Here is a 56,649-nt window from a genome sequence, read left to right as displayed (position 1 = left end):
GGTCGTCGAGGCGCCCCGAGAAGAACGTGCTGATACCGGCCACCACGTTCGCCGCGACCGCGAAGTAGAGCACCTCCGTGGAGCTGAAGCCGAACACCTGCGCGGCGATGATCGCGCCGAAGGTGAATACGCCGGCGAGGCCGTCGCGGAACACCGCGCTGGCCACCAGGAAGAGCAGCACCTGCCGGCTGTCGCGCCACAGCGAGCGCAGCGTGCCCCACAGCACCACGTACGAGCGGAAGAAGCCGACGCGCACCCGGCGCTGCTGCGGCGGGATCTCGGGAACGCGCAGCAGAACGGGAACGGCGAACACCCCGAACCAGACCGCGGATGCCAGGACCGCGAGGCGGATGTTCAGCCCGCCCTCCTTCGGCACGGCGAGAAGCCCCCCGGCATCGGGTGCGCCGAAGCTCTGGATGAACAGCACCAGCAGCAGGAGCAGCAGCACGATGCCGCCCACGTACCCCATGCCCCAGCCGAAGCCCGAGACGCGGCCGATGTTCTCGCGCGTGGAGACCTGCGTGAGCATCGCGTAATAGTTGACGCTGGCGAATTCGAAGAAGACGTTGCCGACCGCGATGAGGGTGGCGCCGAGCACGAGGAACTCGGGCGTGCCCTCGACGAAGACCATCGCGGCCATCGACAGCACGATGAGGCCGGTGTTGATGCCGAGCCAGAGCTTGCGGCGCCCCGTACCGTCGGAGCGCTGGCCCAGCACGGGGGCGACGAGCGCCACGACGATGCCGGCGATCATCAGCGCCACGCCCACCAGGCTCGCGTTGTCGGCGAGGGCGCGCACGAGGGCGGGGTCGTCGTCGTTGCCGTTCGCCGCGGCCACCACGGCGGGATCGACGAACAGCGAACTCGCCAGGTAGGTGCTGAACACGAACGTGGTCACGACCGCGTTGAAGGCGGCGGATCCCCAGTCCCACAGGGCCCAGGCGAGCACCGGCCGACGGAGGGTGCTGACGGGGGCGGAGGCGGGCTCGGGAGGGGTCATACGGGTCACGCTAGGCCCCTCCGGTGAACGCCCGGTACCCCCGAGACGACGCCGCGCCACCCTTGGCGCGCTCATTCAGGCTACCGCCGAGCCCGCACGGCGGCGCGGAGCCGACTACCGTGGAGTCATGGCATCCGAAAACCCCGTCGACTCCGCTGAGGCGGAGACCACCCCCGCCCCGCTCACCTTCTCCGACCTGGGTCTGGATGCCAACGTGCTCAAAGCCCTCAAGGACGTCGGGTATGAGACCCCGTCGGCCATCCAGGCCGCGACCATTCCCGTGCTCCTGCAGGGTCGCGACGTCGTCGGTCTCGCGCAGACCGGTACCGGCAAGACCGCGGCTTTCGCGCTGCCGGTGCTGTCGCAGATGGAGACCGGCCACAAGAACCCGCAGGCCCTCGTGCTCGCCCCCACCCGTGAGCTCGCGCTCCAGGTGTGCGAGGCGTTCGAGAAGTACGCCGCCCACATCAAGGGCGTCTCGGTGCTCCCCGTCTACGGCGGTCAGGGCTACGGCCAGCAGCTGTCGGCGCTGCGCCGCGGCGTCGACATCGTCGTGGGCACCCCGGGTCGCATCATGGACCACCTCGACAAGGGCACCCTCGACCTGAGCGAGCTGAAGTACCTCGTGCTCGACGAGGCCGACGAGATGCTCAAGATGGGCTTCGCCGAAGACGTCGAGACGATCCTCGCCGACACCCCCAAGACGAAGCAGGTCGCGCTGTTCTCGGCGACCATGCCGGCGCAGATCCGCCGCATCTCGGCTCAGTACCTGAACAACCCCGAAGAGATCACGGTCAAGACCAAGACCGCGACCTCGACGAACATCAGCCAGCGGTACCTGATCGTGTCGTACCAGCAGAAGATCGACGCCCTCACGCGCATCCTCGAGGTCGAGAACTTCGAGGGCATGATCGTCTTCACCCGCACGAAGAACGAGACCGAGACGGTCGCCGAGAAGCTGCGTGCCCGCGGGTACACCGCCGCCGCCATCAACGGCGACGTCGCCCAGGTGCAGCGCGAGCGCACGGTCAACCAGCTGAAGTCCGGCAAGCTCGACATCCTCGTCGCCACCGACGTCGCCGCGCGCGGTCTCGACGTGGATCGCATCAGCCACGTCGTCAACTACGACCTGCCGATCGACACCGAGTCGTACGTGCACCGCATCGGCCGCACCGGTCGCGCCGGCCGCACGGGCGACGCGATCAGCTTCGTCACCCCGCGCGAGCGCCGCATGCTCACCGCGATCGAGAAGGCGACGCGCCAGCCGCTGACCGAGATGTCGCTGCCGAGCGTCGACGACGTCAACGCCACGCGCCTCACCCGTTTCGACGACGCGATCACCACCGCCCTCGAGGACACCGCCGCGATCGCGACGTTCCGCGACGTGGTGGCCCACTACGTCGAGCACCACGACGTGCCCGAGGCCGACGTGGCCGCAGCGCTCGCCGTGGTCGCCCAGGGCGACACCCCGCTGCTGCTCGAGGCCGAGGCCTTCCGTCAGCAGCGCTTCGACAGCGAGCGTCCCGCGCGCGACGGCGGTTCCCGCGACGGGGGTTCGCGTGACGGTGGATCGCGCGACAGCGGTCCGCGCCGCGACACCTCGGGGCGCTTCTCGACTTACCGCATCGCGGTCGGTCGTCGCCAGCGCGTCGAGCCGCGTCAGATCGTCGGCGCCCTCGCGAACGAGGGTGGGCTGCGTCGCAACGACTTCGGTGCGATCCAGATCCGCCAGGACTTCTCGCTCGTCGAGCTGCCCGCCGACCTGTCGAGCGACACGATCGGCCGCCTCGCCGACACCCGCATCTCGGGCCAGCTGATCGACCTGCGCCTCGACGGCGGCGGACGCTCCGCCAAGCGCAGCGACCGCCCGCAGCGTCGTGAGAGCGACCGCGATCGCGACTGACCCCGCGGCATCCGTCCGACGCCCCCGCTGACCTTCGGGTCGCGGGGGCGTCGTGCGTGCAGCGCGTCGCAGGCGCGGCCGCCGCCCGGTGTCGTCCTCACGCCGCGTGCGTGCTGCGGGGCGGGGCATGTCCCACTTCGTGCTGCCCAGGCGCCTCGCCGCTGCACATTTCGGGACATGCCTGCGCTGTGCGAGACGCTCACGCGCGCTGCGGGGCGGGGCGTGTCCCACTTCGTGCTGCCTGGGCCCATCGGGGCTGCACATTTCGGGACACGGTTTGCGCTGCGCGAGACGCTGGGCACGCTGCGCGGAGGGGCATGTCCCACTTCGTGCTGCCTGGGCCCCTCGCTGCTGCACATTTCGGGACATGGCCCGCGGCGTGCGACACACGGCATCCAGAAGTTGAGCCAATTCATATCAACTCGGCTTGACCTCGATGCAGAGCCCCGATAACCTTGAGTCATCGGGGCTCAACCCCCGCAGAGACTTCATAAAACCCCGAGTCGTGGCATCCGTCCGGCTCACAAGCAAGGAGACACATATGCCCCGTGCAGTGGGAATCGACCTCGGTACGACCAACTCCGTCGTGAGCGTGCTCGAGGGTGGCGAGCCCAAGGTCATCGCCAACGCCGAGGGTTTCCGTACGACCCCCTCGGTCGTCGCCTTCACGAAGGACGGCGAGGTGCTCGTCGGTGAGACCGCCAAGCGCCAGGCCGTCACGAACGTCGACCGCACCATCTCCAGCGTCAAGCGCCACATGGGTACGACCTGGTCGTTCGACGTCGACGGCAAGAAGTGGACGCCGCAGGAGATCTCGGCCCGCATCCTGCAGAAACTCAAGCGCGACGCCGAGGAGTACCTGGGCGACACCGTGACCGACGCGGTCATCACGGTCCCCGCGTACTTCAACGACGCCGAGCGTCAGGCCACCAAGGAGGCCGGCGAGATCTCGGGCCTCAACGTGCTGCGCATCATCAACGAGCCCACCGCCGCGGCTCTCGCGTACGGCCTCGACAAGGGCAAAGAAGACGAGCTCATCCTCGTGTTCGACCTCGGTGGCGGAACGTTCGACGTCTCGCTGCTCGAAGTGGGCAAGGACGACGACTTCTCCACCATCCAGGTGCGCTCCACCTCGGGCGACAACCGCCTCGGTGGCGACGACTGGGACCAGCGGGTCGTCGACTACCTCATCAAGCAGTTCAAGGACACGACCGGTGTCGACGTCTCGGGCGACAAGATCGCCCTGCAGCGTCTGAAGGAAGCGGCCGAGCAGGCCAAGAAGGAGCTGTCGAGCTCGACCTCGACCTCCATCAACCTGCCCTACCTGTCGCTCACCGACTCGGGCCCCGTCTCGCTCAGCGAGACCCTCACGCGCGCCAAGTTCGAGGACCTCACCAAGGACCTCCTCGACCGCACACGCAAGCCCTTCTCCGACGTCATCCGCGAGGCCGGCGTCAAGGTGGAGGACATCGCGCACGTGGTGCTCGTGGGCGGCTCGACCCGCATGCCCGCGGTCGCCGAGCTCGTGAAGAAGGAGACCGGCAAGGACGCCAACAAGGGCGTCAACCCCGACGAGGTCGTGGCCGTGGGCGCAGCCCTGCAGGCCGGTGTCCTCAAGGGTGAGCGCAAGGACGTGCTGCTCATCGACGTCACCCCCCTGAGCCTCGGTATCGAGACCAAGGGCGGCATCATGACCAAGCTCATCGAGCGCAACACGGCCATCCCGACCAAGCGCAGCGAGACCTTCACCACCGCCGACGACAACCAGCCGTCGGTCGCGATCCAGGTCTTCCAGGGCGAGCGCGAGTTCACCCGCGACAACAAGCCGCTCGGCACGTTCGAGCTCACCGGCATCGCCCCGGCTCCCCGTGGCATCCCGCAGGTGGAGGTCACCTTCGACATCGACGCGAACGGCATCGTCCACGTCTCGGCGAAGGACAAGGGCACCGGCAAGGAGCAGTCGATGACGATCACGGGTGGCTCGTCGCTGCCCAAGGAAGACATCGAGCGCATGGTGCGCGAGGCCGAAGAGAACGCGGCCGACGACAAGAAGCGCCGCGAGTCCGCCGAGACCCGCAACCAGGCCGAGACCCTGTCGTACTCGATCGAGAAGCTGATCAAAGAGAACGAAGACAAGCTCCCCGCCGAGGTCAAGACCGAGGTCCAGGGCGATGTCGACGCGCTCAAGACGGCACTCGCCGGCGATGACGACGACGCGGTCAAGACCGCGTTCGACAAGCTGAACGCGAGCCAGGGCAAGCTCGGCGAGGCCATCTACGCCTCGTCGCAGGCCGCGGGCGAGCCCGCCGACCCCAACGTCGGCCAGCCCGGCAACGGTGAGACGCCGAACCCCGAGGAAGACGTCATCGACGCCGAGGTCGTCGACGACGAGCCGACCGACGAGACGAAGAAGTAAGCAGAGACCATGGCACACAAGGACGACGAACAGCCCACGGGCTCGGGCGCCGGTCCTGACGAGACGGGGCCGGAGGAGAACACCTCCGGCCCCGCGCCGTCGGGCGAGCAGTCCGAGACGCAGGACCCGGATGCCGATGGCCTGACCATCGACGACATCCTCGGCGCCGAGCAGACGCCCGAGGCCGCGGCAGAGGGGGCTTCCTCCGACAAGGAGGCCTCGCTGCTGATCGACCTCAAGCGACTGCAGGCCGAGTACGCCAACTATCGCCGGCGCACCGAAGACCAGCGCGAGCGCGAGATCGAGCGGGCCAAGGGCGAAGCCGTGAAGGGCCTGCTGCCCGTCATGGACGACCTCGACCGCGCGGTCAAGCACGGCGACCTCGTCGAGGGCACGCCCTTCGCCGCCATCGGCGACAAGGTGCGGGCCGTGGCCGAGCGCCTCGGTGTGGTGTCGTACGGCGCCGTCGGCGACGTCTTCGACCCGCAGCAGCACGAGGCCATCTTCCAGGCGCCCACCCCCGGCGTGACCGAGACGACGATCCTCGAGGTCGTCGAGGTCGGTTACCGCCTCGGCTCGATCGAGCTGCGACCGGCCAAGGTCGTCGTCGCCGTGCCGGCCTAAGAGGAGGACACATGGCGAGTCAGGACTGGTTCGACAAGGACTTCTACAAGGTCCTCGGCGTCGACAAGAGCGTCAGCGCGGCCGATCTGAAGAAGACCTACCGCAAGCTCGCGCGCCAGTACCACCCCGACTCGAACCCGGGTGACGCGAAGGCCGAGGCCAAGTTCAAAGAGATCAGCGAGGCCTACTCGGTGCTCAACGATCCGGAGCAGCGCGAGGAGTACGACCAGATCCGGGCCATGGGCTCGGGGGCGCGCTTCTCGGCACCGGGTACCGGCGGCGGCGGCGGTTTCGACGACGTCTTCAGCCGGTTCGGTCAACCGCGCAGTGGCGGCGCCGGGGCCCCTCCGGGGGGCTTCGACGACTTCTTCTCGATGTTCGACCAGCAGGGCGGCGCCGGTTTCGGTTCCGGCCGGTTCGGTCAGACCTCGGGTGGATACCGCGGTTACGGCGGACCGCAGCGCGGATCCGACGTCACGGCGCGCACGACGATCGACTTCGTCACGGCGGCCAAGGGCGAGACGATCACGCTGCAGGGCGAAGACAATGTCCCGTTCAAGGTGAAGATCCCGGCCGGGGTATCGGACGGGCAGAAGATCCGCCTGCGCGGCCGCGGACGCAAGTCGCCCGACGGCGGCGAGAGCGGCGACATCGTCGTGACCGTCGCGGTGCGTCCGCACCCGGTGTTCACGCGCGACGGCCTCCACCTGCGGGTCACGGTGCCGGTCACCTTCACCGAGGCGGCTCTGGGCGCCACGATCGAGGTCCCGACACTCGGTGGGGAGCCGGTGCGACTGCGCGTCGCCCCCGGCACCCCGTCGGGACGGGTGCTGCGCGTCAAGGGACGCGGGATCGAGTCGACCAAGGGCGTCGGCGACCTGCTCGCCGAGGTCCAGGTCGCGGTGCCCACGCACCTCGACGACGCGGCCCGCGAGGCCCTCGAGCGTTTCCACGAGCTCGAACCGAAAGAGAACCCGCGCGCCGACCTGATGGCCAAGGCGCGCTGACGCATCCCACGCGCGTCGTCGCGGTTCTCGGCATCCGATACGTCAGGATGCCGAGAACCCGGCACTCGCACCCGGCACGACGAAAGAGGTGAAGACGTGTCCGAGAGAGAGATCGACGAAGACGCCCCGATCTTCGCCATCGCCGCCGCCGCCGAGCTGTCGAACATGCACCCGCAGACGCTGCGGCAGTACGACCGGCTCGGTCTCGTCGTGCCCGCGCGCACCCAGGGCGGGTCGCGTCGCTACTCGAGCCGCCACGTGCAGCAGTTGCGCGAGGTCGCCCGCCTGTCGGGGGAAGGCATGAGCCTTCCCGCGATCGCGCGCCTCCTCGCCCTCGAGGAGCGCGTGCACGATCTCGCCCGCCGCGTGAACGACCTCGAGCGGCAGCTCACGATCGAGCGGCAGTCCCGCCCCGGTGCGCGCGTCTTCGCCGCCGGCGCGACCGGCTCGGTCGTGACGCTCCGCCACGGCTCGCGCGTGCGTCGCGCGACCGACATCGTGCTCTGGCGCCCGCGCGACATCCACGACGACTGACATCCCGTCGCGGCACCGAGGTTCTGAGCGCGTCGAAGGGTCTGTGCATACGGTGCCCCGACGGCTCGGCCGGAGCGGGGCAGCGGCTCAGGCCGGATCGATCCGCAGCACCGTCGGCGTCTCTCCGACCGAGAGGTCGTCGACGACGCGGAGCGTGCGTGCGATGTCGTCGACCGCGCCGATGACGGTGCCGAACCGCTCGCGGTCGGCGCACACCGCGGTCACCGTGACGAAGTGCGAGCCCGTGTCCCACGTGTAGGTCGCGAAGGGGGGAGTCTTCGGATCGGCCGGCAGCGGCATCGCGAGCTTCTCGCCGACGCCGAGATGCGGATTGCGGAACGACTCGGTGTCGTCGTACTCCATCGGCATCATCGCGCGCGCGGTGCGCAGCTGCGCGGTGGCCTCTTGCAGCTGTGCCATCACGACGAGCAGTTCGGGCGCGCTCTTCCACACCCACACCAGAACGCGGCCACCGGCACGACGCATGAGCAGCGGAGCGGCTTGACTCAGCATCCAGGCGAAGGCGCCGCCGCCGGGGCGGGGGGCGGTGCCCGTCGTGCGGGCGGCCTGGCCGAGCAGCATGCCGATGGCGGCCTTGCGGTGTCGTCGGCCGCGCAGGCCCAGCGAACCGGTCACGGGCACCCAGAGGTCGGCGGCGGCGTCGGCCTGCAGTCGAGACATGGCTCCACCCTACGAGCCGCGACCGAACGGGCGCTGAGTTGCAGAAAAGGTTCCCCGGTGTCGGAGGTTGGTGCCAGGCTGGTCTTCGCGGTCACGGCGACCGCGTCAGACCTGCTCCGGAGGTCCCATGCTCGGCAAGATCCTCACCCGCTACCTGTCCCGGTACCGTTGGCTCCTCGTGGCGCTGCTGGTGTTCCAGTTCGTCGCGGCGATGGCATCCCTCTATCTGCCGCGCCTGAACGCCGACATCATCGATCGCGGCGTCGCCCAGGGTGACACCGGGTTCATCTGGTCGCAGGGCATGCTCATGCTTGCCATCTCGCTCGGTCAGATCGTCGCCTCGGTCGTCGCGACCTACTTCGCCGCGCGCGCCGCCATGGCCGCGGGCCGCGACATCCGGCTCGATCTGTTCGAGAAGGTGAGCGGCTTCTCGGAGCGTGAGCTGTCGCAGTTCGGCGCCGGTTCCCTCATCACGCGCAACACGAACGACGTGCAGCAGGTGCAGATGCTCGCGATGATGGGCGCCACCATGCTCGTCAGCGCCCCGCTGCTCGCCCTCGGCGGCATCTTCATGGCGTTGCAGCAAGACGTCGGTCTCAGCTGGCTGCTCGGCGTCGCCGTTCCGATCCTGCTGGTCGCGGTCGCCCTCATCATCGCCCGCATGGTGCCGCTGTTCCGCAGCTACCAGTCCAAGCTCGACGCCGTGAACCGGGTGATGCGCGAGCAGCTGACCGGAGTGCGTGTGGTGCGCGCCTTCGTGCGCGAGCGCATCGAAGAAGAGCGCTTCCGCGAGGCGAACACCGACATCATGGACGTCGGTCGCAAGGTGGGCTCGCTCTTCGTGCTGCTGTTCCCCCTGGCGATGCTGGTGCTCAACGTCACCGTCGTCGGAGTCATCTGGTTCGGCGGCATCCAGGTCGACGCCGGCGGCGTGCAGATCGGTACCCTCTTCGCGTTCATGCAGTACGTGGCGCAGATCCTCATGGGCGTGCTCATGGCGAGCTTCATGACGGTGATGATCCCGCGCGCGGCCGTGTCGGCCGAGCGCATCGGAGAGGTGCTCGACAGTCACTCGACGCTCGAGCGTCCGGCGAACCCGGTGACCGTCTTCCCCTCGGTCGGAACCGTCGAGTTCGACGACGTCGCCTTCGCGTACCCGGGAGCCGAGTCGCCCGTGGTGTCGGGCGTCACGTTCGCGGCCCACCCCGGCGAGACCGTGGCGATCGTCGGATCGACGGGGGCGGGAAAGACGACCCTCGTCTCCCTGCTCCCGCGTCTGTTCGACGTGACGGCGGGTGCCGTCCGCGTCGGCGGCGTCGACGTGCGCGAGGCCGACCTCGACCTGCTGTGGAAGAGCATCGGCCTGGTGCCGCAGCGCCCGTTCCTGTTCAGCGGCACGGTGGCGTCCAACCTGCGTTTCGGTCGCGAAGACGCCACCGACGACGAACTGTGGCACGCGCTCGAGATCGCCCAGGGTCGCGACTTCGTCGAGGCGATGGAGGGCGGCCTCGACGGCAAGATCGCCCAGGGCGGCACCAACGTCTCGGGCGGGCAGCGCCAGCGCCTCGCCATCGCCCGGGCGATCGTGCACCGGCCGGCGGTGCTCGTCTTCGACGACTCGTTCTCGGCCCTCGACCTCAGCACCGACGCCCGATTGCGGCAGGCGTTGTGGCAAGAGCTGCCCGAGGTGACGAAGATCGTCGTGGCGCAGCGCGTCTCGACCATCACCGGCGCCGACCGGATCGTCGTGCTCGAAGACGGACGCATGGCCGGACTCGGCACGCACGAGGAGCTGCTGCAGTCCAGCACCACCTATCGCGAGATCGTCGAGTCGCAGCTGGGGGTCGAAGCATGAGCACTCCCGACACCCGCACCGAAGAAGAGCGCGCCGAACTCGAGCTCGCCGAACAGGCCCGTCTGAACTCGGGCGACTGGGACAGCGTCGCGCCGGGCAAGGCCTCGGACTTCGGCTCGAGCTTCCGCCGGCTGATCGGACTCCTGCGTCCCCACGCCGGGGCCTTCGGGCTCGTCTCGGTGCTCGGGGCCCTCGGCGTCGTGCTGGCGGTGCTGGCCCCGCGCGTCCTCGGCAACGCCACGAACATCATCTTCGAGGGCGTGGTCTCGCGCGGGCTCGCCGAGCAGTTCCCGGCCGGCACCCCGAAAGACACCGTCGTCGACGCCCTGCGCTCCGCCGGGCAGGGCGACATCGCCAACATCGTCGGCGCGATGGACAACTTCCAGGTCGGCGCGGGCGTCGACTTCGATGCGCTGCGCATCGTGGTCGTGACCGTGCTGGCCATCTACGTCGGCTCGTCGCTGCTGTCGTGGATCCAGGGCTACGTCATCAACATCATCATGGTGCGCACCATGTGGCGCCTGCGTGAAGACGTCGAGGCCAAGGTCAACCGGCTCCCCCTGTCGTACTTCGACAAGGTGCAGCGCGGTGAGCTCATCTCGCGGGTCACGAACGACATCGACAACATCACGCAGACGATGCAGCAGTCGCTCTCGAGCGCTCTCACCTCCGTGCTCACGGTCGTGGGCGTGCTCATCATGATGTTCACCATCTCCTGGCAGCTGGCCCTCGTCGCGCTCATCTCGCTCCCGCTCATGGCGGTCATCTTCGGGGTGATCGGCCCGAAGTCGCAGAAGGCCTTCGGTGAGCAGTGGAAGAAGGTGGGCCGTCTCAACGCCCGCGTCGAGGAGTCGTTCTCGGGTCACGCGCTGGTCAAGGTCTACGGCCGCGAGAAAGACGCCCGCGAGAAGTTCGAGGTCGAGAACGAAGAGCTCTACCAGGCCAGTTTCCGGGCCCAGTTCCTCTCCGGCATGATCATGCCGGGCATGATGTTCGTCGGAAACCTCACCTACGTCGGCATCGCGGTGCTCGGTGGGCTCATGGTGGCCGGCGGGCAGATCCGCCTGGGCGACGTGCAGGCGTTCATCCAGTACTCGCAGCAGTTCACGCAGCCCCTGTCGCAGCTGGGTGGCATGGCCGCGGTCGTGCAGTCGGGTACGGCCTCGGCCGAGCGCGTCTTCGCCCTGCTCGATGCCGACGAGCAAGGCCCCGACGCCCCCGACGCCCCGCGCCCGGGCGACGGACGCGGGGTCATCGAGTTCGAGAACGTCCGCTTCGCGTACTCGCCCGATCGCCCGCTCATCCGCGACCTGTCGTTCCGGGTCGAGCCGGGTCAGACGGTCGCCATCGTCGGACCGACGGGGGCCGGCAAGACCACCTTGGTCAACCTGATCATGCGGTTCTACGAGCTCGACGGCGGGCGCATCCTGCTCGACGGTCAGGACATCGCCGAACTGCGCCGCGACGACGTCCGCTCGCGCACCGGCATGGTGTTGCAAGACCCGTGGCTGTTCGCCGGGACGATCCGCGACAACATCCGCTACGGCCGCGAGACCGCCACCGACGACGAGATCCAGCAAGCCGCCGTCGCCACCCGCGTCGACCAGTTCGTGCACTCGCTCCCCGAGGGGTACGACACCGTCCTCGATGAGGACGCCGCGAACGTCTCGGCGGGTGAGAAACAGCTCATCACCATCGCGCGGGCGTTCGTCGCGCGTCCGTCGGTGCTCATCCTCGACGAGGCGACCTCGTCGGTCGACACGCGCACCGAGCTGCTGCTGCAGCAGGCGATGGCCGCGCTGCGCGAAGGACGCACGTCGTTCGTGATCGCGCACCGCCTGTCGACGATCCGCGATGCCGATCTCATCCTGGTCATGGAGCACGGCGACATCGTCGAGCAGGGGACGCACGACGAGCTGATCGGCACCGAGGGGGCGTACTACCGGCTCTACCGTTCGCAGTTCGAGCAGGCCACCGCCGACGTCGATCTCGCGGCGGCCGAGGTCCCCCGCGCCGCTGATCCCCGGCAGGCGCCGGCCACCGACGACGCCGTGGTGGTGTCGGCGATGGCGGCCGCGGCATCCGAGGTTCCCGCTCCCGCCGGGACCGACGGGCCGCCGCGCCCCGCGCACGGTGCTCCGTCGCCCGACCCGCGGCTCGACGGTCGGGACTGACTCCGCCCGCGCCGACCCGCCCGCCCGGTGCCGCGCCGGGCGGGCGGTGCCGCGTCCGGCGCGCTTCGCGCGCCCACGCCCCCGTCCTCCACACCGGGAGACGGCTCCGGGTTCGCGAAAACCGCTCGGGTACAGTGGTGCGAGCGCATGAACCGCACCGTGCGACCCGTCCGCCGCATAGATAGGCCTCACCACCCGTGACCACTTCTGCGACGCCCGCCGACCATCCCGTATCCGACGACGCGCACGATCCCGCCGTCTCGCGCGAGACTCCCGCCCCGGCCGAACGTCCGCTCACGGTCCTCATCGGCGCCGACACGTTCCTGCCCCACGTCAACGGGGCCGCCCGCTTCGCCGAGCGCCTCGCCGCCGGTCTCGTCGCCCGCGGTCACGACGTGCACGTCGCCGCGCCCAGCATCGGCCGTGGCCACGCGGGAACGGCGACCGAGGTGATCGAGGGGCAGCCGATGACGCTGCACCGTCTTCCGTCGTACCGCTTCCTTCCGCACGACTGGCTCACGTTCGTATGGCCCTGGCGCGCGAAGCACTACGCGCGACTCATGCTCGATGAGATCCGGCCCGACGTCGTGCACATCCAGTCGCACATCATCATCGGCCGAGGACTCGCCCGCGAGGCGCGCAAGCGCGGCATCCCGGTGATCGCCACCAACCACGTGATGCCCGAGAACATCCTCGATTTCACGACCCTGCCCGACTTCCTCGACCGCATCATGCTCAAGCTGGCCTGGGCCGATGCCAAGCGCACCTTCGTCATGACGCGCGCCGTCACGACGCCCACGCGTCGGGCCGCCGACTTCCTGCAGGCGACGATCGGCATCGAGGGTGTCATCCCGATCTCCTGCGGTATCGACCGCTCGAACTACACGCCCGACCTCGAGCCGCGCGACGCGAACCGCATCCTCTTCGTCGGACGCCTCACCACCGAGAAGGGCATCGACGTCATCCTGCGCGCGATGACCAAGATCGACCCCGCCCTCGACGTGACCTTCGACATCGTCGGTGGCGGCGACCAGCGCCGCAACCTCGAGCAGCTCGCCGAGCAGCTCGGTCTCGCGCACCGCGTGACCTTCCACGGCCACACGTCCGAAGAAGAGCTGCGCGCGCTCTACTCGCGCGCGTCGGTCTTCGCGATCGCCTCGATCGCGGAACTCCAGTCGATCGCGACGATGGAGGCCATGGCCTCCGGCCTGCCGATCGTCGCCGCCAATGCGGTCGCACTCCCGCACCTCGTGCACGACGGCGAGAACGGGTACCTGTTCGAGCCCGGAAACGCCGACGAGCTCGCGGCCCGGTTGACCGACGTGCTCACCGCCGCCCCCGACGAGCGTCGGCGGATGCAGCAGGCGTCGCTCGACGGCGTGATCGTGCACGACATCGGCCGCACCCTCGACACCTTCGAGGCGCTATACCGCGGACGACCGCTCCCGGAGTGACCTCGTGCACGTCGTGATGTTCGCCGACCAGCACCTCGAGTCGCTGGGCGGCGCGCAGGTGTCGATGCGGCTGCAGAAACGCTTCCTCGAGCGCGCGGGCCACGTCGTCACCGTCGTCGCTCCGCGCCTGCACCGCCCCGCGCCCGACGACACCGCCTACCTCGACCTGCCCTCGATCCCCCTCACGTTCGATCGCGAGTACGCGCTCACCTGGCCCGGCGCGCGGACCGATCGGTTCGTGGACTCCGAGATGGGCGCGCGCCTGCCGGTCGACGTCGTGCATGTGCAGGCCGACTTCTGGGGCGCGTACATCGGGCACCGCTTCGCGGCGCGGCACGGCCTGCCCGTCGTGCACACGATGCACAACCGCGTCGACGTGGGCATCGAGGCGACCGCCCCGTTGCCGGGCCTGGTACTGCGCGCGCTGAACGCGTGGGCGCGACGCGCGCTGCCGCGACAGGTCGCCGCGCCGGCGGCGGGGCGCGATGTCGCCCTGGCCGGCAGCGACATCGACGGCTGGGCGTACCTTCGCCGTCTGGCCGCGGTGTCCCGCGCCGTGACCGCCCCCTCGGGTCACTTCGCGCGTCGTCTGGAACGGCACGGTGTCGCCGACGCGGTCGACGTGATCTGGAACGGCATCGACGACGACGCGCTCGACGCCGCCCTCGCGGCCGGACCCACCGAGCGCCGCCCGGGCCGTCCGCGCTTCGTCTGGCTCGGCCGCATGAGCCCCGAGAAGCGCCTGCTCCCCTTCCTCGAGGCGGTCGCCGAGTCGGGGATCGACGCCGAGGTCGAGATCATCGGCGGCGGCGGTCAGCTCCGTGCCGCGCAGCGGCTGATCGAGCGTCGGGCGCCGGTGGCATCCGTCATGTTCGCGGGACGACTGTCGTACGCCGAGACCCTCCGCCGGCTCGCCGACGCCGACGCCGTGGTGCAGACGTCGATCGGCTTCGAGACGCAGGGCATGACGGTGTTCGAGGCCGCCTCGCTCGGCACCCCCGCCGTCGTCAGCGACCCCGACATCGGCGCCGAGCTCGGCGCCGGGATCTGGACGGTTCCGGATGCCACGGTCGCGGCGCTCTCGCAGACCCTCCGCCGCTCGGCCGCCGACATCGCCGCCGGGTCGCCGGTCACGCCCGACGCGAGCGTCGCGGAGCGGTTCCGCCAGTCGTCGCGCACGGCGGCGATGGTCGCCGTGTACGAGCGGGCGGTCGCCGCGGGGCGCTGACCCGGCGGATCCCACGCCCGCCGAGCCTCGGCCGTGCCGGGGCGGCGTGTGCCGCGTCGTCGGGTCACTCCGTTCCCACGATGCGCAGCGGAGCGGTCGCCGTCGAGGCCGACGGCAGGGTGACGTGCATGCTCGGGCGTGCGGCTTCGACCGCGGGAGCGGCCTGGACCGTCTTCTCCCGCGAGCGGGCCGAACGGGGCGCCGACGGGGCGACGCGCGAGGGGTCGGTGGGGATGCGCCCGTACCCGTCGGTCCGCACGAGCCACACGGTGCCGACGATGCCGGCGAGCGAAAGGATGCCGAGGGCGATGAAGTAAGCCATGGCAGAGACGCTACGAGTAGAGGGAAAGTGTCACGAGTGGCATGATGGACGGTGTTCGTCATATTTCTGCCACACGGAGGTTCGCATGCGCTCGGTCGCCGTCGTCATCCAGCCCGGCTTCGCCCCGTTCGAGTTCGGCCTCGCGTGCGAAGCTTTCGGCCTCGACCGCAGCGACGACGGCATCCCGAGTTTCGACTTCCGCATCGTCGCGCCCGAACCCGGGGTCGTGCCCTCGAACATCGGTTTCTCGGTGAACGTCGATCTCGGTCTCGAGGCGGCGTCCGACGTCGACATCCTGGTTCTCGCCCCCATCCCGCGGGATCAGTGGGGCACCGTCGACCCGCGCGTGATCGAGGTGGTGCGCGCCGCCCACGCCCGCGGCGCCTGGCTGCTGAGCGTGTGCAGCGGGTCGTTCGTCATCGCCGCCGCCGGGGTGCTCGACGGAAAGCGCGCCACGACGCACTGGCGTTACGCCGATGTCATGGCGCGGATGTATCCGGAGATCGAGGTCGACCCCGACGTGCTCTACGTGCAGTCGGGCAACATCGTCACGAGCGCCGGAACCGCAGCGGGGCTCGACGCGTGCCTGCACCTGCTGCGCCAGGAGCTCGGTTCGGAGCTCGCCAACCGCATCGCGCGACGCATGGTCGTCGCGCCGCAGCGCGACGGGGGCCAGGCGCAGTTCATCGCCTCGCCGATCCCGATCGACTCGTCGCTCTCGCTGGCTCCGGTGACCGAGTGGATGCTGCAGAACCTGGATGCCGAGCTCTCGGTCGATCGACTCGCGGCACGCGCGCACATGTCCCCGCGCACCTTCGCCCGCCGCTTCAAGGCGGATCTCGGCGCCACGCCCGCGGCCTGGCTCGCGCGCCAACGCCTGCTGCACGCGCAGCGGCTGCTCGAAGAGACCGATCTGGGGCTGGACCGCATCGCCGCCGAGTGCGGCTTCGGTTCGGCGGCGGTGCTGCGCCAGAACTTCGCCCGAGCGATGGGACTCACCCCGACCGCCTACCGTGCGCGTTTCTCGTGCAACGCGGATGAGCGAGTCGCCTCCGCGACCGTATCGTCCCCGGCGGTGGCGGAACCGATTCCGGCCTGAGGGCCGCGCCGCGCCCGCTCTCACGCCGCCACCGCTCTCACACCGCCACCGCTCCCGCGCTGCCCGCGCCCGCGCTGCCCGCGCCCGCGCTCACTCCGCGCCCGCGTCCGCGCTACCGCCTGTGCCGCGGCATCCATTGTTCTCTCGCCGGTGCACTGCTAAACTTGAGTCCACGCAACTCAAGTTTTTGAGACCGCGAACAGATTTTGGGAGAACACATGAACGCCACGCCACAGCCGGGGCAGGAGGACGCGCGGAGCGCCCTCGAGCAGTTCGGCATCAACCTCACCGACCGTGCCCGCCAGGGCAAGCTCGACCCCGTGATCGGGCGCGACGGCGAGATCCGCCGCGTCAGCCAGGTGCTGACCCGCCGCACGAAGAACAACCCCGTGCTCATCGGCGAACCCGGTGTCGGCAAGACCGCCGTCGTCGAGGGGCTCGCGCAGCGCATCGTCGCGGGCGACGTCGCCGAGAGTCTCAAGAACAAAGAACTCGTGTCGCTCGACATCTCGGCGCTCGTCGCCGGCGCGATGTACCGCGGCCAGTTCGAGGAGCGACTGAAGAGCGTCCTGAAAGAGATCACCGAGTCCGATGGGCGCGTCATCACGTTCATCGACGAGCTGCACGTGCTCATGGGCGCGGGCGGCGGCGAGGGCTCGGTCGCGGCATCCAACATGCTCAAGCCCATGCTCGCCCGCGGCGAGCTGCGGCTGATCGGCGCGACCACGCTCGACGAGTACCGCGAGTTCATCGAGAAGGATGCCGCTCTCGAACGCCGCTTCCAGCAGGTGTACGTCGGCGAGCCCACGGTCGAAGACACCGTGGCGATCCTCCGCGGCCTGAAGGAGCGTTACGAGGCGCACCACAAGGTCGCCATCGCCGATGCGGCGCTGGTCGCCGCAGCGTCGCTGTCGAACCGCTACATCCCCGCGCGCCAGCTGCCCGACAAGGCCATCGACCTGATCGACGAGGCGGCCTCGCGTCTGCGCATGGAGATCGACTCCGCGCCCCTCGAGATCGACGAGCTGCGCCGACACGTCGATCGCCTGAAGCTCGAAGAGCTCGCGCTGAAGAAAGAGAAGGACGCGGCCTCGAAGGAGCGTCTCGCCACGCTCCGCGACACCCTCGCCGGCGAGCAGGCCAAACTCGACGAGCTGCAGGCCCGGTGGGAGCGCGAGCGCGCCTCGCTCAACCGCGTCGGCGACCTGAAGACCCGTCTCGACTCGGCGCGCGTGGATGCCGAGCGCGCCCAGCGCGAGGGCAACCTCGAACGCGCGTCGCGGTTGCTGTACGCCGAGATCCCGGCGCTCGAGCGCGAGCTCATGGCCGCCGAGCGCGAGGAGCCCACCGGCGACCGGATGGTCAACGATCAGGTCACCGACGAGGACATCGCGGCGGTCATCGCCGCCTGGACCGGCATTCCGGTCGGGCGCCTGCTGCAGGGCGAGACCGAGAAGCTGCTGCACCTCGAGCGCGAGCTCGGCAAGCGCCTGATCGGGCAACGCGATGCCGTGAAGGCGGTGTCCGACGCCGTCCGCCGCTCGCGCGCCGGGATCAGCGACCCGAACCGCCCGGTCGGATCGTTCCTGTTCCTCGGCCCGACCGGTGTCGGCAAGACCGAGCTGGCGAAGTCGCTCGCCGACTTCCTCTTCGACGACGAGCACGCCATGGTGCGCATCGACATGTCGGAGTACGGCGAGAAGCACTCCGTCTCGCGCCTCGTCGGTGCCCCTCCGGGGTACATCGGGTACGAGCAGGGCGGCCAGCTCACCGAGGCCGTGCGCCGTCGTCCCTACAGCGTCGTGCTGCTCGACGAGGTCGAGAAGGCGCACCCCGAGGTGTTCGACGTGCTGCTGCAGGTGCTCGACGACGGTCGGTTGACCGACGGCCAGGGCCGCACGGTCGACTTCACGAACGTCATCCTGGTGCTCACCTCGAACCTCGGCTCGCCGATCCTCATCGACCCGACGCTGTCGATCGAGACCAAGCACGAGCAGGTGCAGGCGCTGGTGCGCCAGGCCTTCAAGCCCGAGTTCGTGAACCGCCTCGACGACATCGTCATCTTCCAGGCCCTGAGCCAGGACGACCTGGCGCAGATCGTCGAACTCGCCGTCGACGCCCTGCACAAGCGACTGCGCGAGCGCCGGCTGTCCCTCGCGGTCACGCCCGATGCCCGTTCGTGGCTCGCCGAACGCGGGTACGACCCGGTGTACGGCGCCCGGCCGCTGCGTCGCCTGATCCAGACCGAGATCCAGAACCGCCTCGCGATGGCGATCCTCGCCGGCACGGTGCGCGACGGCGATGTGGTGCGGGTCGACGTGGCGAGCGACGGCGACTCGCTCGTGCTGGCGAGCGCGGGCCCCGCCCAGCCCGAGCCGGGCGACGACGACGTGATCGAGGCCGAGATCGTCGAGTAGTCGAATGCGAGAGGGGGATGCGGCGCGCGGTGCGCGGCATCCCCCTCTCGTGTGCGATCGGCCGCGCACGCGCGGTGCCGGTCTCCGCGTCCCGGCCCCTCCCGCATAAACGCTCATCGTGCGCATAAACGCGTCGGCTGAGCGTTTCTGCGCAGGATGAGCGTTTATGCACATGAGGGCGTCGGCAGAGCGCGTCGGCCGTGCGCCGACGCCATGAGGAACGCCCGCCGCACCGGGAGCACCCTCGGCGGGGTCTCCGGTGCGGCGGGCGTTCGCCGCGGGCGGGTCGCTCAGTCGTCGACGAGCAGCGAGTCCGCCACCGAGCGGCGCTCGCGGGGGGCGAGCTCGCGCTGGCGCAGGCCCTCTTCGGCGGCGTCGATGTCGCCGAGAGCGCCGACCGCGATGACGGTGACGGGGGTGAAGCGCGCCTCGATGTCGAAGGCGGCACGCAGGTCGTCGGCCACGAAGCCGCCCATCTGGTGCGTCGCGAGACCCTCGGCCTGTGCCTGCACGGTGAAGTGCGCGGCGGCCTGGCCGGCGTCGTAGAGCGCCCACGGGCGCGCGTCACCCTCGGCGGTCTCGTGCTCGGCGAGCACGACGAGCAGGGCGCCGGCGGCGGGGGCCCAGGCCCGGTTGAAGCCCATGAGGGCCGACACGATCTTCTCGTGCGCCGCCGAACCGCGACGGGCGAGGATCAGGCGCCAGGGCTGGTGGTTCATGCCCGAGGGTGCCCAGCGGGCGGCCTCGAGGGCGGAGCGCAGCGCGGTCTCGTCGATCGGCGTCTCGGGGTCGAAGACGCGGGTGCTCCAGCGCTCGGCGAGCACGCCGAGGATCGGAGCGTCGGTGGGTGCGGTGCGGTCGAGGGTGAGGGACATGGCTACTCCTGAGAACGGGGACAGATCCGGTCGCCATTGACCTCCACCATTGAACACACCCGGCCTCTTTCGTGTTCCCTCGTGACGGTATGGGTCGTCCAGCCTCGGTCCCGGTAGCCGTGCACAACGGCGGGGCCAGGCGGCAACACGCCGGTTCGGGATGCCGATACCCCGGCGTGTCTGCCCGGCCCCCGCCGTTGTGCACGCGGCGGCGCCGCGGCGAGGTGCCCCGACGGGACCTCAGCCCCTCGGCGTCACAGCTTCCAGGACTCGGGGCCCGTGGAACCGGCCGGGTACTCGTCGAGCGGCACCCGGTTCTGGCGCCACGCGTCGATGACGGGCTGCACGATGCGCCAGCACTGCTCGGCCGCGTCGGCGCGCACCGCGAGCATGGCGTCGCCGTCGAGGATGCCCGAGAGCACTTCGCCGTACGCCTTCAGCCCGCCGACGCCGAGGTCGGCGGCCAGCGTCACGCGCTCGAGTTCGAGGGGGTCGTCGGCGCCGTTGACGTTGAGCCCGAGGCTCATGGTGTCGGGGCCGAGTGAGAAGACGAGCACCGACGGATCGCTCTCGCCGACGAAGCCGCCCGGAAGGTGCCGCACGGGCTTGAAGGTGACGGTCGCGGCCGGGTCTCCGGCATCCAGCGCCTTGCCCGACCGCAGTGTGATGGGCACCCCCTGCCAGCGGGCGGTGCGCACCTCGACGGTCATCTCGGCCAGTGTCTCGGTGCCGCGCGACGCATCGACACCCGGCTCGTCGACGTACGAGGGGAAGTGGCGGTCGCCGACGTCGCCCGCCGTGTACCGCGCGCGCCGGGAGTTCTTCACCGGGTCGTCGTCGAGCACGTGGGTCGCCCGCAGCACCGCCGAGGTGGCATCGCGCAGGTCGAGCTGGTCGAGGGTGGAGGGCGGCTCCATCGTGACGAAGGCCATGACCTGCAGCAGGTGGCTCTGGATCATGTCGACGAGCGCGCCGGCGGAGTCGTAATACCCCGCGCGGCCCTCGAGGCCGAGCTTCTCGGGGAAGTCGACGGTGATCGACGCGATGTCGTCGGCCGACCACACGCTCTCGATGATGCGGTTGGCGAAGCGCGCGCCGAGCAGGTTGAGCACCGTGGAACGCCCGAGGAAGTGATCGATGCGGAAGACCTGGTCTTCGGGAACGAGCGTCGCCAGCTGCTGGTTGAGCTTGTGCGCGCTGGCCTCGTCGGTGCCGAACGGCTTCTCGAGCGCGAGGATCGTTCCCTCGGGAATAGTCACGTCGCTCAGCGCGAGGCACGACTTCTCGGCCACGGCCGGCGGGACGGCGAAGTACAGCGCCGGACGCCCCTCGGCGTCGTCGAGCAGCTGCTGCAGGTCGGCGGCCTTCGTGATGTCGGCTCGGGAGTAGGTCGTGGCCGAGACCGAGTCGAAAGCAGCCTCGGCGTCCATCGTCTGGAACGCCCGGTGCACCACCTCGCGCCAGTGCTCGTCGGTCCAGTCCTCTATGCCCGCGCCGTGCAGGCGCACCGACCGCCCGGGCTCGCGCACGAGCAGTTGGCCCAGGGCCGGGAGGAGCAGTCGAGAAGTGAGGTCGCCTGAAGCGCCCAGGATGATCAGGGTGGTGTCCGCCGCCATGCCGCTCAGCGTAGCGACACCTTCCGACCTCGCCCCGCCCTTGCGGATGACCGAGGGATGCCACTCATGGAGCCCATAGGTGCGATGCGGGTGTTTGCTGCCATGATCCGAGGGTGACGACTCCGATCGAGGACTACGCCGTCCTCAGCAACTGCCGGTCTGCCGCCCTCGTCTCCTCTCGAGGGAGCATCGACTGGCTCTGCCTGCCGCGGTACGACAGCGGCTCGATGTTCAGCGCCCTGCTGGGCGACGAGTCGCACGGCGCGTGGTCGTTGCGCCCGGCCGACCCCGAGGCGCGCGCGACGCGTCGGTACGACGGCGACACGTTCGTGCTCGTCACCCGCTGGGAAACCGAGACCGGCGTCGCCGAGGTGTACGACGCCATGCCCGTCGACGAGGGGGTGGAGGCCGTCATCCGTCGCGTGGTCGGGGTCTCGGGCCAGGTCGACTTCGTCAGCGAGGTGCGTCTGCGCTTCGACTACGCCCGCGCCGTGCCCTGGGTGCGGCAGATCGGCCACGCCGACGAGCACGCGATCCTCGCCGTCGCCGGCCCCGACGCCGTGACCCTGCGGGCCCCCCGTCTCATCGCCGTCGGCACCGCTCACCGCGGCCGGTGGACGACGAGCCCCGGCCACCGCGTCGACTCGGTCCTGTCGTGGGGGCCGTCGTGGCAGGACCCGCCGGTGTCGTTCGACGTGTCGGCGGCGCTGGAGCGCACGCGCGAGTGGTGGTCGTCGTGGGCCGACCGCGTGCAGTCCGCCGGCACGCACGCCGCCCTCGTCACCCGTTCCCTCATGGTGCTGCGCGCGCTCACGCACTCCGAGACGGGCGGCATCGTCGCCGCGGCCACGACTTCGCTGCCCGAGGAGTTCGGAGGCTCGCGCAACTGGGACTACCGCTACGTCTGGCTGCGCGACGCGGCCCTCACGCTGAGCGCGTACATCGACCACGGCTACCTCGACGCCGCACAGCGCTGGCGCACCTGGTTGCTGAGGGCGATCGCCGGGGACCCCGCCGACGTGCAGATCATGTACGGCATCGCGGGCGAGCGCGACCTGCCGGAGCGCGAGATCACCAGCCTCCCCGGGTACGGGGGAGCCGCCCCCGTGCGCATCGGCAACGGCGCCGTCGACCAGTACCAGGCCGACGTGATCGGCGAGGTCATGGTGGCGCTCGAGGCGGCGCGGAACGCCGGGGTCGAAGAGACGACGTTCTCGTGGTCGCTGCAGCGGGCGTTGCTCGACCAGCTCGCGAGCGAGGTCGACCGGCCCGACCTGGGCATCTGGGAGATGCGCGGCGAGCCGCACTTCTTCACCCACTCCCGGGCGATGGTGTGGGCGGCGTTCGATCGCGGCATCCGCGCCGTCGAAGAGGGCGGGCGCGGCGGCGACGTCGACACCTGGCGCACCCTGCGCGATCGGGTCCGCGCCGACATCGACGCGCACGGGGTGCACGAGGGCGGATGGTTCACGCAGCACTTCGGCACCGACGAGGTCGATGCCTCGCTGCTGGTGCTGCCCCAGGTCGGGTTCTGCGCGTACGACGACCCCCGCATGCTCGCCACCGTCGCCCGCATGGAAGAGACGCTCATGCCCGACGGGTGGCTGCTGCGCTACCGCACGACCGGTGTCGACGGCCTCACCGGGGACGAGCATCCGTTCCTCGCCTGTTCCTTCTGGCTGGTCGGGCAGTACGCGCACAGCGGTCGCCGCGACGAGGCCGTGACGCTGATGCACCGGCTCACCGCCGTCGCGAACGACCTCGGCCTGCTGTCGGAGGAGTACGACCCCACCACCGGTCACCAGGTCGGCAACACCCCGCAGGCGCTGTCGCATCTCGCGCTGGTGGGGGCGGCCGACGCGCTGGATGCGACGGCGCCGCGCCCCGGCGCCTGATCGCGTCGCGGCGTCGGGTCGCTCGGGCTCCTCGCCCTGCACGGCGGGGGCTGACGTCGCGGAAGACCGCTTCCCGCCCCCGCCGCCCCCGCGCGGCTCTAGAGTCAACGCATGGACGACGACGTCGAGCTGCGGCACCTGCGCGAGCGGGTCTACGGTGCCGACGGCGCCGCCGCGACGCCGGCCATGATCGAGCGTCTCGGCGAGCTCGAAGAGCGGGTGCGCCGCGCCGGGAGCGGCGAGCCGGAACGCGCGCCCCGGCGCGACCCCGATGCCTCAGACCCCCCGACCCCGGATGCCGCGCCCGAGGGCGCCGAGCCCGCCGAGGCCGACGCCCGGTCACCCCGCCCCGCCCTGCGGTGGGCGCTCGCCGCGGTAGGAGCCCTCGTCGTGCTCGGCGTCGGCGCCGCGATCGGCGCGGGGCTGTCGGCCGGGCCCTCGACCGCCGCGACCCCGGATCCCGCGACGGCGAGCCTGCCCGAGCTGACGTTCCCCCAGACGGTCGAAGACGTGATCTCGGCCGACATCCTGCGCGACAGCGGCATCGATCCGGCGAGTACGCGCTACATCGCGACGGTGAGCGACTTCCGCATCTACCTCGCGCAACCCGACGACGGCGACGGGCGCTGCATCGCGACCTTCACCTCGACCGACAACAGTCCGTGGTCGGCGGGGTGCGCGAGCGGCGCGCAGACGGGGGCCGCGGTCTTCGGCGTCGACGAGGAACTCACCGTCGCGATCGGGGAGCCGGTGCGGTCGGTGATCGATGGCATCCCGATCCGCCTGTCCGACAGCGTCACGGCCTTCGTGGCGCGCTGAACGAAGGAGCACGATCATGTTCGATCCCGCCGGTGCCTTCTCGGGTTTCGCCGTCGACGACCTCGACGCGGCCCGCCGGTTCTACGCCGACACCCTCGGCCTGACGGTGGAGGTGTTCGAGGACACGGGCTTCCTCTCGCTCCAGCTCGGATCGGGCGGGAGCGTGCTCGTCTACGGCAAACCCCATCACGAGCCCGCCACGTTCACGGTGCTGAACTTCCCCGTCGCCGACGTCGAGGCAGCCGTCGACGACCTGCGTTCCCGCGGCGTCGACACCAAGATCTACCCCGACGCCGATATCCCCACCGATGAGCGCGGCATCATGCGCGCGGGCGGCCCGCTCATCGCCTGGTTCCGCGACCCGGCGGGCAACGTGCTCGCCGTGCTCGAGGAGTGACGGCGCCGAGACCGGGTGGTGCGGCGCGAAGAGGGGGATGGATGCCGAACCCCTGGCATCCATCCCCCTCCGACGTGAGCCGCGCGATCAGCCCTTCAGCGCCTCCGCCAGCTTGACGCGTGCGCCCATGCGCAGCAGCGAGTTGCGGTAGATGCGCGAGCCGACGCCGATGGCCGCGATGCACGAGACGAGCAGGATGAGCAGCGAGAGCACGGGCTCCCACCACTGCGCGTCGCCGAGGTACATGCGCAGCGGCATCCCCACCGGTGCCGAGAACGGCACGTACGACATGACCGTCAGCACGACCGGGTTGTCGTTGAAGAAGATCACCAGGAAGTACGGCGCCATGATCAGCATGGTGATGGGGGTGGTCGTGGCGCCGATGTCCTCCTGGCGCGAGACCATCGCGGCCGCCGCGGCGAACAGCGCCGCCAGCAGCACGAACCCGAAGAGGAAGAAGATCGCGAACCAGGCGATCGGTGCCCCGAGGGCGCTCAGCACCCCGGCCTGATCCGTGACGGCGAGACCGATGACGGCCACGGCCGCCAGCAGCACGATCTGCGCCATCGCGAGCACCGTGTTGCCCAGCACCTTGCCGGCGAGCAGGGTGCGCACGGGGATCGCCGAGATGAGGATCTCGACCACGCGCGTCTGCTTCTCTTCCACCACGCTCTGAGCGATCGTGCCGCCGAAGGTCGAGGCGGCGATGAGGAACACCAGACCGAAGCCGAGGGCGATGAGGTAGCGCAGCGCGCTCGCCGCTCCCGCACCGGGTTCGAGCTCCTGCACGGGCGGGGTCTCGCTCAGCATCTGCAGCAAGGTCGAGGGCACGCTGTCCTTCACCACGACGGTGTAGTCGAACGCGGCATCCGACGAGCCCGAGACCAGGGCGGCATCCACCGTCCCGTCCTCGACGAGGGCGGTCGCGGCACCGTCGTCGGCGGCGACGGTGACCTCGAGCCCGTCGAGGCTCGACACGGCGCTCTGCGTCTGGGAGGTGACGGCGACGGGGATGCCGCTGCCGCTGGCGTTGCCGGCGGCGAACCCGCCCCAGACCACCGACGCCAGGGCGGCCACGATGAGGATCGCGGTGGAGATCACGAAGGCCTTGCTGCGCAGCTTCGAGCCGATCTCGCGCTCGGCGACGAGCCAGACGCTCTGCAGCTCGCTGGGGGCGCGACGGGGAGTGGGCGACGAGGTGCTCACTGGATGACCTCCTTGAAGATCTCGGCGAGGGTGGGGCGTTGGGGCGCGAAACTGACGACGTCGCCCCGCGACACCGCCCCCCGCAGCACGCGTTGAGCGGCGCTGTCGTCGTCGGCGTCGAACAGGGCGTAGCCGCCGTCGAAATCCAGCACCGTGATGCCGGGCTCGTCGCGCAGCCAGCCGGCGTCGCCGCGCGACACCAGCTCGTACCGGTGGGTGGCGTGCTGGGCGCGCAGGCCGTCGCGCGTGCCCGCCGCGCGGATCGTGCCGCCGGCGATGATGACGAGGTCGTCGCAGAGGCGCTCGACGACGTCGAGCTGGTGCGATGAGAAGAGCACCGCGGCGCCCGCCGCCGCCTTCTCCTGCAGCACGCCGGCGACCACGTCGACCGCCAGCGGGTCGAGGCCCGAGAACGGCTCGTCGAGGATGAGCACGTCGGGCTCGTGCACGAGCGAGGCGGCGATCTGCGCGCGCTGCTGGTTGCCGAGCGACAGGGTCTCGACGAGATCGCCGAGGCGCTCGCCGAGTCCGAGCCGCTCGAGCAGGGCGGTGGCCTTCTCGTTCGCCTCGGCCTTGCCGAAGCCGTGCAGGCGAGCGAGGTACGCGATGTGCTCGGCGACCTTCATCTTCGGGTAGAGCCCGCGCTCCTCGGGCATGTACCCGAAGCGGCGCCGGTCGGCGGTGGTCAGGGGCGCGCCGTTCAGCGCCACCGTGCCGCCGTCCTTGGCCAGCACGCCCAGGGCGATGCGCATGGTGGTCGTCTTGCCGGCGCCGTTGCCGCCGACGAAACCCGTGAGTCGCCCGGGGGAGACCCCGAAGCTCACGTCGTCGAGCACACGGCGGTCGCCGTACCTCTTGGTGATGCCGTCCAGCTCGAGCACGGTGCGTCCCTTCTTCTCGGTGCGTCCCACGCTACGGAGGGCGGGTGTCCGGCGCCTCCGCCCTGGGGAGGGTCGGGCGGCTCCCCCTCCCGGGGGACCGGTGGGGGCGGCTCAGGCCAGGCCGTGCCGATGCGCCAGCACCACGGCCTGCACGCGGTCGCGCGCGCCGAGCTTCTGCAGCACGTTCGACACGTGCGTCTTCACCGTCGCCTCGCCGATGAACAGGCGGGCGGCGATCTCGGCGTTACTCAGGGCCTCGGCGACCAGCCGCAGCACCTCCGACTCCCGCTCCGTGAGGGACTCGGCGAGAGCGGGCGGGGGGACCGGAAGGGGGGATGCCGCCGGCTCGGGCGCACCGGTGGCGAAGCGTTCGATGACCCGACGGGTGACTTCGGGGGCGAGCAGGGCGTCGCCGGCACCCACGATCCGCACGGCCGCGACGAGCTCCTCGGGACCGGCGTTCTTCAGCAGGAACCCGCTGGCGCCGGCGGCGAGGGCGGCGAAGAGGTAGTCGTCGCGGTCGAAGGTCGTCACGATGAGGATCGCGGCGTCGGAGCCGGGGTCGGCGGTGAGTCGGCGTGTGGCGTCGAGGCCGTCCATGTCGGGCATCTGCACGTCCATGCAGATCACGTCGGGACGCAGCGCGCGCGCCGCGGCGAGGGCCTCGACCCCCGACGCCGCCTCGCCGACGACGGTGATGTCGTCTTCGAGCGACAGGATGGTGCGGAAGCCCGCGCGCATCATCGCGTGGTCGTCGACCAGCAGCACCCTCAGCTCAGACATGCGCCACCTCGGCGTCCACGACCGGGACGCGCACCCGCACGAGATACCCGCCGCGAGCGCGCGGGCCGATGTCGATCGTTCCGCCCGAGACGGCCGCGCGCTCGCGCATGCCGAGCTGGCCGAGCCCCGACGCCGCCGACCCGGCGCGCCCCGTGTTCGCGACCTCGAGCTCGATGGCATCCGGATCGAATCGCAGGCGCACGTCGGCGGTGGCACGGGGGCCGGCGTGCCGACGTGCGTTCGTGAGGGCCTCCTGGGCGATGCGGTACAGGTTGACCTGCACCAGAGGCGCCGGATCGCGCGTGGGCTCTCCGATGATCGTGAGGGTGGTGGGCAGTCCGGCGGCGGAGGCCTCGTCGACCAGCGCCGAGATCGACGTCAACCCGTGCGTGGTCGGCGCGGTGTCGGGGGCCGCCTCGCTGCCGGGGGTGCGGAGGGTCTCGAGCAGCTGACGCAGCTCGTGCAGCGACGTGCGCGCCGACACCTCGATGCCCGCCAGCACCTCGCGCGTCTTGTCGGGGTCTCGGGCGAGCAGTGACCGGGCGACGCCCGCCTGCACCCCCATGAGCGACACGTGGTGCGCGACGACGTCGTGCAGTTCGCGCGCGATGCGCACGCGGTCGAGGGCGACGGCCTGCGCCGCCGTGACCTCGCGCTCGGCCTCGAGTTCGGCCGTACGCTCCTCGAGCGCGGCGCGCTGACGCATCTGCTGGAACGTGCGGTTGCCGAAGTAGTAGGCGCCGCCGAAGTAGAGGGCGTTCACGCCGATCATCAGCAGCTGGTAGGCCACGAAGGGCGAGAAGGCTCCGACGCGCGAGAACGCACCCTCGACGGCCGGATCGACGGGCTGCGTGGCGTCTTGGAACATGACCACGAACAGCCACGCGAACATGCCGACGATGATCGCGACCCGCACGATCGTGGCGCGGCGACGGTGGGGCTCCCAGGCGCCCACGGTGTACAGCGCGATGAACATCGCGATGTTGCCGGCGTACAGCTCGGGAATGCGGAACGTCACGGCGAAGAAGTACGCGACCGAGACGACGACCGCCGCCACCGATGGCCAGCGCCGGCGGAACGCCAGCGGGATCGCGAGCACGGCGACGTACCCGAGGGCGATAGCGAGCGAGCCCTGCTGGTCGCCGTAGATGCCCGAGACCGACGACAGCACCGCGCTGAGCAGCCCACCGAGCAGCAGCACGACCGCGAGCACGATGTCGTTGCGCTGCTGGGTGCGGGTGAGCCGGGGCATCCCTCCACGGTAGGGGTGAGCCGCGGCACACGCATCCCCCGCGCGACGGAGCACGCGACCCGGGGAATACCGGGGCGTTCACGATGCTTGTACGTGAATGAACCTGGGCGTTCGGCGCCCCCGTCATCCCAGAGAGGATCACCGTGACCGAGTACACGATCGGCTACATCGTCGGAAGCATCTCCAGCACCTCGATCAACCGCCGTCTCGCGAAGGCGCTCGAGAAGGTCGCCCCCGAGGGCGTGACCCTGAAGGAGATCCCGATCAAGGACCTCCCCTTCTACTCGCCCGACTACGACGGCAACTTCCCCGAGGTGGCGACGACTTTCAAGACCGCGATCGAGGATGCCGACGGCGTCATCATCGTGACCCCCGAGTACAGCCGTTCCATCCCCGGCGTGCTGAAGAACGCGCTCGACTGGTCGGCTCGTCCGTACGGCGAGGCGTCGTTCAACGACAAGCCCACCGCCGTCGTCGGCACCTCGCAGGGCGGCATCGCCACCGCCGCCGGCCAGCAGCACCTGCGCTCCGTGCTCCTGCACTACAACGCCCTCGTCTTGGGGCAGCCCGAGGGCTACATCCAGTCGACCCCCGGCCTCTTCGAGGAAGACGGCACCGTAACCGACGAGGGCACGGCCGCGTTCCTCCGGTCGATCATCGAGGCGCTCGTGACGCTCATCGAGCGCACCGCGCCCGCCGAGGTCCCCGCGGCCTGACGATCGGGCATCACGGCGGGGTCGGGGTTCGCTCCGGCCCCGCCGTCGTTCCGGCGCGGGGCGGTCAGGGGTGTGGGGCGCGTTCTGTGCACTGGGGCGGACGATGCACGCCCCGATGCACAGAAGGCGCCCCGAACGACGCGACGCGAGACGTCGGTGTTCACCGCGGTGGTCAGCGCGCGGACTGCTCTTCGCGCCAGCCCTCCTCTTTCTGGATGTACTCGTTGTCGGCGAACGCCGCGAAGTCGGTCTCGTCGGTCACGCGACGCACCTCGAGCTTGTTGCCGGCGATGAGCGGTGCGCGCCGGGCCCACTCGACGGCCTCGTCGCGCGTCGACACCTCGATGATCCAGAAGCCGTTGAACAGCTCGTGCGTCTCGCCGTACGGGCCGTCGGTGACGACCGGCTCCTCGCCGCCGAACTCGACGACGAAGTTGGCGCTCATGTCCTCGGCCAGACCGTCGCCGGCGACGAGCACGCCCGCGGTGATCATGGACTCGTTGTACGCGCCCATCTCGTTGATGACCTGCTCGAAGGGGATCTCTTTGTACGCCGCGTACGCCTCGTCGGTGCCGCGCATGATCAGCATGAACTTCATCGTGGACTCTTCTCGTGGGTGCTCTCGCGAGCGATCTGAGGGGGAGCGAATGCCTTCCCCTACTATCGCGTCGAACGGCGCCGGGCGGAATCGTCAGGGGCCGAGAGAATTTCCGGATGCCGCGGACGTGGTGCGGCGCGGAATCGCGGGAGTGCCCCGGAATCAGAGCCCGCGGCGGCACGGAGAAGACTCCGGTGCGCGCGTTCGATGCTGCGCCGCCGCCCGAGCGGACGGATGGCCGCTGAGCCGGTGCTCAGCCGAAGATCATCGGCAGGTCGTCGTCATCGTCGGCGCCCGAGAGGTCGAGGTCGGCCACCACGGGAACGTGATCGCTCGGAACCTCGCCCTTGCGTTCGTTGCGGTGGATCTCGGCGCCCTGCACGGCGTCGGCGAAGGCCCGCGAGCCGAGGATGAAGTCGATGCGGAGCCCCTCGTTGCGGGGGAAGCGCAGCTGCTTGTAGTCCCAGTAGGTGTAACCGGTGGGAAGGAGGGGCCGCACGACGTCGGTGAGTCCGGCCGTCTCGAAGGCGGAGAACGCCGCCCGCTCCGCGGGAGAGACGTGCGTGCTCGCGCCCTGCACGATCGTCGGGTCGCCGTTGTCGGCATCGGTGGGCGCGATGTTGAAGTCGCCCGTCAGCGCGAGGGGCAGGTCGGGGTCGCCCGCGAGGGTGTCGGCGGTGTACTGACGGAGCTTGTCGAGCCAGTCGAGCTTGTACGTGAAGTGCGGGTCGTCGAGCCCGCGCCCGTTGGGCACGTACAGGCTCCAGACGCGCACGCCGCCCACGGTCGCACCGATGGCCCGGGCTTCCTGGGGAAGATCGGGGCCCTCTTTGCCCTTCTCGAAACCGGGCATGCCGGGGAATCCGATCTCGACGTCCTCGAGGGGCTCGCGGCTGGCGATCGCGACGCCGTTCCACTGATTCAGGCCGTGCGCGGCGACGTGATACCCCGCCTCTTCGAACGCGGCGTAGGGGAACTGCTCGGTCTTGCACTTGATCTCCTGCATCGCCAGCACGTCGATGTGCTCGCGCACGCAGAACTCGACGGTGCGGGTGACGCGGGCGCGGATGGAGTTGACGTTCCAGGTGGCCAGGCGCATGGCATCCAGCCTACTTTCGTGCATCGACATCGATGAGCGTGCGACAGGTGCCACACGGTCACCCCGCGACGCCCCCGTGCCCGCCCGCCGTGTGCCCGCCCCTCTAGACTCGACGCCGTGACCACCGCCTCCACTCCTGAGCTCGAAGCCGACCGTCAGGCGCTCATCCGCCTCATCTCCGACGAGGCGGTGTTCCACGGCGACTTCACCCTCTCGAGCGGCAAGAAGGCGACGTACTACGTCGACATGCGAAAGCTCACCCTCGACCACCGTGCCGCCCCCGCGATCGGGCGTCTCGTGCTCGACCTCGTCAAAGACCTCGACGGCGTCGTCGCCGTAGGCGGGCTCACGCTCGGCGCCGACCCCATCGCCAACGCCGTCATGCACGAGTCGGTGCACGCCGGCCGTCCGCTCGACGCGTTCGTCGTGCGCAAAGAGGCGAAGGATCACGGCCGCGGTCGTCAGATCGAGGGGGCCGACATCGTCGGCAAGCGCGTCGTCGTCGTCGAAGACACCTCCACCACCGGTCAGTCGGCGCTCAAGGCCGTCGAGGCGCTGCGCCGCGAGGGCGCGGAGGTCGTGGCCGTCGCCGTGATCGTCGATCGCAAGACCGGCGCACAGGCCGCGATCGAGGCCGAGGGCCTGCAGTGGCTCGCCTCGGTCGACCTCGACGACCTGGGGCTCGCGCCGCAGTAGTCGGATCGCCGCGCCGCCCGTCCGCGCCCGTCACGAGAGCGGGGCCCACGACGCGAACATGCCGCCGAGGCGTGAGTCGGTGGCGCCGCCTGTCTCCTGACGCGGTCCGACCCACGGATGCCGGGCACCCGGCGCGCCGCCTCGATCCCGCCCTCAGGGCGAGTCGTCTCCCGGCCCCGGCCCATCGAACGGATCGCGGCCCCCGCCGCCGCGGCGCGACCGTCTCCACTGCACCACGAACGCGACGAGCGTTCCCAGGGTGATGAAGAAGGCGACGATCAGCCAGAGCGTGCGGTCGTCCATGCGGTCGTCCTCTCGGTGGGGCGGCTCAGAGACCCGCTTCGAGGCCCTCTTCGCCGTCGGCGAGGTCGGTCTCGAGGGGCTCCTGGCGCACGAGTTCGGCGATCGAGCCGAGGATCTCGTCGGGGCGGAAGGGGTAGCGCTCGATCTCGCGCTGGTCGCTGATGCCGGTGAGCACGAGCACGGTGTGCAGGCCCGCCTCGATACCGGCGACGATGTCGGTGTCCATGCGGTCGCCGATCATGCCGGTGTTCTCGCTGTGCGCGCCGATGCGGTTGAGCGCCGAGCGGAACATCATCGGGTTCGGCTTGCCCACGATGTAGGGCTCTTTGCCGGTCGCCTTGGTGATGAGGGCGGCGATGGCCCCCGTGGCGGGCAGGACGCCCTCGGTCGACGGGCCCGTGGCGTCGGGATTCGTCGCGATGAAGCGGGCTCCGCCGCGGATGAAACGGATGGCCTTGGTGATGGCCTCGAACGAGTAGTTGCGCGTCTCACCGACCACGACGTAGTCGGGAGCGGTCTCGGTCATGATGAACCCGGCCTCGTGCAGGGCCGTCGTCAGACCCGCTTCGCCGATGACGAAGGCGGATCCACCGGGCATCTGCGACTTGAGGAAGTCGGCCGTCGCGAGCGCCGACGTCCAGATCGACGCCTCGGGCACGACCAGGCCGGACGCCCGCAGCCGCGCGCTGAGATCACGCGGGGTGAAGATCGAGTTGTTGGTCAGCACGAGGAACGGAGTGCCCTCGGAGCGCCACTGCGCGAGCAACTCGGACGCTCCCGCGATGGGGGTGTTCTCGTGGACGAGAACGCCGTCCATGTCGGTGAGCCAGCACTCGATGTCGCCTCGGGTCCGCATGCGGCCAGCCTAGCCCCGGCCTCCGACACGCCGCCGGAACGAGCGCGGGCGGGCACGGCCGAAGCCGATGCCCGCCCGTCCGCGGTGGCGGATTACTTGAAGGTGTCCTTGACGTTCTCGCCGGCCTTCTTGGCATCCGCCTTCACCTGGTCGGCCTTGCCCTCGGCGGCCAGCTTGTCGTTGTCGGTCGCGTTGCCGATGGCTTCCTTCGCCTTGCCCACGATGTCCTGAGCGGCGTTCTTGATCTTGTCGTCGAGACCCATGGCCTGACTCCTTTACCTGTCGTGACGGCGTCGGCGGCGGGTGTTCGTCGCGACGGAGCGGGTGCGCTCGGGGATGAGACGGGACGACGGGACGATTCGTCACGCGATGTTCGGAAAATTTTCCCGCGTGCCGATATTCCTCGCACGGAATGCGCCCGTGACGGCGGCGCGCGATCTGGTTAGGGTCGAAGGGTGGCGCGCACCGAATGGGACCCCGAGAACCTCCCCGACCTCACGGGGCGCTCCTACCTGGTCACGGGAGCCACGCGCGGCCTCGGCTTCTTCTCGTGCGTGCAGCTCGCCGCCGCCGGAGCCCACGTGGTGCTGACCGGACGCAACCCCAACGCCTTGGCCGCGGCGAAGGCCGCCGTCACGCGCGGTGATCCGGATGCCGACATCGAGACGCTGCTGCTCGACACCAGCAACATGGGGTCGGTGCGGGCGGCGGCCGCCACCGCCCGCGCACGCGGCCGGCTCGACGGTCTGCTGCTGAACGCCGGCGTCGTGCACCCGCCCAAGACCCGAGAGATGGCCGGCGGGCACGAGCTCGTGTTCGCCACCAACGTTCTGGGGCACTTCGCCCTGGCGGGCGAGTTGCTCAAGCCCCTCGCCACGGCGCGGGGCCGCATGGTCTGGGTGGGGAGCATGTCGACCTCGCTGTGGAGGCACGTTCCCACCGACCCCGAGCTCACCGAGGGCTACACCCCGTGGCGCGCGTACGTGCAGTCGAAGGCGGCGACGACCGCCCTGGCGCTCGAGGCCGACCGGCGGCTGCGGGCCCACGACGTGCCCGTCGAGAGCCTCGTCGCGCACCCCGGTTACTCCACGAGCGGGCGCACCCGCGGCATCCGGGGCGTGAACGAGCCGACGCGGCTCGAGCGCTTCCTCGACAACCTGCAGGCGCCCATCACCCAGTCCAAGGAGCACGGCGCCTGGGCGCTGGTGCGGGCGCTCGTCGACCCGCACGCCGAGGGCGGGGCCATGTACGGGCCGGCACTCGTCGCGCGGGGTGCCCCGCGCCCGGCCACGCCGGCGCGCCGCATCCGCGGGAGCGAACTCGGCGCCGAGCTGTGGCGCGCGTGCGAGACGGCGACGCACGTGCGCTGGCCGTTCGACCGCGCGCGGCGCGCGGCGTCGTGATCCGCCCCCGTCGATGTCGCCGGCGGGCCCTACAGTGATCGCATGGACCAGGCGATCGCCGACAGCATCGAGTTCGACGACGCCCGTGGCTTGAGCGCGGCCGAGGTGGGCGAACGGGTCGCCTCGGGGCAGACCAACGCGTTCACCGCCGACAGCAGCCGCAGCGCGTGGAACATCGTGCGGTCGAACGTCTTCACGCTCTTCAACGGGATCGTCGGCGCGTGCTTCCTCGTTCTGCTGCTGCTCGGCCGGTGGCAGGACGCCCTGTTCGGCGTGGCCGCGTTGTCGAACGCCGTGATCGGATGCGTGCAGGAGTTCCGCGCGAAGGCGGCGCTCGACCGGCTCGCGCTGCTCAACGCACCGCGCGCCCGGGTGCGCCGCGACGGGGTCGACGTCGAGATCGCCCCGTCCGAGGTCGTGCGCGACGATCTGCTGGTGCTGCGCGCCGGCGACCAGGTGTCGGCCGACGCCGTCGTCGTCGACTCGGGGGCGCTGCAGATCGACGAGTCGATGCTGACCGGCGAATCGGATGCCGTCGACAAGAGGCCCGGTGACGAGGCGCTGTCGGGATCGATCGTCGTGGCGGGCGAGGGCACGGCCCGCGTCGTGCGCGTGGGCGCCGAGTCGTACGCGAACGCCTTCGCCACCGAGGCGAAACGTTTCCAGCTCGTCTCGAGCGAACTGCGCACCTCGATCGACCGCGTGCTGCGGTGGGTCGGCTGGGGCGTCGGTCCCATCGGACTGCTGGTGCTGAACGCCCAGATGATGGTCGCCGGCGGGTGGGTGCAGGCGTGGCAGCAGGGCACCTGGTCGCAGGCCGTCGTGAACACGATCGCCTCGCTCACCGCGATGATCCCGCTGGGGCTCGTGCTGATGACCTCGATCGCGTTCGCCGTCGGGGCGGCCCGGTTGGCGGGGCAGAAGGTGCTCGTCAACGAGCTGCCGGCGGTCGAGGGCCTCGCGCGCGTCGACGTCATCTGCCTCGACAAGACGGGCACGCTCACCGCGGGCGAGATCCGGTTCGACGCCGCGCTGCCGCTGGCCGAACGGGCGGGGTGGCAGCAGACCCTGGGGTGGTACGGCGCGGCGCCCGACGCCAACGCCACGGCGCAGTGCCTGCGCGAGCCGTTCCCGGTCGAGGAACCGCTCGACGCCTCCCGGCGCATCCCGTTCTCGTCGGCACGCAAATGGAGCGCGGTGTCGTTCGCCGCGGGCCCGTCCGGCACCTGGGTGCTCGGTGCGCCCGAGATGGTCTTCGGCGACGTCGCGGGCGACGCCGGCACCGAGCTGGGTGCGGCCGTGACCCGCTTGGCGTCGTCGGGGCGCCGCACGCTCGTTCTCGCCCACACCGACGCACCGCTCGACGACGCCGATGTCGAAGCCGAACGTTTTCCCGCCGCGCCCGTGGCCGTCGCCGTGCTCACCTTCGTCGAGGCGGTGCGCCCCGACGCCGCCGAGGCGCTGGCCTACTTCCGCGACCAGGGCGTGGGCGTGCGCGTGATCTCGGGCGACAATCCCCGCACCGTGGCCGCGATCGCGCGCGAGGTGGGGCTCGAGGTCGACGAGGGCTACGACGCCCGGCGCCTCCCCGACGACGACGTCGAGCTCGGCGAGATCCTCGAGCAGCACACCGTGTTCGGCCGGGTCACCCCCGATCAGAAGAGGCGCATGGTCACCGCCCTCCAGGCGCGCGGGCACGTCGTGGCCATGACGGGCGACGGGGTCAACGACGCACTCGCGATCAAGACGGCCGACATCGGCATCGCGATGAACTCGGGCGCGGCGGCCACCAAGGCGGTGGCGCGTCTCGTGCTGCTCGACGGTCGGTTCTCGCACCTGCCGTCCGTGGTCGCCGAGGGCCGTCAGGTGATCGCGAACATCGAGCGCGTGTCGATGCTCTTCCTCACCAAGACCGTCTACGCGACGGGTCTCGCCGTGCTGTTCGGGGCGCTGGTGATGGAGTTCCCCTTCCTCCCGCGGCAGTTGTCGATCACCGATGGCCTCACCATCGGCATCCCGGCGTTCTTCCTCGCCCTGCTGCCGAACACCCAGCGCTACGTGCCGGGCTTCTTGAAGAGGTCGCTGAGCTTCGCGATCCCGGCCGGGATCGTGATCGCCATCGCGCTCACCGTGTACACGCGGTTCGCGCTGGGCATGGGGCTGAGCGTCGAGCAGCTGCGCACCGGGGCGACGATCATCCTCGCCATCGTCGCGATCTGGGTGCTGACGGTGCTCTCGCGGCCGGTCACGCGGGTGAAGGTGCTCGTCATCGGGGCCATGTTCATCGCCCTCACGGCGATCTTCACGGTGCCGGCGCTGGGCGACTTCTTCCAGCTGCGCGACCCGGGCGAAGACGGAGCGGTGCTGATCACGATGATCGTCGTGGTCGCGATCGCCGCGATCGAGGCGGTGCGCTTCGCCCATCGCCGGTTCGTGCGGCGTCTGCTGCGGGCCGATGCCGAGGGGTCTCGACGCTGACGCGACGGGTCAGATCATCGGCGTCGAGGCCGCAGACTCGGCGCCCGTGCGCGCGAAGTAGCGTCGGGCGTGCGGGGGGATCCACATCGCCGCGATGACCGTGAGCGCCGCGATCAGCGCCACGATGATCGTCGGGTCGAGCTCGGTCAACGCCAGCGCCGCGGCCTGCAGGACGACCAGGACCGTCAGGTAGGTGGTGAGCAGGGTGCGGGCGAGGCGACTGCCGCGCGCGAGCGCCGAGCCGCCGGCGACGGTGAGCAGGCCCAGCAGGATGGTCGCGGCACCCACGAGCGAGACGGGGAGCACGAGGTCGTCGGTCACCTCGTAGCGGGTGAGCAGCACGAGGATGCCGAGCGCCGTGTTGAGCAGCCCGCCCAGGTAGACCAGCACGATCGCGACCGTGACGGCGACGGGGCGGCGCACCGTGGCGGGAGTGGTCATGGGGGCCTCACGATCGACGGCGGGGCAGGGTGCCGGTGGGGTCAGCGTAGCGACAGCGGGGGCGATCCTCAGCGCGTCAGCCAGACCGAGGTGCCCGCGCCGTCGGGAAGCGTCACGTCGACGCCGTCCGCGCGCACCACGGCGTCGGAGACGACCTCGATCTCGTGCCCCACGTCGATGCCGCGCTCCACCAGCGCCCGCAGCAGCTCGGGGTCGCGGTCGCTCACCCGCAGCACGCGCCCGGTGTGGCCCGTCGACGCCTGGGCGAGCAGCACGAAGGCTTCGCGGTGCACCGTGCCGTCGGCATCCGGGATCGCATCGCCGTGCGGGTCGAAGCGCGGTCGCCCGAGCCGGGCGTCGATGCCCTCCAGCAGTCGGTCGCTGAGCGCGTGCTCGAGCACCTCGGCCTCGTCGTGGACTTCGTCCCAGGCGTAGTCGAACTCGCGCACGAGCCAGGTCTCGATCAGGCGGTGGCGCCGGATCACCCCGGCGGCGCGGCGGTTGCCCGCCGCGGTGAGCGAGACGGGACCGTACGGCCGGTGCGTCACCAGGCCCTGCGCGGCGAGCTTCTTCACCATCTCGGTCACGCTCGATGGGGCCAGGCCCAGCACGGCGGCGAGCTGCGAGGGCGTGATCGGGGAGTCCTGCCACTCGGTGTGGTGGTAGATCGCCTTGAGATAGTCGTCGGACACGGGCGATTCCACGTCGTCAGCCTATCCGCCGGCGAAGACCAGCCACAGGAGCACGGCGTTCAAAGTGACCAGGAACACCGATGCCAGCACCCCGGCGGCGGTGGTGAGTGGCCGGTTGCGGTGCGCGCCGAGCAGATCGCGCCGCGCGGTGAGGGCGACGAGGGGGATGAGCGCGAACGGGATGCCGAACGACAGCACGACCTGGCTGAGCACCAGGGCGAGCGTGGGGTCGACGCCGAGGGCCAGGATGACCAGTGCGGGGATGAGGGTGACGAGCCGCCGCACCAGCAGGGGGACGCGCACGCGCAGCAGGCCGTGCATGATCTCGGCGCCGGCGTACGCACCGACCGAGGTCGAGGCGAGCCCGCTGGCGAGCAGCCCGACGGCGAACATCGTCGCCACGACCGGGCCGAGTCCGTCGCGGAGAGCCGCGTAGGCGCCCTCGAGGCTGTCGGTGCCGTCGACGCCGGCGAGGTTCGCCGCGGCCAGCAGCAGGATCGCGAGGTTGACGGTTCCGGCGACCACGAGGGCGATGGTGACGTCCCAGCGGGTGGCGCGCAGCAGTCGGAGCGTCGAGATGCCGCGGGCCTGCTCGAGGTCGGCTGCCGCCGTCGGCGCCCCGGGGGCGAAGCGGTCGCGGCTGAGCGCCGAGTGCGCGTAGATGGCGTGCGGCATGATCGTCGCACCGAGGATCGACGCGGCCAGCAGCACCGAGTTCGTCCCCTCGAAACGCGGCACGAGCCCCTCGACCACGCCGGCGGGGTCGGGCGGCGCGAAGAACAGGCCGAAGGTGAATCCCGCCGCGATGATGAGCAGGAGCCCGATCAGCACGGTCTCGAACGCCCGCGCACCCCGCCGGGACTGCACGACGAGCAACAGCATCGACACGACGCCGGTGATCGCGCCGCCCCACACGAGCGGGATGCCGAACAGCAGGTTCAGGGCCACGGCGCCGCCGATGACCTCGGCGATGTCGGTGGCCATGGCGACGAGCTCGGCCTGTACCCAGTAGAGGCGTCGGGCCCAGGGCCGCTGGATGCGGCGTCCGAGCACCTGGGGCAGGCTCTCGCCGGTGACGATGCCGAGCTTGGCCGAGAGGTACTGGATGAGCCACGCCATGACGTTGCCCAGCACGACCACCCACACCAGCAGGTAGCCGAAGGTCGCGCCGGCGGTCATGTTGCTGGCGACGTTGCCGGGGTCGAGGTAGGCGACCCCCGCGACCATCGCCGGTCCGAGCAGCCACAGCCCACGCCCGGGGGTGTGGCGTCGGTCGGCGACCAGGTCATTTTTCGGCATGCCGAAACCCTACCGATATTTCGGGTGACCGAAAAGCGGGGGAGTGGTCGCGGGTGCGGCCCGGGTAGCCTGAACCGGTGACGGATGCCGCTGACCCCGCGCCCGAGCCCCGGGTCGCGCCGGAACCCGACGGGGGCGCCGCCGCCCCGACCCACGGCGTCGGACCCTGGCCCGGGGAATGGCCCGACGACCCGCGGTACGACCCCGATCTCCTGGCCCACGGCGACACGCGCAACGTCGTCGACGGATACCGCTACTGGTCGATGGAGGCCATCGTCGCCGACCTCGACGTGCAGCGGCATCCCTTCCACGTCGCGATCGAGAACTGGCAGCACGACCTCAACATCGGATCGATCGTGCGCAGCGCCAACGCCTTCCTGGCCGCCGAGGTGCACATCGTCGGCAAGCGCCGGTGGAACCGCCGCGGCGCGATGGTGACCGACCGCTATCAGCACGTGCGTCACCACGAGGACGTCGCGGCGTTCACCGCCTGGGCGCGCGAGGCGGGTCTGCCCGTGATCGCCGTCGACAACGTCGAGGGATCGGTGCCGGTCGACCGGGCCGACCTGCCCGAGCGCTGCGTGCTGCTGTTCGGCCAGGAGGGCCCGGGTCTGTCGCCCGAGGCGATCGAGGCCGCGACCGGCGTGGTCGAGATCACGCAGTACGGTTCGACGCGGTCGATCAACGCCGCGTCGGCGGCCGCCGTGATCATGTACGAATGGTGCCGTCGCTGGGCGTGAGCCCGTGCGAGGGTGGAGGGATGCCGAAAGCCGTCACCCTCATCCGTTCGGCCTCGCTGTCGAGCGTCGCCGAGTACGCCTACGCCGCGACAGCCCCCGCCGAGGCCCGATTGATCTTCCTCGCGGGCTCCTGCCCCCTGGACGCCGACGGCACGACCGTCGGGGTGGGCGACGTCGCGGCACAGGCCCGGAGGTGCGTCGAGAACCTCGTCACCGCGCTCGCCGACGCCGGGGCGCAGCTCACCGACGTCATCTCGACACGGGTGCTCGTGGCATCCACGCGTCAAGCCGACCTGGTCGCGGCGTGGGACGTCGTGCGCGCCGCGTTCGGCGACCACGACGTGCCGAGCACGTTGATGGGGGTCACGGTGCTGGGCTACGACAGCCAACTGGTCGAGATCGAAGCCGTCGCCGCGGTGCTCGACGAGGTCGCGGCCGAGGGCGTCGACGCCCTCGGCTGAGCCCCGACGCGGGTCGGGTGGCTGCCCTCACCGGCTCCGCGGCGAGTTCGGCCCGGGGGATCGAGGGGCGGGCGTCACCCGCCCGCCGTCATCCACCTCTGCCCGCGCACGCGGAGCCCCAGGGTGAACGCGCGCGCGAGCATGTAGACGCCGAAGAACGACGCGGCCAGCCACGCGAGCCCCGTGGCGCCGCCGCCGGCGAAGAGCGCCACGAGCACCAGCGCGGGCACGTACGGCACCAGGTTGAGCACGCCCGCGAGGGCGAGGTAGCGCGCGTCGCCCGCGCCGATCAGCACCCCGTCGAGCACGAACACGAAAGCGGCGAGCGGCTGTGCCAGGGCGAGCACGAGCAGCGCCGGCCGGATGAGGGCGGCGATCGCGGGATCGCCGGTGAAGACGAGCCCCACCACGCCCGACGCGGCGGCCACGATCGCCCCCACGGCGAGGCCGAACCACACACCCCAGGCGCTCGTGCGCCGCAGCACCCGGCCGACGGTCGGGGAGTCACCGGCGCCCAGGGCGCTGCCGATCAGCGCCTGCGCGGCGATCGCGAGCGCGTCGAGGGCGAACGCCGCGGTCGAGAAGATGGTGAACGCGATCTGCCACCCCGCCAGCTCCGCCGAGCCCAGACCGGTCGCGACGGCCACGGTGGCGAGGAACGCCACGCGCAGGCTCACCGTGCGCAGGAACAGCCAGCCGCCCGAACGGGCCGTGCCGCTCAGCCCCGCGCGCTCGGGGCGGATGGACGCCGAATGCCGACGGGCCAATCGCCGCACGACCAGCACGTACGCGCCGACCATTCCCCATTGCGCCACGACCGTTCCGGCGGCGGATCCGGCGATCCCCCAGCCGAAGCCGTAGATGAAGACGGCGTTGAGCAGCGCGTTGGCGCCGAAGCCGAGACCGGCGATCCACAGCGGCGTCACGGTGTTCTGCATCCCGCGGAGCAACCCGGTCGCCGCGAACACGACCAGCATGGCGGGCAGGCCCCACATCGAGATCGACAGGTACGTGCGCGCGTTCTCGGCGACGTCGGGGGCGGCGCCGAACACGTCGACGATCGCGGGCGTCGCCAGCACGCCGACCGCCGCGAGCAGCGCGCCGAGACCCACGGCGAGCCACATGCCGTCGATGCCCACCGAGACCGCGCGACCGAACTCGCCCGCGCCGAAGCGGCGTGCCACGGCGGGGGTCGTCGAGTACGCGAGGAACACCATGAGTCCGACGACGGTGTGCAGCACCGCTCCCGCGATACCGAGACCGGCCAGGGGCGCCACGCCCAGGTGCCCGACCATCGCCGCGTCGACGATGAGGAACAGCGGCTCGGCGATGAGCGCGCCCAGCGCCGGAACGGCGAGCCTGAGGATCGCGCGGTTCAGCGTCTCGGGTGGGCGGGTGGTCACGCTCCGAGCCTAGGGCGGGGGTGCGACACCGCCCGGGAGCGTGCGGTCATCGACCGCCGTTCCGAGCCCGCACCGATGTGGGGCACTTATCCTGACTGCATGACCGACAACCTCCGTTCCGGTCTCGCGCTCGAAGAGCTCAGCGACGAGATCCGCCCGCAGGACGACCTGTTCCGCCACGTGAACGGCCGCTGGCTGGAGCGCACCGAGATCCCCGACGACAAGGCCCGCTGGGGCTCGTTCCACCTCATCGCCGAGCAGGCCGAGGCGAACGTGCGCACCATCGTGCAGGAGTCGCAGGATGCCGAGCCCGGCACCGAGGCCCGCAAGATCGGCGATCTCTTCGCGAGCTTCATGGACACCGAGCGCATCGAGCAGCTCGGCCGCGCGCCCATCGAGGCCCGCCTGGAGCGCGTCGACGCCGTGACCGACATCGCCTCGTTGCTGCAGCTCATCGGCGACCTCGAGCGCGACGGCGTCAGCGGTCTGCTGGCGCTGTTCGTCGAGCCCGACCCCGGCGCGCCCACCCGCTACGTCCCGGTGCTGTACCAGAGCGGCATCTCGCTGCCCGACGAGAGCTACTACCGCCTCGAGAACTTCGACGAGACCCGCACGGCGTACCGCGGCCACATCGAGCGCCTGCTCGACCTGGCCGGCGTCGCCGAGGCCGCGGCATCCGCGGACCGCGTCTTCGCCCTCGAGACCGAGATCGCCACGCACCACTGGTCGCGCGAAGACAACCGCGACGCGGTCAAGACGTACAACCTGAAGTCGTGGGACGACACCGCCGCCCTGGCCGGGCTCGACCTCGAGCCGTGGCGTTCCGCCGTCGCGCCGGGGCACGAGAACGCGCTCGCCGAGGTCGTCGTCTACCAGCCGAGCTTCATCGAGTCGCTCGGGGGGCTGCTGGTCGAGGAGCGCCTGGACGACTGGAAGGCGTGGGTGCGGTTCAAGATCGTGCACTCCGCGGCGTCGTTCCTCTCCGACGACTTCGTCGCCGAGAACTTCTCCTTCTACGGCACCCAGCTGACGGGCGTGCCGGTCAACCGCGAGCGCTGGAAGCGGGGGGTGGGTCTCGTCGAGGCCGCCCTGGGCGAGGCGATCGGCAAGGTCTACGTCGAGCGGCACTTCCCGCCGGCGGCGAAGGACGCCATGGACGGCCTGGTCGCCAACCTCATCGAGGCGTACCGTCGGTCGATCCGCGGCCTCGAGTGGATGACCGAAGAGACGCGCGAACGCGCCCTCGCGAAGCTCGACGCGTTCACGCCGAAGATCGGCTACCCCGTGCGCTGGAAGGACTACGGCGAGCTCGAGGTCGTCGCCGACGACCTGATCGGCAACGTACGCCGCGCTCACCTGTGGGAGCACGACCGCCAGCTCGCGAAGGTCGGCCAGCCGATCGACCGCGACGAGTGGTACATGACCCCGCAGACCGTGAACGCGTACTACAACCCGCTCATGAACGAGATCGTGTTCCCCGCCGCGATCCTGCAGTACCCGTTCTTCGACGCCGACCGTGACGCCGCGGCCAACTACGGCGGCATCGGTGCGGTGATCGGTCACGAGATCGGACACGGCTTCGACGACCAGGGCAGCCGTTTCGACGGTGACGGGTCGCTGCGCGACTGGTGGACGGATGCCGACCGCGCGGCCTTCGAGGAGCGCACCAAGGCCCTCATCGCCCAGTACGACGCGCTCGTGCCGCAGGGCCTCGCCCACGAGCACCACGTCAACGGCGCCCTCACCATCGGCGAGAACATCGGCGACCTGGGCGGCCTCGGCATCGCGATCGCGGCATACCGCCTCTTCCTCGAGGGACAGGGCGAGACGGCGGGTGAGGGCCCCGACGTCGACGGGTTCACCGGCATCCAGCGTCTGCTGCTGAGCTGGGCTCAGATCTGGCAGCAGAAGGGGCGCGACGCCGAGACGATCCGGCTGCTCACCATCGACCCGCACTCGCCGAACGAGTTCCGCTGCAATCAGATCGTGCGTAACATCGACGCATTCTACGAGGCGTTCGGAGTCACCGAGGGCGACGCCCTCTGGCTCGACGCCGACCAGCGCGTCACCATTTGGTGAGGTCGCGTTTGTTGCCCTCCTGACCCGGAAGGAGCCACGCTCGTGGGCATGCCCCCGGTTCCCGAGCCCGCCGTGCCCGACCCCGTCGGCGGGCCGGTGGAGTCGTCGTCTCGTCGCGACGCCCCCGCCCTCCGCGGAGCGGGACGCAAGGGGCCCAAGCGCCTCCCGCGTCGCGCCGCGGCCGGTCGTCGGTCGTTCACGGCGACGCTGCGCTCGCTCGACGAGCTGGCGGCGTCGGGGGCCAAGGTCTCGGTGCGCATCGACGATCTCGACGGTGGGGCGGAGGTGCTCTCGGGCGACGACTTCGTGACGCTGCCCGTCGGCGGTCTCGGCGTGGTGCCGCTGCTGATCGAGGTCGCCGCCGCGATCGAGGCGGGGCGCCTCGACCCGCTCGAGATCGTCGACCGCGCGTCGGTGCACGACGCCGCCCAGGGCGGGGTCTGGCAGCACCTCAAGGCCCCGGCGCTGCCCGTGGCCGATCTCGCGGCGTTGGCCGCGTCGTCGGGCGACGCTCTGGCGGTCAATGCCCTCGTGCACCGGGTGGGGCTGCAATCGGTGCGGGCGCGGGTCGAACAGCTGGGCCTGCGGCGCACGGCGCTGCTCGACCGTTTTCGCGACGCCCGCGGACCCGATGACGCCCCCCATCTGGCCCTGTCCACGGCGCGCGAGATGGCGCACGTGTTCGCCGGTCTGGTGAACTCGACCATCGTGTCGCCGGGGGTCAGCGCGCAGGTCGCGGAGTGGCTGAGCCTGAACCACGACCTGTCGCTCGTGGCATCCGCCACCGGCCTCGATCCCTTCGCCCACGAGAACGATCAGCACGGTCTGCTGTTCGTCAACAAGACGGGTCGCGCGGCGGGCGTGCGCGCCGAGGCCGGCGTCTTGGGCGGACCGCGCGCGGGCGTCGCGTTCGCGCTGATCGTCAACTTCGACGACCTCTCGATCGCCCACCGTCTGCGGGCGCACGACGCCTTCCGCGTGCTGGGTGTCGAGCTCATGGAGTACGTGTACTGACGGGCGGCGAAGAATGCTCCCCCACCGGGCGCGCGAACGCAATCCCTTCCCCGGTGCGGAGGGTCGCTGGGACGCTATTGGCCTCCACACGAAAGAAGGGACCGGGGCCATGTCCGACTCCTCCACCACCGACCCGTTCGCCGACAACGCCGGCCCCGAGGGCCACTCCATCACCGACTGGACCGACCTCGGTCGCGAGATGTGGTCGTACCTGACCGGTCGCGGAGCGGCCGTCAACTACTCGTTCGTCGACATGACCGTCGAGGTTCCCCGCGACATCGGCCCCGACGCCCCGCGCGCGACCTGGAAGCTCAACGGCACCCTGCGCGTCACGACGAGCGACGACACCGCGGCCGGGTCCGACCCGCACCGCGGCAGCTGAGGGGCGGCGCCGTCATGGTGCGTCTCGACATCGACCTCGCCTTCTCGGAGCGCGACGAGACGGAGGATGCCGGGTCGCCTCCGTTCGAGGGCACGGTGACCGCCGCGGGCTCCGAGGTGCGCGTCTTCGTGAGCGACCCCTCGCGCCTGCCGGGCCGCGGTCGGCGCACCCTGGGTGAGCTGTCCACCTTGGCCGACGCCCTGGCATCCCGGGGCATCTCGGTGCGCGTGGAGGGGCCCGACGGTCCGATCCTGCACCTCGGCGACGTCAAGCGCAGCGTGCTGCAGCGGGCGGTCACGGGGTCGGCGCACATCCGGCTGGGTTCGGTCGCGGCGGTGGCACCGCTGCTGATGAAACGGAACGGTCGGGGGTCGGTCTTCCCGATCCCGCCGGGCACCCCGATGCCGCTGGTTCCCACCGTCAACCGCACGGTACGTCGCCGCATCACCACGACGCACTACACGCCCGGCTCGGGGCGGCCGCGCCTGATCTTCGCGGTCGGCGACGCGACGTGGGACGGCTCGCGGCCGCGCGAGTTCGACCTGCTGCCCGAGAAGACCGTGATCGGTTCGGGTGAAGAGGTCGACCTGCGCCTGCCCGGCCTGGCGCCGGTGCACGCCGAGATCCGCCACGAGGGCGACGACGAGTACGTGCTGTACGGCTTCGACGAGGTCGGGGGCGGCGGGGCTCGGGAGCAGGGCCCGGGTCGTGACCGCGGCGGGCGCATCCTGCGCACCGGTGCGCGTATCGAGCTGGGCGACTGGCGGCTCGCCTACTTCCGCGCTGAGTTCGCCGACCACGGCCGACCGTACGGCGGGCGCGTCGGCGGCGAGCTGGCGCGTCAGCGCAAGCAGCCGCCGCGGGGTGGGAGCGGCCCGCTCAGCCGCGCGAGCGATCCCGACTGAGACGGTGGACGGGCTGGGCGCCGTCGAAGCGGCATCCGTTCGTCGAGGACGCATCCGTTCGTCGAGGCCGCACGTGAGTGCGCTCGATCGGATGCGGTCTCGACGAACGAATGCGTCCTCGGTCGGGCGTGGCGGTAGCGACGCCGCCTCGCCCGACCGCGTCAGAAGACGATCGTGTGGTTCCCGTCGCGCAGCACGCGGTCTTCGGCGTGCCACAGGACCGCGCGCGAGAGCACCTGGCGTTCGACGTCGGCGCCGCGACGGGCGAGCTCGGCCGCCGAGTCGGCGTGCGTGACGCGCACCGTGTCCTGCTCGATGATCGGACCCTCGTCGAGGTCGCTCGTGACGTAGTGCGAGGTCGCACCGATGAGCTTGACCCCGCGCTGCTTTGCCTTCTTGTACGGCTCCGCGCCGATGAAGGCCGGCAGGAACGAGTGGTGGATGTTGATCACCGGCACCCCGATCTTCTCGAGGAAGTCGGGCGAGAGGATCTGCATGTACCGCGCCAGCACGATGAAGTCGACGTTGCCGACGAGCAGCTCGAGGATGCGGGCCTCGGATGCCGACTTGTCGGGCCCGGGCGTCGAGGGGACGTGGAAGAACGGAACGCCGAACGAGCGCACGTCGTCGGCCGAGGAGGTGTGGTTCGACACCACCATGGGGATGCTCACGGGCAGGTCGCCACGGCGGTGACGCCACAGCAGGTCGAGGAGGCAGTGGTCCTGCTTCGACGACAGGATCGCCATGCGCTTCGGCGTCGAGAGGTCGGTGAGGGTCCACTCGAGCTCGAAGCCGTCGCCGAGCGTCTTCGCGAGGTCGGCCTCGATCTCGGGCAGGGCCGCGGGCAGGTCGGGGCGGTGGAACACCACGCGCTGGAAGTACGCGCCGCCGCGCAGCTGGTCGGAGTACTGGTCGAAGGCGACGACGTTGCCGCCCTGTCGCGCGATGAGGGCCGAGACGGCGGCGATGATGCCGGGGGTGTCACTGCCGTGCACGATGAGACACGCGTGATCGGGCTGCAGGTGGGGGCTCGCGGAGACCATCGGACCATTCTGCCGTGCGCCGACGCGGTCCCCGACCACGGTTGCGGCGCACAGCGGGGCGCTGTTCGTGCAGCGGGGCGGTCACCGTGCGCCCCGGTGCACCGATCGCGCCCCGCTGCGCCCCGGTGCACCGATCGCGCCCCGGTGCGCTGGGCTGACCGCACCAGCCTCGATGTCGGCGGGCGGGGCTAGCCTGGGAGACGTGAACAACGCCCTGCGCCTCGACCGGCCGGGGTGGCGCACCTGGGTGCTGTGGGGCGTCGGCCTGCTCGCCTACGTCGTCTCGATCGTCAACCGCACGTCGCTCTCGGCCGTGGGCGTCGATGCCGCCACCCGCTTCCACGCCGACGCGTCGGCGCTGTCGATGTTCGCCGTCATCCAACTCTTCGTCTACGGCGCCATGCAGATCCCGGTGGGCCTGCTGCTCGACCGCTTCGGCGCGCGGCCCATGATCGCGATCGGCATGGTGCTCATGGCGCTCGGCCAGCTGGTGATGGCGTTCGCCGATGCGGTGGGGATCGGCATCCTGGCCCGCGTGCTGATCGGGGCGGGCGACGCCGCCATCTTCCCCAGCGTGCTGCGCGTGATCGCGACGTGGTTCCCGGCGCAACGCGCGCCGCTGCTGGTGCAGCTCACCGGCATCATCGGCCAGTTCGGCCAGATCATCGCCGTGGTGCCGCTCGCCGCGCTGCTGCACGCCACGAGCTGGAGCGTCGCCTTCGGCAGCGTCGCGGGACTCGGGGTGCTGTTCGCGGTGCTGACGTACGCGATCATCCGCAACCGCCCGCCCGAGCGTCGTACCGACCCGGTCGACACCTCGGTCGACACGCAGACCGGCGCGATCCGGGTCGTGACCTCGGCGGCCGACCTGCGGCAGGGGTTCCGCGAGTCGTGGGCGCACCCCGGCACCCGCCTCGGCTTCTGGTCGCACTTCGCCACCCCCTTCGCGGGAACGGCGTTCATGCTGCTCTGGGGCTTCCCGTTCCTCACCGCGGGCGAGGGGCTGCCGGCGGCGACGGCGTCGTTGATCATGACGACGCTCGTGCTGTTCGGCATCGTGTGCGGTCCGGTCATCGGCGCGTTGTCGAGTCGGCATCCCACCCGTCGTTCGCGCTGGCTCGTGCTCCCGGTCGTGGTGTTCCAAGCGCTGGTGTGGATCGCCGTGATCGCCTGGCCGGGGCCCGCCCCGGTGTGGCTGCTGATCGTGCTGATGTTCGCGCTGTCGACCGGGGGACCCGCCTCGATGATCGCGTTCGACCACGCGCGCACCTTCACTCCCAGCCACCGGCTCAGCACCGCGACGGGCATCGTGAACGGCGGCGGCTTCCTCGCCGCGCTCCTCGCGATCCTGTTCATCGGCGTCGCGATGGACGTGCAGGGGGCGGGGACCCCGGCGACCTACTCGCTGGATGCCTTCCGCCTGGCGTTCCTCACCCAGGTGCCGCTGTGGCTCGTCGGGGGGATCGCGATCGCCGTCGAGCGCGGGCGCACGATCCGTCACGTGGGCGGGTTCGACAAGCTGCCGCGCTGACGCCCGCGGCGAGGCCGGAAGGGGAGGACGGATCGCTCCGGTCAGCCCAGGCCGGTCACCCGCTGCCAGAGGTCGATGAGCAGCGGCACCACGTCGTAGGCCCGGTCGGCCGAACCGACGGCCACCGCGACGAGGGGATACACGGTCGTCGCGAGGGCGGCGAGCACGGCGACGACCGCGAAGGTCCACGCGAGCCAGACGCGGCGGCGCGTGACCGCCACCAGCAGGGCGCCCGCGGCCACGACGACGCCGAGCAGGGTCGCGAGGGCGACACCGCCGACGGGGAACGGAACGAGGCCCGCCGTGCCGGCCGTGGTCGCGGCGAGGAAGCCGACGAGGGGCAGGTACAGCGCCAGGGCGATCATCACCGTGAGGGCCGCACCCACGCCGGTGGCGATGAACACGCCGCGGGGCCGGCGACGGGCACCCGAGGTCACGCGCCTCACGGGTGCACCTCGAGCGACGTGACGCGGGAGTCGATGATCGTGGATGCCATGTCGATGTCCTCTCGTGAAGGTGACGGTGTCGTCACGGAGGAGACGTGCCGGGCGGCGGAATCGTCACGCCCCGACGGGGTTTCCCCGGCACGCACCCGGCGGACCCGGTGCGAGACTCGGAGCATGAGCGCGATCGACATCCGCACGCTGGACGACATCGACGGCATCCACCGGGCCGCGGGGGTACTCGACGAGGTGTGGGGCGAGCGCGGAACGATGCCGGCGAACATCCTGCGCGCCCTCGAGCACGCGGGCAACTACGTGGTGGGCCTGTTCGACGGCGATCGCATGGTCGGCGCGTCGGCGGCGTTCTTCGCACCGCCCGCCGAACGCTCGATGCACTCGCACATCACCGGCATCGTGCCCGGGTACCAGGGCCGCGGCCTCGGTCGTCAGCTGAAAGAGCATCAGCGCGCCTGGGCGCTGGAGCGCGGCGTCGGGCACATCACCTGGACCTTCGACCCGCTCGTCGCGCGCAACGCCCACTTCAACCTGGCCGTGCTCGGCGCTCGCGTCACCGACTACCTCGTCAACCAGTACGGCGAGATGGACGACGCCGTGAACCGCGGCGACGAGTCCGACCGCCTCATGGTCGCGTGGGCGCTCGCCGAGCCGCCCGCACCGACCCCCGCGGATGCCGAGATCCTCGCCACGGTGGCCGTGCCCGACGACGCCGCGGGGCTGCGCCGCAGCGACCCGGTGGCCGCCGCCGAGTGGCGCGTGCGCGTGCGCGACGAACTGCGGGAGCACCGGGCGTCCGGTCACCGCATCGGCGGTTTCGATCGCCGCGGGTACCTCATCGTGCGGTGACGCGCGGACGGGTCACTGCTCGGTGATCGGGGTGTCCTTCTCGGCCGCCGGATCGCCCTGACCGGGGCCCGGGCGCACGGCCGCGTCGTCGCGCACGTCGATGCGCGTGACCCCGTCGTGCTCGGTGACGTCGAAACGCGGGGCGGCGTCTTCTTCGGTCGCCTTCGGTGCGCTCGTCAACTGGTCGTGACGGTTCTCTTCGAAGCTCTTCTCGTCGCTCATCGCGCTCACTCCTCGCCCGCCGAACGCCAGGCGTCCGACTCCATGTGGGAGCCCGCCTGCGGGCCCATCTGCAGCATTCCGCCGTCGACGACCCAGCTGGCGCCCGAGACGTACGATCCCGAGGGCGAGGCCAGGAAGCGGATCACGTCGGCCACCTCGCTCGGCTTGCCGGGGCGGCCGAGGGGGATGCCCGGGCGATGCGTGCGCTCCGCGTCGTCGGCCGACATGTCGTTGATCGGCGTCGCGATCTCGCCCGGGGCGACGGCGTTCGCGGTGATGCCGTACTGGCCGAGTTCGAGCGCCATCGTCTTGATCAGGCCGCCGAGACCGTGCTTGGCGGCGACGTAGGGGGCGGAGCCCACGCGGGGCTGGTGCTCGTGCACGCTCGACACCGCGATGAGACGACCGCCGCTACCGGCCTGCACCATGCGGCGGGCCGCGGTGTGCAGGGCGAGGAACGCTCCGTCGAGGTTGAGGGCGATGTCGGTGCGCCAGGTCTTCAGGTCGAGGTCGAGGAACGTGCCCCCGATGCCGCCGCCCGCGTTCACGGCGTCGGGGACGGAGTCGAAGTCGGTGGCGTCGAACTGCGCGACGATCGCGCGGGCGCCGCGGCCGCGGACGGCCTCGGCGGTCTCTTCGGCGCCGTCCTTGTCGGAGTGGTAGGTGATCGCGACGTCGATGCCGGCGTCGGCCAGGGCGAGGGCGGTGGCGGCACCGATGCCCGAGTCGGAGCCGGTGACAATCGCGTGGCGCGGGGTGAAGTCGCTCATGCGACCGACGCTACGCGTGCGCCCCGGCACGGTCGGCGGCCTTGCCAGCGTCGGACGCGGGCGTTACGGTCCCGGCCCGGCTACCCTGCCCTCATGCCGCTCACCCGCGCCGCCGCCCCCGTGACCCTGGACGCCATCGAGCTGCGCGTGCTGCAGATCCCGCTCGTCTCGCCCTTCACGACGTCGTTCGGCACCGAGACCGTGCGCGAGGTGATCGTCGTCGCGGCGGAGACCCCCGACGGGCGGGGGTGGGGCGAGGTGGTGACCATGGCTGCGCCGCTGTACTCCAGCGAGTACACCGCGAGCGCGTGGGACGTGCTGGCGAGGTACCTGGCGCCGGCGTTGCTGGAGCGCCGCGCCTTCGCGCCCGAAGAGGTCCCCGGCATCCTGCGTCCGTTCGTCGGGCACCGCATGGCCAAGGCGGGACTCGAGCTCGCGGTGATCGACGCCGCCCTGCGCGACGAGGGGCGCAGCTTCGGGCAGTACCTCGGCGCCGAGAAGGACCGCGTGCCTTCGGGCGTCTCGGTCGGCATCCAGCGCGACCCCGCGGCGCTCGTCGACGTCGTCGGCGGGTACCTCGACGAGGGCTACGTGCGCATCAAGATCAAGATCAAACCGGGGCGCGACCTCGCCGACACGGCCGCCGTGCGCGCGGCCTTCGGATCGATCCCGCTGCAGGTCGACGCGAACTCGGCCTACACGCTGCAGGATGCCGACACCCTCGCCGAACTGGACCGCTTCGACCTGCTGCTCATCGAGCAACCTCTGCAGGAAGACGACCTCGTCGACCACGCGACGCTCGCCGCGCGGTTGCGGACCCCCGTCTGCCTCGACGAGTCGATCGTGTCGGCGAAGGCGGCGGCCGACGCCCTGGCGCTGGGCTCGGGGTCGATCATCAACGTCAAGGCGGGTCGGATCGGCGGGTATCTCGAGGCCGTCGCGGTGCACGACCTGTGCCGTGACGCCGGCATCGCCGTCTGGTGCGGCGGCATGCTCGAGACGGGCATCGGCCGTGCCGCCAACGCCGCCCTCGCGGCCCTGCCGGGCTTCACGCTGCCCGGCGACATCTCGGCATCCGCCCGCTTCTACGAGCACGACATCGTCACCGAACCCGCCGTGCTCGACGACGGACACGTGCGCGTGCCGACCGGTCCGGGCCTCGGCGTCGAGATCGACACGGCGGCGCTGGAGCGCTTCACCGTGCGCCGCGAGAGGCTCACACGGTGAGCAGGGCCGACGCTCGATAAACTGGAGCGGCGCACTCGCGCCGCATCCCCACAGCTTTCCCGACCATTGGAGCCACCGTGGCCGAACAGTCCCGCCTCGACAAGGTCATCGCCCTCGCCCGCCACCGCGGGTTCGTCTTCCAGGCCGGTGAGATCTACGGCGGTTCCCGCTCCGCGTGGGACTACGGCCCCCTCGGCACCGAGCTCAAAGAGAACATCCGCCGGCAGTGGTGGCAGACGTTCGTGCGCGGGCGCGGCGACATGGTCGGGCTCGACTCGAGCATCATCCTGCCCAAGCGGGTCTGGGAGGCCTCGGGGCACGTCGCGACCTTCACCGACCCGCTGGTGGAGTGCCTCAGCTGCCATAAGCGCTTCCGCGCCGACACGCTCATCGAGGACTTCGAGGCGCGCAAGGGCCGCGCGGCCGAGAACGGTCTGGCCGACGTGCCCTGCCCCAACTGCGGCAACAAGGGGCAGTACACCGAGCCGAAGTCGTTCTCGGGCCTGGTGAAGACCTACCTCGGGGTCGTCGACGACGAGTCGGGCCTGTACTTCCTGCGTCCCGAGACCGCCCAGGGCATCTTCGTGAACTTCTCGAACGTGCTCACGGCATCCCGTCGCAAGCCCCCGTTCGGCGTCGGCCAGGTCGGCAAGGCGTTCCGCAACGAGATCACCCCCGGAAACTTCATCTTCCGCACGCGCGAGTTCGAGCAGATGGAGATCGAGTACTTCACGCCGCCCGCCGAGGCGAACGAGTGGTTCGAGCACTGGGTCGAGGCGTGCTGGAACTGGTTCCTCGACCTCGGGATCGATCCCGAGAACATGAAGCGTTTCGACGTTCCCGAGGACGACCGCGCGCACTACTCCGCCGGCACGATCGACGTCGAGTACCGCTTCGGCTTCCCGGGCAAGGAGTGGGGCGAGCTCATGGGCGTCGCCAACCGCACCGACTACGACCTCAAGAGCCACTCCGAGGCGTCGGGCCAGTCGCTCACCTTCTTCGACCAGGCCTCGGGCGAGAAGTACACGCCGTACGTGATCGAGCCCTCGTTCGGTCTGACGCGCGCCATGATGGCGTTCCTCGTCGACGCCTACCGCGAAGAAGAGGTGCCCAACGCCAAGGGCGGCACCGACACCCGCACGGTGCTCAAGCTCGACCCGCGCCTCGCGCCCGTCAAGGTCGCCGTGCTGCCGCTCTCGCGCAACGAGCGCCTGTCGCCGCTGGCGCGCGAGGTCGCCGACACGCTGCGTGCGGCCGGGTGGAACATCGACTTCGACGACGCCGGCGCCATCGGCCGCCGCTACCGCCGTCAGGACGAGATCGGCACCCCGTTCTGCGTCACGGTCGACTTCGACTCGCTCGACGACAACGCCGTGACCGTGCGCGACCGCGACACGATGGGCCAGGAGCGCATCGGCCTCGACGCCCTGCACGGCTACCTCGCCGAGCGCCTGCGCGGAGCCTGACCCCTCACGCACGAATGACCGGATGCCGCGACCTCGAGGTCGCGGCATCCGGTCTCGTCGTTTAAGGGTTCCGTGACAGCGCCGCGACAGTGCCGTGACAGCGTTCCCGTCCCCGTGACAGGGGCGCGACAGAGCCCCCGGCGCATTCTTGCGTCATGACCACTTCATCCACCCGCGTCCCGGCGGTCCGCGCCGAGGGCCTCGTCAAGACGTTCGGCTCGAACCGGGCCGTCGACGGCGTCGATCTCGTCGTCGAGGCGGGCACCGTCTACGGCGTGCTCGGCCCCAACGGCGCCGGCAAGACCACCACCATCAGCATGCTCACGACGCTGCTGCGTCCCGACGGCGGTCGCGCCGAGATCTTCGGCCACGACGTCGCTCGAGAGCCCCACGTCGTGCGCCAGCTCATCGGCCTGACCGGGCAGTTCGCCTCGGTCGACGAGAAGCTCTCGGCCACCGAGAACCTCATGATCTTCGGCCGGCTGCTCGGCCTCTCGCGCCGCGATGCGCGCCGCAAGGCGAGCGACCTGCTCGAGGAGTTCGGCCTGACCGAGGCGGCCTCCCGCCCCCTGGCGAAGTTCTCGGGCGGCATGCGTCGCCGGCTCGACCTCGCGGCCTCCCTCATCGCCCAGCCGCCGCTCATCTTCCTCGACGAGCCCACCACGGGCCTCGACCCCCGCACCCGCGGGCAGATGTGGGACACGATCCGGCGGCTCGTGTCGTCGGGTTCCACCGTCGTGCTCACCACCCAGTACCTCGACGAGGCCGACCAGCTGGCCGACCGCATCGCCGTCATCGACCGCGGCCGCGTCGTCGCCGAGGGCACGGCCCTCGAGCTGAAGGCGTCGGTCGGTCAGGCCTCGCTCGTGCTGCGGCTACAGCCCGGTTCCGACCTCGACCTCGCCCGCACGACCGTGGCCCGGGTGCTCGACGCGACGGCGATCGTCTCGCCCGAGGCGGCGCGCCTCACCGTGCCGATGTCCGACCCCGACCGGGTCACCGATCTGCTCGTGGCCTTCCGCGAGGCGGGCGTGCACCTGAGCGAGTTCAGCGTGCAGCAGCCCACCCTCGACGAGGTCTTCCTCACCCTGACCGGCGCCGGAGTGCCGGCCGACGACGCCGGCGCGCACGAGAGCGCCGCCCCTCTCGAAGGAGTCCGCGCATGAGCGCCCTCACCCTCTCGCGCGACCTGCCCCGCACCGCGGGTCTCGCCCAGACCGTCCAGAACACCCTCACGATGGCGGGCCGCGGTCTGCTGAAGATCCGCCGCACGCCCGAGCAGCTCATCGACGTCACGGTGCAGCCGATCCTGTTCACCCTGATGTTCACGTACATCTTCGGTGGGGCGATCGCCGGCGACGTGCAGAACTACCTGCCCATCATCATTCCGGGCATCCTCGTGCAGACCGTGATCACGACCTCGGTCGTGACGGGGACGCAGTTGCGCGAAGACATGGACAAGGGCGTGTTCGACCGGTTCCGCTCGCTCCCGATCGCGCGCATCGCGCCGCTGTCGGGCGCCCTGCTGGCCGACACCGTCCGCTACGCGATCGCCACCACGATCACCTTCGCGATGGGCTACCTGATGGGTTTCCGTCCGGCCGGGGGGCTCTGGGCCGTGGTCGCTGCGGGACTGCTCGTCATCGTCTGCTCGTGGGCGATCAGCTGGATCTTCGCCTTCTTCGGCGTCATCGCGCGCAGTGCATCGAGCGTCCAGGGCATCTCGATGCTGATCCTGTTCCCCCTGACGTTCCTCTCGAACGCCTTCGTCCCCTCGAACACCATGCCCTCGTGGCTGCAGTGGTTCGTCGACGCGAACCCGGTGTCGCACCTGGTGTCGGCGGTGCGCGACCTCGTCAACAACGGCGTCGTCGGCTCCGACGTGCTCGTGTCGCTGCTCGGCGCCGCGGTGATCGTGGCGGTCTTCGCCCCGCTCACGGTGCGCGCCTACATGCGCAAGGCCTAGGGCGTGTCTGATAATTGCTGGGTCCAGGCGATGACGGCGTGGAGTAGGACCGCCGCGCGATAGATGGTGGCGTGTTTGTCGTAGCGAGTGGCGAGNCGGAGGGCTTCCAGGCCTGACCCGACCTCGGGCGCGCGTCGATGCCGGCGTGCGCCCTCACGGCCCTGCTCGACTAGGGCGTGTCTGATAATTGCTGGGTCCAGGCGATGACGGCGTGGAGTAGGACCGCCGCGCGATAGATGGTGGCGTGTTTGTCGTAGCGAGTGGCGAGTCCTCGCCATTGCTTCAGATGGCAGAAGCGGCGCTCGATGACGTTCCGGTTCCGGTAGTCACTCGCGTCGAGTGCGACGGGGCGGCCGCCGCGAGAGCCGCGCCGTTTGCGGTGGCCCTTCTGATCGTTGGGCTCGGGGATCACAGCCTTGATCCCGCGGTCGCGGAGGTGGCCACGGATCGCTCTCGACGAATAGGCCTTGTCGCCCCGAACGGCATTGGGTCGGGTGCGGGGCCGGCCGAGGTCACGGCCGACGCGCAGCTGGGTCAGCAGGGGCAGGAGCATCGGTGAGTCCCCGGCCTGGCCGGGAGTGATCAACGTCACCAACGGAAGCCCGTGCCCATCGACGAGCTGGTGGATCTTGGTCGACAGCCCGCCGCGTGACCGGCCGATGCCGTGATCAGGCGGCTCGACTCGCAGATTCTTGTAACTCGATCCAGCCCCCTGTGAGACGGGTCGTGTTCGTCGCGTGCTGATGCGCCCGGGCGATCGTCGAATCCACCGACAGCGACCAATCGACCAGCCCCGCCGCATCAGCCGCGGCAGTCAACCTCGCGAGAACCCCGTCCCACGTGCCATCACTGGCCATCCGCCGATGCCACGTCCAGACCGTCTGCCACGGCCCGAAGACCTCGGGAAGATCCCGCCACGCAATTCCACACCGATACCGATACACGATCGCCTCGACCATCGCGCGGGCATCAGAGAACGGCCTTCCCTTACGCCCCGTCGGCCGCGGCAGCATTCCCTCGATCAACGACCACTGAGCATCCGAGAGCACCTGAAACCGCGACATGAACACAGCATCTCAGCACACCACCGAACTATTTATCAGACACGCCCTAG

Annotated in this window: 53 protein-coding genes (1 of these 53 only partly in view); 30 read left to right on the top strand and 23 right to left on the bottom strand. The window is 70.7% G+C overall.

Translation table 11 applies throughout. The features are described from left to right. A protein-coding gene (locus tag ASF96_RS00270) for an MFS transporter (RefSeq protein WP_055832704.1) crosses the window boundary here: on the bottom strand, positions 1–1,000 show its 5' portion. Its footprint begins 374 nt before the window's first position; only the first 1,000 of its 1,374 coding nucleotides appear in the window; it begins with the start codon at positions 998–1,000; the stop codon falls past the left edge of the window. A gap of 127 nt (positions 1,001–1,127) precedes the next feature. Here ASF96_RS00270 and ASF96_RS00265 point away from each other — a divergent pair, with 127 nt between their 5' ends. The 5 genes from ASF96_RS00265 (at position 1,128) to ASF96_RS00245 (ending at position 7,484) form a co-directional block, all read left to right on the top strand. Next, positions 1,128–2,903, top strand: a complete 1,776-nt coding sequence (locus ASF96_RS00265) for a DEAD/DEAH box helicase (RefSeq protein WP_055832705.1) — start codon at positions 1,128–1,130, stop codon at positions 2,901–2,903. Between the two features lie 541 nt (positions 2,904–3,444). Beyond that, positions 3,445–5,319, top strand: a complete 1,875-nt coding sequence (dnaK, locus tag ASF96_RS00260) for a molecular chaperone DnaK (protein ID WP_055832706.1) — start codon at positions 3,445–3,447, stop codon at positions 5,317–5,319. Positions 5,320–5,328: 9 nt separating this feature from the next. Continuing rightward, positions 5,329–5,943, top strand: a complete 615-nt coding sequence (locus tag ASF96_RS00255) for a nucleotide exchange factor GrpE (protein WP_055934916.1) — start codon at positions 5,329–5,331, stop codon at positions 5,941–5,943. Positions 5,944–5,954: 11 nt separating this feature from the next. After that, positions 5,955–6,950: a DnaJ C-terminal domain-containing protein gene (locus tag ASF96_RS00250; RefSeq protein ID WP_055832708.1), complete on the top strand. Its 996-nt coding sequence runs from the start codon at positions 5,955–5,957 to the stop codon at positions 6,948–6,950. A 96-nt stretch (positions 6,951–7,046) separates the two neighbouring features. Next, positions 7,047–7,484 (top strand): heat shock protein transcriptional repressor HspR, encoded by a 438-nt coding sequence (locus ASF96_RS00245; RefSeq protein ID WP_055832709.1) that lies wholly within the window; start codon positions 7,047–7,049, stop codon positions 7,482–7,484. Positions 7,485–7,571: 87 nt separating this feature from the next. Here ASF96_RS00245 and ASF96_RS00240 read toward each other — a convergent pair whose 3' ends face one another. Next, on the bottom strand, positions 7,572–8,165 hold the full coding sequence (locus ASF96_RS00240) for a hypothetical protein (RefSeq protein WP_055934912.1): 594 nt from the start codon (positions 8,163–8,165) through the stop codon (positions 7,572–7,574). Positions 8,166–8,292: 127 nt separating this feature from the next. On the opposite strand from ASF96_RS00240, the gene ASF96_RS00235 reads away from it, so the two are divergent. The 4 genes from ASF96_RS00235 to ASF96_RS00220 all read left to right on the top strand — a co-directional run bounded on the left by ASF96_RS00235 (position 8,293) and on the right by ASF96_RS00220 (position 14,876). Further along, positions 8,293–10,020, top strand: a complete 1,728-nt coding sequence (locus tag ASF96_RS00235) for an ABC transporter ATP-binding protein (RefSeq protein ID WP_055934908.1) — start codon at positions 8,293–8,295, stop codon at positions 10,018–10,020. Beyond that, the gene (locus ASF96_RS00230; RefSeq protein WP_235560488.1) at positions 10,017–12,194 is read left to right on the top strand and encodes an ABC transporter ATP-binding protein; all 2,178 of its coding nucleotides are present in this window, start codon (positions 10,017–10,019) and stop codon (positions 12,192–12,194) included. The genes ASF96_RS00235 and ASF96_RS00230 overlap by 4 nt, the downstream gene beginning before the upstream one ends. Positions 12,195–12,391: 197 nt before the next feature. Continuing rightward, positions 12,392–13,648, top strand: a complete 1,257-nt coding sequence (locus ASF96_RS00225) for a glycosyltransferase (RefSeq protein WP_055934905.1) — start codon at positions 12,392–12,394, stop codon at positions 13,646–13,648. Positions 13,649–13,652: 4 nt separating this feature from the next. Next, complete coding sequence (locus tag ASF96_RS00220) at positions 13,653–14,876, top strand: glycosyltransferase (RefSeq protein WP_055934902.1); 1,224 nt, start codon at positions 13,653–13,655, stop codon at positions 14,874–14,876. A gap of 64 nt (positions 14,877–14,940) precedes the next feature. Here the strand turns inward: ASF96_RS00220 and ASF96_RS00215 are convergent, their stop codons facing one another. After that, positions 14,941–15,198 carry a hypothetical protein gene (locus ASF96_RS00215; protein ID WP_055832714.1) on the bottom strand — a complete coding sequence of 86 codons (258 nt, stop codon included), beginning with the start codon at positions 15,196–15,198 and terminating at the stop codon, positions 14,941–14,943. A gap of 85 nt (positions 15,199–15,283) precedes the next feature. On the opposite strand from ASF96_RS00215, the gene ASF96_RS00210 reads away from it, so the two are divergent. Together ASF96_RS00210 and ASF96_RS00205 are read left to right on the top strand one after the other, a co-directional pair. Next, positions 15,284–16,297, top strand: coding sequence for a GlxA family transcriptional regulator (locus ASF96_RS00210; protein WP_055934897.1), 1,014 nt, complete (start codon positions 15,284–15,286; stop codon positions 16,295–16,297). A gap of 218 nt (positions 16,298–16,515) precedes the next feature. Continuing rightward, on the top strand, positions 16,516–18,714 hold the full coding sequence (locus tag ASF96_RS00205; protein WP_082509205.1) for an ATP-dependent Clp protease ATP-binding subunit: 2,199 nt from the start codon (positions 16,516–16,518) through the stop codon (positions 18,712–18,714). 290 nt (positions 18,715–19,004) lie between these two features. On the opposite strand, the gene ASF96_RS00200 is transcribed toward ASF96_RS00205, so the two are convergent. Together ASF96_RS00200 and ASF96_RS00195 are read right to left on the bottom strand one after the other, a co-directional pair. Beyond that, the gene (locus ASF96_RS00200) at positions 19,005–19,589 is read right to left on the bottom strand and encodes a nitroreductase family protein (RefSeq protein WP_055934893.1); all 585 of its coding nucleotides are present in this window, start codon (positions 19,587–19,589) and stop codon (positions 19,005–19,007) included. A gap of 254 nt (positions 19,590–19,843) precedes the next feature. Beyond that, positions 19,844–21,205 carry a glucose-6-phosphate dehydrogenase gene (locus ASF96_RS00195; protein WP_055934891.1) on the bottom strand — a complete coding sequence of 454 codons (1,362 nt, stop codon included), beginning with the start codon at positions 21,203–21,205 and terminating at the stop codon, positions 19,844–19,846. A gap of 113 nt (positions 21,206–21,318) precedes the next feature. Between ASF96_RS00195 and ASF96_RS00190 the strand changes: the two genes are divergently transcribed. The 3 genes from ASF96_RS00190 to ASF96_RS00180 all read left to right on the top strand — a co-directional run bounded on the left by ASF96_RS00190 (position 21,319) and on the right by ASF96_RS00180 (position 24,316). Next, positions 21,319–23,100 (top strand): glycoside hydrolase family 15 protein, encoded by a 1,782-nt coding sequence (locus ASF96_RS00190; protein WP_055934888.1) that lies wholly within the window; start codon positions 21,319–21,321, stop codon positions 23,098–23,100. A 111-nt stretch (positions 23,101–23,211) separates the two neighbouring features. Beyond that, positions 23,212–23,919, top strand: coding sequence for a hypothetical protein (locus tag ASF96_RS00185; protein ID WP_055934884.1), 708 nt, complete (start codon positions 23,212–23,214; stop codon positions 23,917–23,919). Between the two features lie 16 nt (positions 23,920–23,935). After that, positions 23,936–24,316: a VOC family protein gene (locus tag ASF96_RS00180; protein WP_055934881.1), complete on the top strand. Its 381-nt coding sequence runs from the start codon at positions 23,936–23,938 to the stop codon at positions 24,314–24,316. A gap of 87 nt (positions 24,317–24,403) precedes the next feature. Here the strand turns inward: ASF96_RS00180 and ASF96_RS00175 are convergent, their stop codons facing one another. The 4 genes from ASF96_RS00175 to ASF96_RS00160 form a co-directional block, all read right to left on the bottom strand. Then, a complete protein-coding gene (locus ASF96_RS00175) occupies positions 24,404–25,522 on the bottom strand; it encodes an ABC transporter permease (protein ID WP_055934878.1) in 1,119 nt (372 codons plus the stop codon). Further along, positions 25,519–26,403, bottom strand: coding sequence for an ABC transporter ATP-binding protein (locus ASF96_RS00170; protein ID WP_055937515.1), 885 nt, complete (start codon positions 26,401–26,403; stop codon positions 25,519–25,521). The genes ASF96_RS00175 and ASF96_RS00170 overlap by 4 nt, the downstream gene beginning before the upstream one ends. 111 nt (positions 26,404–26,514) lie before the next feature. Beyond that, on the bottom strand, positions 26,515–27,186 hold the full coding sequence (locus ASF96_RS00165) for a response regulator (RefSeq protein WP_055832722.1): 672 nt from the start codon (positions 27,184–27,186) through the stop codon (positions 26,515–26,517). Then, complete coding sequence (locus ASF96_RS00160; protein ID WP_055934875.1) at positions 27,179–28,438, bottom strand: sensor histidine kinase; 1,260 nt, start codon at positions 28,436–28,438, stop codon at positions 27,179–27,181. The genes ASF96_RS00165 and ASF96_RS00160 overlap by 8 nt, the downstream gene beginning before the upstream one ends. A 143-nt stretch (positions 28,439–28,581) precedes the next feature. Between ASF96_RS00160 and ASF96_RS00155 the strand changes: the two genes are divergently transcribed. Then, the gene (locus ASF96_RS00155) at positions 28,582–29,154 is read left to right on the top strand and encodes an NADPH-dependent FMN reductase (RefSeq protein WP_055934872.1); all 573 of its coding nucleotides are present in this window, start codon (positions 28,582–28,584) and stop codon (positions 29,152–29,154) included. Between the two features lie 172 nt (positions 29,155–29,326). Here the strand turns inward: ASF96_RS00155 and ASF96_RS00150 are convergent, their stop codons facing one another. Then, positions 29,327–29,752 (bottom strand): YciI family protein, encoded by a 426-nt coding sequence (locus ASF96_RS00150; protein ID WP_055934869.1) that lies wholly within the window; start codon positions 29,750–29,752, stop codon positions 29,327–29,329. A gap of 253 nt (positions 29,753–30,005) precedes the next feature. Beyond that, positions 30,006–30,851, bottom strand: a complete 846-nt coding sequence (locus ASF96_RS00145; protein ID WP_055934866.1) for an exodeoxyribonuclease III — start codon at positions 30,849–30,851, stop codon at positions 30,006–30,008. Between the two features lie 117 nt (positions 30,852–30,968). Here ASF96_RS00145 and pyrE point away from each other — a divergent pair, with 117 nt between their 5' ends. Then, positions 30,969–31,547, top strand: coding sequence for an orotate phosphoribosyltransferase (pyrE, locus tag ASF96_RS00140; RefSeq protein WP_055832727.1), 579 nt, complete (start codon positions 30,969–30,971; stop codon positions 31,545–31,547). 153 nt (positions 31,548–31,700) lie between these two features. Here pyrE and ASF96_RS16630 read toward each other — a convergent pair whose 3' ends face one another. The 3 genes from ASF96_RS16630 to ASF96_RS00130 form a co-directional block, all read right to left on the bottom strand. Continuing rightward, a complete protein-coding gene (locus ASF96_RS16630) occupies positions 31,701–31,850 on the bottom strand; it encodes a hypothetical protein (protein WP_156458661.1) in 150 nt (49 codons plus the stop codon). Between the two features lie 25 nt (positions 31,851–31,875). Beyond that, positions 31,876–32,706: an HAD-IIA family hydrolase gene (locus ASF96_RS00135; protein WP_055934863.1), complete on the bottom strand. Its 831-nt coding sequence runs from the start codon at positions 32,704–32,706 to the stop codon at positions 31,876–31,878. 92 nt (positions 32,707–32,798) lie between these two features. Next, on the bottom strand, positions 32,799–32,969 hold the full coding sequence (locus ASF96_RS00130) for a CsbD family protein (RefSeq protein ID WP_055832729.1): 171 nt from the start codon (positions 32,967–32,969) through the stop codon (positions 32,799–32,801). Positions 32,970–33,161: 192 nt separating this feature from the next. Here ASF96_RS00130 and ASF96_RS00125 point away from each other — a divergent pair, with 192 nt between their 5' ends. Further along, positions 33,162–34,109, top strand: coding sequence for an SDR family NAD(P)-dependent oxidoreductase (locus ASF96_RS00125; RefSeq protein WP_055832730.1), 948 nt, complete (start codon positions 33,162–33,164; stop codon positions 34,107–34,109). A gap of 42 nt (positions 34,110–34,151) precedes the next feature. Further along, positions 34,152–36,587: an HAD-IC family P-type ATPase gene (locus ASF96_RS00120; protein WP_055934860.1), complete on the top strand. Its 2,436-nt coding sequence runs from the start codon at positions 34,152–34,154 to the stop codon at positions 36,585–36,587. A 9-nt stretch (positions 36,588–36,596) separates the two neighbouring features. Here ASF96_RS00120 and ASF96_RS00115 read toward each other — a convergent pair whose 3' ends face one another. The 3 genes from ASF96_RS00115 to ASF96_RS00105 form a co-directional block, all read right to left on the bottom strand. Then, positions 36,597–37,028 carry a hypothetical protein gene (locus tag ASF96_RS00115; RefSeq protein ID WP_055934857.1) on the bottom strand — a complete coding sequence of 144 codons (432 nt, stop codon included), beginning with the start codon at positions 37,026–37,028 and terminating at the stop codon, positions 36,597–36,599. Between the two features lie 68 nt (positions 37,029–37,096). After that, a complete protein-coding gene (locus ASF96_RS00110; protein ID WP_055934853.1) occupies positions 37,097–37,732 on the bottom strand; it encodes a metal-dependent transcriptional regulator in 636 nt (211 codons plus the stop codon). A 9-nt stretch (positions 37,733–37,741) separates the two neighbouring features. Further along, entirely contained in the window at positions 37,742–39,019 is a 1,278-nt protein-coding gene (locus tag ASF96_RS00105) for an Nramp family divalent metal transporter (RefSeq protein ID WP_055934849.1), read from the bottom strand. Positions 39,020–39,096: 77 nt separating this feature from the next. On the opposite strand from ASF96_RS00105, the gene ASF96_RS00100 reads away from it, so the two are divergent. Next, a complete protein-coding gene (locus ASF96_RS00100) occupies positions 39,097–39,759 on the top strand; it encodes a TrmH family RNA methyltransferase (protein WP_055934846.1) in 663 nt (220 codons plus the stop codon). A 20-nt stretch (positions 39,760–39,779) separates the two neighbouring features. Continuing rightward, positions 39,780–40,220 (top strand): RidA family protein, encoded by a 441-nt coding sequence (locus ASF96_RS00095; protein WP_055934843.1) that lies wholly within the window; start codon positions 39,780–39,782, stop codon positions 40,218–40,220. A 74-nt stretch (positions 40,221–40,294) separates the two neighbouring features. On the opposite strand, the gene ASF96_RS00090 is transcribed toward ASF96_RS00095, so the two are convergent. After that, positions 40,295–41,623 (bottom strand): MATE family efflux transporter, encoded by a 1,329-nt coding sequence (locus tag ASF96_RS00090; protein WP_055934839.1) that lies wholly within the window; start codon positions 41,621–41,623, stop codon positions 40,295–40,297. 99 nt (positions 41,624–41,722) lie between these two features. Here ASF96_RS00090 and ASF96_RS00085 point away from each other — a divergent pair, with 99 nt between their 5' ends. From ASF96_RS00085 to ASF96_RS00070, 4 genes are all read left to right on the top strand, one after another. Beyond that, a complete protein-coding gene (locus ASF96_RS00085; RefSeq protein WP_055934836.1) occupies positions 41,723–43,702 on the top strand; it encodes a M13 family metallopeptidase in 1,980 nt (659 codons plus the stop codon). Between the two features lie 48 nt (positions 43,703–43,750). After that, positions 43,751–44,716, top strand: a complete 966-nt coding sequence (locus tag ASF96_RS00080; protein WP_070409946.1) for a serine hydrolase — start codon at positions 43,751–43,753, stop codon at positions 44,714–44,716. A 109-nt stretch (positions 44,717–44,825) separates the two neighbouring features. After that, the gene (locus ASF96_RS00075) at positions 44,826–45,098 is read left to right on the top strand and encodes a hypothetical protein (RefSeq protein ID WP_055832739.1); all 273 of its coding nucleotides are present in this window, start codon (positions 44,826–44,828) and stop codon (positions 45,096–45,098) included. Positions 45,099–45,112: 14 nt separating this feature from the next. Further along, positions 45,113–46,003 (top strand): FHA domain-containing protein, encoded by an 891-nt coding sequence (locus ASF96_RS00070; protein WP_055934832.1) that lies wholly within the window; start codon positions 45,113–45,115, stop codon positions 46,001–46,003. 161 nt (positions 46,004–46,164) lie between these two features. On the opposite strand, the gene purU is transcribed toward ASF96_RS00070, so the two are convergent. Beyond that, positions 46,165–47,046, bottom strand: coding sequence for a formyltetrahydrofolate deformylase (gene purU / locus ASF96_RS00065; protein ID WP_055833210.1), 882 nt, complete (start codon positions 47,044–47,046; stop codon positions 46,165–46,167). A gap of 202 nt (positions 47,047–47,248) precedes the next feature. Here purU and ASF96_RS00060 point away from each other — a divergent pair, with 202 nt between their 5' ends. Then, entirely contained in the window at positions 47,249–48,577 is a 1,329-nt protein-coding gene (locus ASF96_RS00060) for an MFS transporter (RefSeq protein WP_055934829.1), read from the top strand. Between the two features lie 41 nt (positions 48,578–48,618). Here ASF96_RS00060 and ASF96_RS00055 read toward each other — a convergent pair whose 3' ends face one another. After that, positions 48,619–49,023 (bottom strand): hypothetical protein, encoded by a 405-nt coding sequence (locus tag ASF96_RS00055; RefSeq protein WP_055934826.1) that lies wholly within the window; start codon positions 49,021–49,023, stop codon positions 48,619–48,621. Between the two features lie 174 nt (positions 49,024–49,197). On the opposite strand from ASF96_RS00055, the gene ASF96_RS00045 reads away from it, so the two are divergent. After that, positions 49,198–49,884, top strand: a complete 687-nt coding sequence (locus ASF96_RS00045) for a GNAT family N-acetyltransferase (RefSeq protein ID WP_055934819.1) — start codon at positions 49,198–49,200, stop codon at positions 49,882–49,884. A 12-nt stretch (positions 49,885–49,896) separates the two neighbouring features. On the opposite strand, the gene ASF96_RS00040 is transcribed toward ASF96_RS00045, so the two are convergent. Then, positions 49,897–50,106, bottom strand: coding sequence for a hypothetical protein (locus ASF96_RS00040; protein WP_055832745.1), 210 nt, complete (start codon positions 50,104–50,106; stop codon positions 49,897–49,899). Positions 50,107–50,111: 5 nt separating this feature from the next. Beyond that, positions 50,112–50,876: an SDR family oxidoreductase gene (locus ASF96_RS00035; protein ID WP_055934816.1), complete on the bottom strand. Its 765-nt coding sequence runs from the start codon at positions 50,874–50,876 to the stop codon at positions 50,112–50,114. Between the two features lie 93 nt (positions 50,877–50,969). On the opposite strand from ASF96_RS00035, the gene menC reads away from it, so the two are divergent. The 4 genes from menC (at position 50,970) to ASF96_RS00015 (ending at position 55,535) form a co-directional block, all read left to right on the top strand. Beyond that, on the top strand, positions 50,970–52,103 hold the full coding sequence (gene menC / locus ASF96_RS00030; RefSeq protein WP_055934812.1) for an o-succinylbenzoate synthase: 1,134 nt from the start codon (positions 50,970–50,972) through the stop codon (positions 52,101–52,103). A gap of 77 nt (positions 52,104–52,180) precedes the next feature. Then, positions 52,181–53,569: a glycine--tRNA ligase gene (locus tag ASF96_RS00025; protein WP_055934809.1), complete on the top strand. Its 1,389-nt coding sequence runs from the start codon at positions 52,181–52,183 to the stop codon at positions 53,567–53,569. Positions 53,570–53,724: 155 nt separating this feature from the next. Beyond that, positions 53,725–54,735, top strand: a complete 1,011-nt coding sequence (locus ASF96_RS00020; RefSeq protein ID WP_055934806.1) for an ATP-binding cassette domain-containing protein — start codon at positions 53,725–53,727, stop codon at positions 54,733–54,735. Then, positions 54,732–55,535 carry an ABC transporter permease gene (locus tag ASF96_RS00015; protein WP_055832750.1) on the top strand — a complete coding sequence of 268 codons (804 nt, stop codon included), beginning with the start codon at positions 54,732–54,734 and terminating at the stop codon, positions 55,533–55,535. The genes ASF96_RS00020 and ASF96_RS00015 overlap by 4 nt, the downstream gene beginning before the upstream one ends. A gap of 169 nt (positions 55,536–55,704) precedes the next feature. Here the strand turns inward: ASF96_RS00015 and ASF96_RS16285 are convergent. Then, a protein-coding gene (locus tag ASF96_RS16285; RefSeq protein ID WP_156458660.1) for an IS5 family transposase occupies positions 55,705–56,599 on the bottom strand; the annotation gives its coding sequence in 2 pieces (ribosomal slippage) (positions 55,705–56,247 and positions 56,249–56,599; 894 coding nt in all). Between the last annotated feature and the right edge of the window lie 50 nt (positions 56,600–56,649).

Source organism: Microbacterium sp. Leaf179 (assembly GCF_001423785.1).
Classification (GTDB): domain Bacteria; phylum Actinomycetota; class Actinomycetes; order Actinomycetales; family Microbacteriaceae; genus Microbacterium.
Note: the sequence above shows the minus strand (reverse complement) of the source record. Positions and strands in the feature narration are given on the sequence as shown.

Excerpts from the sequence above, each read along its gene's own strand:
- ASF96_RS00265 (WP_055832705.1), top strand. The coding sequence starts at position 1,128 with ATGGCATCCGAAAACCCCGTCGACTCCGCTGAGGCGGAGACCACCCCC.
- ASF96_RS00195 (WP_055934891.1), bottom strand. The coding sequence starts at position 21,205 with ATGGCGGCGGACACCACCCTGATCATCCTGGGCGCTTCAGGCGACCTC.
- ASF96_RS00205 (WP_082509205.1), top strand. The coding sequence starts at position 16,516 with ATGAACGCCACGCCACAGCCGGGGCAGGAGGACGCGCGGAGCGCCCTC.
- ASF96_RS00255 (WP_055934916.1), top strand. The coding sequence starts at position 5,329 with ATGGCACACAAGGACGACGAACAGCCCACGGGCTCGGGCGCCGGTCCT.
- ASF96_RS00130 (WP_055832729.1), bottom strand. The coding sequence starts at position 32,969 with ATGGGTCTCGACGACAAGATCAAGAACGCCGCTCAGGACATCGTGGGC.
- ASF96_RS00165 (WP_055832722.1), bottom strand. The coding sequence starts at position 27,186 with ATGTCTGAGCTGAGGGTGCTGCTGGTCGACGACCACGCGATGATGCGC.
- ASF96_RS00215 (WP_055832714.1), bottom strand. The coding sequence starts at position 15,198 with ATGGCTTACTTCATCGCCCTCGGCATCCTTTCGCTCGCCGGCATCGTC.
- ASF96_RS00250 (WP_055832708.1), top strand. The coding sequence starts at position 5,955 with ATGGCGAGTCAGGACTGGTTCGACAAGGACTTCTACAAGGTCCTCGGC.
- ASF96_RS00115 (WP_055934857.1), bottom strand. The coding sequence starts at position 37,028 with ATGACCACTCCCGCCACGGTGCGCCGCCCCGTCGCCGTCACGGTCGCG.
- ASF96_RS00045 (WP_055934819.1), top strand. The coding sequence starts at position 49,198 with ATGAGCGCGATCGACATCCGCACGCTGGACGACATCGACGGCATCCAC.
- ASF96_RS00120 (WP_055934860.1), top strand. The coding sequence starts at position 34,152 with ATGGACCAGGCGATCGCCGACAGCATCGAGTTCGACGACGCCCGTGGC.
- ASF96_RS00235 (WP_055934908.1), top strand. The coding sequence starts at position 8,293 with ATGCTCGGCAAGATCCTCACCCGCTACCTGTCCCGGTACCGTTGGCTC.
- ASF96_RS00080 (WP_070409946.1), top strand. The coding sequence starts at position 43,751 with ATGCCCCCGGTTCCCGAGCCCGCCGTGCCCGACCCCGTCGGCGGGCCG.
- ASF96_RS00015 (WP_055832750.1), top strand. The coding sequence starts at position 54,732 with ATGAGCGCCCTCACCCTCTCGCGCGACCTGCCCCGCACCGCGGGTCTC.
- ASF96_RS00095 (WP_055934843.1), top strand. The coding sequence starts at position 39,780 with ATGCCGAAAGCCGTCACCCTCATCCGTTCGGCCTCGCTGTCGAGCGTC.
- ASF96_RS00035 (WP_055934816.1), bottom strand. The coding sequence starts at position 50,876 with ATGAGCGACTTCACCCCGCGCCACGCGATTGTCACCGGCTCCGACTCG.
- ASF96_RS00075 (WP_055832739.1), top strand. The coding sequence starts at position 44,826 with ATGTCCGACTCCTCCACCACCGACCCGTTCGCCGACAACGCCGGCCCC.
- ASF96_RS00240 (WP_055934912.1), bottom strand. The coding sequence starts at position 8,165 with ATGTCTCGACTGCAGGCCGACGCCGCCGCCGACCTCTGGGTGCCCGTG.
- ASF96_RS00070 (WP_055934832.1), top strand. The coding sequence starts at position 45,113 with ATGGTGCGTCTCGACATCGACCTCGCCTTCTCGGAGCGCGACGAGACG.
- ASF96_RS00020 (WP_055934806.1), top strand. The coding sequence starts at position 53,725 with ATGACCACTTCATCCACCCGCGTCCCGGCGGTCCGCGCCGAGGGCCTC.
- ASF96_RS00210 (WP_055934897.1), top strand. The coding sequence starts at position 15,284 with ATGCGCTCGGTCGCCGTCGTCATCCAGCCCGGCTTCGCCCCGTTCGAG.
- dnaK (WP_055832706.1), top strand. The coding sequence starts at position 3,445 with ATGCCCCGTGCAGTGGGAATCGACCTCGGTACGACCAACTCCGTCGTG.
- menC (WP_055934812.1), top strand. The coding sequence starts at position 50,970 with ATGCCGCTCACCCGCGCCGCCGCCCCCGTGACCCTGGACGCCATCGAG.
- ASF96_RS00200 (WP_055934893.1), bottom strand. The coding sequence starts at position 19,589 with ATGTCCCTCACCCTCGACCGCACCGCACCCACCGACGCTCCGATCCTC.
- ASF96_RS00105 (WP_055934849.1), bottom strand. The coding sequence starts at position 39,019 with ATGCCGAAAAATGACCTGGTCGCCGACCGACGCCACACCCCCGGGCGT.
- ASF96_RS00085 (WP_055934836.1), top strand. The coding sequence starts at position 41,723 with ATGACCGACAACCTCCGTTCCGGTCTCGCGCTCGAAGAGCTCAGCGAC.
- ASF96_RS00180 (WP_055934881.1), top strand. The coding sequence starts at position 23,936 with ATGTTCGATCCCGCCGGTGCCTTCTCGGGTTTCGCCGTCGACGACCTC.
- purU (WP_055833210.1), bottom strand. The coding sequence starts at position 47,046 with ATGGTCTCCGCGAGCCCCCACCTGCAGCCCGATCACGCGTGTCTCATC.
- ASF96_RS16630 (WP_156458661.1), bottom strand. The coding sequence starts at position 31,850 with ATGGACGACCGCACGCTCTGGCTGATCGTCGCCTTCTTCATCACCCTG.
- ASF96_RS00145 (WP_055934866.1), bottom strand. The coding sequence starts at position 30,851 with ATGCGCCTGGCCACCTGGAACGTCAACTCCATCCGCGCCCGCGTCACC.
- ASF96_RS00150 (WP_055934869.1), bottom strand. The coding sequence starts at position 29,752 with ATGAAGTTCATGCTGATCATGCGCGGCACCGACGAGGCGTACGCGGCG.
- ASF96_RS00040 (WP_055832745.1), bottom strand. The coding sequence starts at position 50,106 with ATGAGCGACGAGAAGAGCTTCGAAGAGAACCGTCACGACCAGTTGACG.
- ASF96_RS00185 (WP_055934884.1), top strand. The coding sequence starts at position 23,212 with ATGGACGACGACGTCGAGCTGCGGCACCTGCGCGAGCGGGTCTACGGT.
- ASF96_RS00135 (WP_055934863.1), bottom strand. The coding sequence starts at position 32,706 with ATGCGGACCCGAGGCGACATCGAGTGCTGGCTCACCGACATGGACGGC.
- ASF96_RS00160 (WP_055934875.1), bottom strand. The coding sequence starts at position 28,438 with ATGCCCCGGCTCACCCGCACCCAGCAGCGCAACGACATCGTGCTCGCG.
- ASF96_RS00230 (WP_235560488.1), top strand. The coding sequence starts at position 10,017 with ATGAGCACTCCCGACACCCGCACCGAAGAAGAGCGCGCCGAACTCGAG.